We start from the raw sequence: 57,671 nt of genomic DNA, 5'->3' as shown, positions 1-57,671 counted from the left end.
CTAGGCCGATGCGCATCCTTCGTGCCGCCGGCTACCGCGTCATGCCGTGGAAGAATGGCGGCGGCACGACCACCGAAATCGCCGTTTCCCCGGACGGCGCCGGGCTCGACGATTTCGACTGGCGCGTCTCGATGGCCCGCGTCGAGACCAGCGGGCCGTTCTCCAACTTCGCCGGCATAGACCGCACGCTGTCGGTGCTGGAAGGCGAGGGGATCGTGCTCGACATCGCCGGCCAGCCGTCGGCGCAACTGACCGCGGCTTCGGCACCGCTTGCCTTTCCGGGCGACGTGCCGACCGGGGCGGCGCTGATTGGCGGTCCGATCACCGATCTCAACGTCATGACCCGCCGTGGTCGGATGGCCCACAAGGTCGAGTGTCGGCCGCTTGCCAGTGAGATTCGCATCACGCCGCGCGCCGACACGACGCTGGTTCTGGCCGTCGGCGGAGGCCTCACGCTCTTCACGGACGATGCGCCGGGCCTGGGACCGCTCGACACGCTGATCCTCGACCGCGACAGCCCGGAATTGCGGCTTCAGCCCAAGGGGCAGGGCAGGCTTTTCGTGATCGAGCTCCATCGCCTCGCCGCCAACCATTAACGGCTGTTGCCAAACATGATCGCGGCTTGGGTGAATTATCGCCCGGCCTCTTGCATGTATCACGAAAAAGCCTGAATCCTTGCCCTGATCCAACCGGGGGCGGAGAGCGAGGGGCGTTCGCCCACGAGCTGTCGAAAGGGCACGCCCCTGTTGTGGTGCGCAAGACAAACTTTCGGCCAACCAGTCATGCAACCAATTGCAATAGAACCGGTTTTAGGGGCATTGCCGTGGCGGTGACGCCGCATTGCGCCCCCGCTTACGGAATTTTCAATGAACATTCAGACGAACCCGAACAAGATCGAACAGACAAGCGCCGGCTTCCCGGCGGCGACGGAAGCGCCGATACGTTCCAATTTCCTGCCTGAGGACCGGCTGCGCGCCTTGGGCGTTGCGCTCGCCAACGGCGAAGTCAAGGAATTGTTCGGGCTCGCTCCGTTCGAGTTCCAGGCCCGCATCCGCGACAGCGCCAAGAAGATCCTCGAAGTCTACCGTTCGACCAACGCCGCCCAGGCCAAGGGCGAGACCATCACGCCGGCCGCGCAATGGCTGCTCGACAACAACTATCTGGTCGAGGAGACAATCTTCCAGGTCAAGCGCGACCTGCCGCGCCGCTTCTATCGCCAACTGCCGACGCTGACACTGGGCGACGGCACGGTGCTGCCGCGCGCCTTCGTCGTTGCCTGGAGCTATGTCGAGCATTCCGACAGCTCCGTCTCGGCCAATATGTTCAAGGCGATCGTCGAGGGCTTCCAGTCGGTCGAGCCGATGAAGATCGGCGAGCTCTGGGCGCTGCCGTCGCTGCTGCGCTTCGTGCTGATCGAGAACCTGCGCCGCATCGCCGTGCGCGTCGATCGCACCAGGCAGATGCGCCACATCGCCAACGAGGTCGCCGACCGCGTTCTGGCGACCGACGACAATGCCGACCGCACGAGGATCCTGTCCAACTACGGCACCCATGCGCAGGACACCACCTTCGCCACCCAGCTGCTCTACCGCTTGCGCGACGGGTCGCAGAACGCCGGCCGCGCGCTGGAATGGCTGGAAGGCGAGCTCGAAAAGACCGGTTCCGACGCCGAGGAGATCATCATCTCCGAGCATCAGACGCTCTCCAGCGGCAACGTCACGACCGGCAACATCATCCGCGGTCTGCGCCTCATCAACGACGTCGACTGGACGGTCTGGTTCGAGGGCGTCAGCCGCATCGACACGCTGCTGCGCCAGAAGACCGATTTCGCCGACCTCGACTTCTTCTCGCGCGACCAGTACCGCACCGCGATCGAGCAGCTGGCGCGCCGCTCGGACCTGTCCGAATACCGGGTGGCCGAAAAGGCGATCGAGCTTGCCGGCCACACACCCGGCGTTACCGACGCGTCCGGCGTGCCCGAAACCGCCGACCCCGACGTGCATACCGATGTCGGCTTCTTCCTGGTTGGCCCGCGCCGCCAGGAACTGGAAGAGGCGATCGGCTACCGGCCGCCTTTCTATGTGACCTTCAAGCGCGGCTTTGCCAGCGCCGGCTGGCTGGGCATCGTCGTGCCGGTCTTCCTTTTGACGGCGCTGCTGCTCGTGCTGTCGGGCAGGGCGCTCGCCAATCTCGGCCTGTCGGTGGAATCGATCACGCTGATGCTGGCGCTGTTCGCGGTGCCGGCAAGCGAAGGCGCGCTGGCCTTCTTCAACACCGTGGTGGCGTTGTTCCTGAAGCCCACCCGGCTTGTCGGTTACGATTACAACAAGCACGGCATCCCAGCCCAGTCGCGCACGCTGGTCGTCGTGCCTTCGCTGATCGGCTCGCGCGACGACGTCGAGGAAAACATCCGCAACATCGAGGTGCATCACCTCGCCAACACGGCCGAGGAGATCCATTTCGCCCTGTTGTCCGACTGGCCGGATTCCAAGACCGAGATCGACGCCGCCGACATCGAGATCCTGCAATATGCCCGCGACGAGATCGCCAGGCTGAACGCCCGGTATCCGTCGGAAGGCTCGCCGCGCTTCTACCTCCTGCATCGCCGCCGGCTCTACAACCAGGCGCAGGGCTGCTGGATGGGCTGGGAGCGCAAGCGCGGCAAGCTGCATGAACTGAACCTTCTGCTGCGCGGCGACAGCGACACCACGTTCCTGCCGCTCGACGTGCCGCTGCCGGAAAAGGTCGTCTATGTGATGACGCTCGACGCCGACACGCGCACCACGCGCGACGCGGTTTCGGACCTGGTCGGCAAGCTTGCCCACCCGCTCAACCGCCCGCATTTCGATCCGGTAAAGCGTGTCGTCACCGCCGGCTACACCATCCTGCAGCCGCGCATCACCGCCTCGCTCACCAGCGGCGACGATGCCTCCTTCTTCCAGCGCGTCTTCTCGGCCAATCGCGGCCTCGACCCCTATGTCTTCGCGGTCTCCGACCTCTACCAGGACGTCTTCGGCGACGGCTCCTTCACCGGCAAGGGCCTCTACCATGTCGACGCCTTCGAAGCGGCTTTGAAGAACCGCATCGACGAAAACACCATCCTCAGCCACGACCTGCTCGAAGGCGCGCTGGCGCGGGCCGCGCTGGTGACGGATGTGGAGCTGGTCGAGGACTATCCGACGCGCTACTCGGTCGACGCCTCGCGCCACCATCGCTGGGCGCGCGGCGACTGGCAGCTGCTCGGCTACATCTTCGATCCGCGCTCCGGCGTGCCTGCGCTGTCGCGCTGGAAGATGGTCGATAATCTTCGCCGCTCGGTCACGCCGATCTTCTGGGTGATGGCCTGCGTCGCCGGCTGGACACTGCTGCCCTTCACCCAGGCGGCGCAGTGGCAGGCGCTTCTGATCCTCAGCCTGTTCATGGCGCCGACCTTCGACATCGTGAACGGCATCCTGCCGAAGAGCGGCGACCAGACGCCGCGCGGCCATTTCTCCGCTTTGGCCCGCGACACCGTGTTCGGCACCGCGCTTGTGGCGCTGAAAGTGCTGTTGATGGCGCATCTCGCCTGGATGATGGGCGATGCCATCATCCGCACCATCTACCGACTCTTCGTCAGCCGTCAGAACCTGCTAGAATGGCGCACCGCCTCGCAGGCCGCCAAGAACAGCGGCAGCGATCTCGGCGCCTATTACGGCATGATGTATGGCGCGGTCATCATCGGCGTCGTCGGCCTCGCGATTCCGGTGCTGGCCGATTCCACCGGCGCCTTCGTCGCTTTCTTCTTCGCCATCTTCTGGATCGCTTCGCCCGCCGTCGCCTGCTGGATCAGCCGGTCGGCCGAAACCGAGGACAGGCTGCGCATCTCGACCGCCGACATCCACGCGCTGCGCACCTTCGCGCGCCGCACCTGGCACTATTTCGAGACCTTCGTCACGCCCGAGCAGCATCACCTGCCGCCGGACAATTTCCAGGAAAGCCCCGCGCCCGTGGTGGCGCCGCGCACCTCGCCGACCAATATCGGCGTCTATCTGCTTTCGGTGGTTTCGGCGCGCGATTTCGGCTGGATCAGCCTGTCGGACGCCATCACCCGCATCGACGCCACGATGACGACCATCGAGAACATGCCGCGCGATCGCGGTCATCTCTACAACTGGTATGACACGACGACGCTGAAGCCGCTTTATCCGCTCTACATCTCCGCGGTCGACAGCGGCAATCTCGCCGGCCATCTGGTCGCGGTGGCCGCCTCCTGCGCCGAATGGGCCGAGGCGCCGTCGGTGCACCTGCAGGGCGATTTCGAAGGCATCATCGACACCGTCTCCATTCTCGACGAAAGCCTGGACGAATTGCCGGACGACCGCCGGCAGCTGCGCCCCCTGCGCCAGCGCCTGGCCGACCGTCTCGATGGCATGCGTCGTGCCGTTGCGACCATCAAGGCGCAGCCGGAGATGGCGTCGATCCGCACCATCAACCTTGCCGTGCTGGCTGGCGAAATACGCAAGCTCGCCACCGCCATCCACACCGAAGCGGCCTCGCCGAAGAGCGATGTCATCGCCGACTGGGCGGAACGGCTGGAAGCGACCTGCGAGGCGCATGTGCACGATTCGCACAATGACGAGAGCGCGGTCGCCGCATTGCGCGCCAAGCTGCTTGCGCTGCGCGAGCGCTGCCGCCGCTATGCCTTCGAGATGGATTTCTCCTTCCTGATGCGCCAGGAGCGCAAGCTGCTGTCGATCGGCTACCGGGTCGAGGACCGCCAGCTCGACGAGAGCTGCTACGACCTGCTCGCCTCCGAGGCGCGGCTCACCAGCCTGTTCGCCATCGCCAAGGGCGACCTGCCGACCGAGCATTGGTTCCGTCTCGGGCGGCCGATCGTCGAGATCGGCTTCCAGGGCGCGTTGATGTCCTGGTCGGGCTCGATGTTCGAGTATCTGATGCCGCCGCTGGTGATGAAGGAGCCGCAGGGCTCGATCCTCAACCAGACCAGCAAGCTCATCATCAAGCGCCAGATCCAGTATGCGCGTTCGAAGAACGTGCCTTGGGGCATTTCGGAAGCGGCCTACAATGCCCGCGACCGCGAGCTCACCTATCAGTACACCAATTTCGGCGTACCCGGCCTCGGCTTGAAGCGCGGCCTTGGCCAGAACACCGTGATCGCACCCTATGCAACGATCCTGGCCGCGCAGTTCAGCCCGCGCGAGGCGGTGCAGAACCTGCAGCGGCTGCGCGCGATCGGCGCGCTTGGCCGCCACGGCTTCTACGATGCGGTCGATTTCACGCCGCAGCGCGTGCCCGAAGGCACCGATCACGCGGTGGTGCAGAACTACATGGCGCACCATTCCGGCATGTCGATCGCCGCCGTCGCGGACGCCATTTTCGAGGGCCGGCTGCGCGAGCGTTTCCACAGCGATCCGGTGATCGAGTCGGCCGAGCTTCTGTTGCAGGAGAAGGCGCCGCGCGACATTCCGACCGCGACGGTAAGGACGGAAGCGGACGAGCGATCCAAGGACGAGACCGAGACCGAGAGCCCCGACAGCCGCGTCATCCTCGATCCCATCAAGGCGCTGCGCGCGACCAACGTCATGTCCAACGGCCGCTATTCGGTCATGGTCACCGCGACCGGCTCCGGCTACAGCCGCTTCGGCGAGCTTGCCGTCACCCGCTGGCAGCCGGATCCGAGCGAGGACCGCCTCGGCTCCTACATCTTCCTGCGCGACACCGCGACGGGTGACTGGTGGTCGGCCACGGCGGAACCGAAGCGCGCCGAGGGCGAACGCGTGCAGACGCTGTTCGGCGACGACAAGGCGAGCTTCACCAAGTCCGTAGGCTCGCTGCGATCGGAGGTCGAGTGCATTGTCATTTCCGAAGGCAATGGCGAGGGCCGCCGCATCACCCTCTACAATGACGGTGCTGCCGACCGGCATATCGAGGTGACCTCCTTCGCCGAGCTGGTGCTGGGCAACGAAGCCTCGGACAACGCGCATCCGGCGTTCTCCAAGATGTTCGTCGAGACCGAGATCGCGCCGAACAACGGCGCGATCTTCGCCACGCGGCGCAAGCGCGACAAGAACGACCCCGACCTCACCATGGTGCATTTCGTCACCGACCCGTCGGGCCCGTCGCGCGATGCCGAGGCCGAGACCGACCGGCGCGCCTTCATCGGCCGTGGCCGCACCATCGCCGATGCCGTCGCCTTCGATCCCGGCGTCAGGCTTTCCGGCAGCCAGGGCTTCACGCTCGACCCGGTGGCAGCACTTCGCCGCCAGGTGCGCGTGCCGGCCAACAAGAAGATCTCGCTGACCTTCTGGACCGCCGTCGGCGCCAATCGCGCCGAGCTCGACGAGGCGATCGCCCGCCTCGACCACCAAGAGAGCTTCGCCCGCCAGGCCATGCTGGCCTGGACGCGCAGCCAGGTGCAGACGCGCCATCTGGGGCTCAGCCTCACCGACGCCGCCAACGTGCAGAAGCTGGCGCGCTACCTGATCTATCCCGATCCGTTCCTGCGCCTGCCGGCGGAATCCATCGCGTCGGGCCTCGGCCGCCAGTCGAGCCTGTGGCCGACCAGCATCTCCGGCGATTTCCCGATCTTCCTCGTGCGCATCGGCGACGTCGCCGATCTCGAGATCGTCGCCCAGGCGCTCCGCTTCCAGGAATACATGCGCGCCCGCGGCATGATGATCGACTTCGTCGTCGTCAACGAGCAGGCCTCGTCCTATGTGCAGGACCTGCAGCGCGCCGTGGAGACGCTGTGCGAGAACAGCCGCCTGCGCGGACGCGAGCTCGGGCCACGCCAGCACATCTTCGCCGTGCGCCGCGACCTGATGGATGAGCCGACCTACAAGACCTTGCTGTCGGTGGCGCGCGTCGTGCTGCACACCCGCAACGGCACGATCTTCGACCAGCTCGAACGCGCCGAGACCGCGGCCCTCCAGGCCCGCGATGCCTTGCTTCAGGCCGAGGGCGGCTCGCCGCGCGAACCGGTTCCGCCGCTGCCTTTGCCGGTGCCTGCAAGCCAGGGGGGAAGCGATATCGCCGCCGACGGCGGCGGTCTCAGCCTGTGGAACGGCTTTGGCGGCTTCGACGGCGACGGCCGCCACTATGTCACCCGGCTGACGGGGCGGCGTTCGACGCCGCAGCCCTGGATCAACGTCATCTCCAACGCTGCCTTCGGCTTCCACGTCTCGGCCGAAGGCGCCGGCTTCACCTGGAGCCGCAACAGCCGCGACTACCAGTTGACGCCGTGGTCGAACGATCCGGTGTCGAACCGGCCGGGCGAGGGCTTCTATGTCTTCGACCACGCCAGCGGCAAGGCGTTCTCGCCGATGGCCGCGACGGTCCGCGATCCGTCGATGACCTATGAGACCTGGCACGGCCAGGGCTTTTCCACCTTCCGCTCCAAGCGCGGGCCGCTCTCGATGGACCTGACGCAGGTTGTCGATCCCGTCGATCCGGTGAAGGTCAGCCGGCTGCGCATCCAGAATTCGGGCTCCGTGCCGGCGCGCCTGCGCGTCTATGCCTATGCCGAATGGGTGCTGGGCGGCCATCGCTCGCGCACCGCGGCGACCATCGTGCCCTCGCGCGACGCTGCGACGGGCGCGCTTCTGGCGCAAAACCCCTATGGCCTCGACTTCGGCGAGCGTGTCGCCTTCCTGGGGGCCAGCCATCCAATCCAATCGGTGACCGCTGACCGCTCCGAATTCGTCGGCAGGCACGGCACGACGGAGTATCCGCAAGCCGTGTTAGGCGGGCTTGCGCTTTCCGGGCGCATCGAGGCGGGCGACGATCCTTGCGCGGTTGTCGCCAGCGACATCGACATTCCGGCCGGTGGCGACGTGACGCTGCTCTGGCTGCTTGGCGACGCGGCCACGTCCGCCGAGGCAAGCGCCCTGGTGCAGACCCACCGCGGCAAGGATTTCGACCAGCGCCTGGCCGACAATGAAAAGGCCTGGCGCGGCTTCCTCGACACCATCCAGGTCGAGACGCCCGACGAAGCGATGAACGCCATGGTCAACCACTGGCTGCCCTATCAGGCCGTTGCCTGCCGCATCCGCGCGCGCTCGGCCTTCTACCAGGCGAGCGGCGCTTTCGGCTTCCGTGACCAGTTGCAGGACACGCTCGCCCTTCTGGCGCACGACCCGAAGCTGGCGCGTGACCAGATCCTCAATGCCGCGCGCCGGCAGTTCCCGGAGGGCGACGTGCAGCACTGGTGGTTGCCGCGCACCGATGCCGGCGTGCGCACCATGATCTCCGACGACGTGGTCTGGCTTGCGCACGCGACGGCCCGCTACATCGAGGTGACCGGCGACGCCGCGATCCTCAAGGAGCAGTTGCCCTTCATCGACGGGCAGCAGCTCGGCGAGGGCGAGCATGACGCCTTCTTCACGCCCGAGATCACCAAGAACACCGCGCCGCTCTATGACCATTGCGCGCGGGCGCTCGATCTGGCGATCAAGCGCAGCAGTCCTGCAGGCCTCCCGCTCATCCTCGGCGGCGACTGGAACGACGGCATGAACCGTGTCGGCGAGGGCGGCAAGGGCGAGAGCGTGTGGCTGGGCTGGTTCCTTCTGAAGACGCTGACCGACTTCGCGCCTGTCGCCAAGGGACAGGGCGACGCCAAGCGGGCGCAGGCCTGGGTGAAGCACGCGGACGCGCTGAAGCGGGCCCTGGAAAGCACCGCCTGGGACGGCCAGTGGTATCGGCGCGGCAGCTTCGACGACGGCACGCCGCTCGGCTCGCACAATTCGCACGAGTGCAAGATCGATTCCATCGCCCAGTCCTGGAGCGTGCTGTCGGGCGAGGGCGATCCGGCGCGCTCGACGACGGCCATGGAACAGGCGACCGAACTGCTGGTCGACGACGATCTCAAGATCGTCAAGCTGTTCACGCCGCCCTTCTCGACAAGCGAGCACGACCCTGGCTACATCAAGAGCTACCCGCCAGGCGTGCGCGAGAATGGCGGCCAGTACACCCATGCCGCCACCTGGTTCGTGATCGCGCTGGCCGAGATGGGCCGCACCGACGAGGCCTACCGCTGCTTCTCAATGCTGAACCCGGTCAATCACGCTGTGGACGAGGCGGCGGCCGAGCACTACCGCGTCGAGCCCTATGTCGTGGCCGCCGACATCTATGCCGGCGAAGGCAAGGGTGGCCGTGGCGGCTGGACCTGGTATACGGGCTCGGCCGGCTGGCTTTACCGCGCCGCAGTGGAAGGCATCCTCGGCATCGAGCGGCGCGGCAAGGAGATCACGTTTAGGCCGAAGCTGCCCGGGCACTGGGACGGCTACGCCGCGACGCTCAAGATGTTCGACGGCGAAGTCAAGCTTCGCGTCATCCGCGACAAAAAGACCAAGTCGATCTCGCTAGAAGTCGACGGCTCGAAGAAAAAATCGGCCTCGTTTGAGCCGAAAGCCGGCGGCAGGACCGAAGTCGTCGTCAGGATACCTGCGTAAAATCAAAGTCTTGGCTTGTCGGCCGCGCGTCCCTAGGGGTGCGCGGCCGATCGCCGTTTTTACTTGGCGAGCCTCTCGCGCCCGAGCGCGTGCCTTACTTTAGGGCAGGCTAAGCAAGAGGCTTGTGATTAAAAATGTGGCAGCGTGGGGCAAGTGCCATTATTTTGCCGCAAGGCTGACATTTCACCTTTTATCTCAAACCGTTAGGTGATCACGTCAGATTTCGTACCGTCGTCATCTTTTGTTCGCTAAATGGGAACGGAAGGGATAGACGACGCATTGTTTCGCGACACATTAACCGATACGTGTCAAAAAATGGTGCGGTGCACAATACGGGCATTGAGCACGGACAAGAGTTTGGCGGAGTAGCTGAAGTGTCACTTCTGCAGATCTACTTTAGAGCGCTGGGTTATCTGGCGGCCGACAAGAAGCGCGTCGCGCTGATTTGCTGCGCCAATGTCGCGCTCGCGGCGATCGCAATCCTCGAGCCGATCCTGCTCGGCCGGGTGATCGGTGCCATCTCGGAAAAAGGCCCGGTGTTTTCGACGCTCGCCGTCTGGGCCGCTCTTGGCATCTTCAACGTCATCGCCTTCGTGCTGGTGGCGCGCGGCGCCGATCGCTTCGCCCATGCCCGCCGCTCCGAAGTGCTGTGCCAGTCCTTCGAGCGTGTGATCACCATGCCGCTCGCCTGGCATCACCAGCGCGGCACGTCCAATTCGCTGCACACGCTGCTGCGCGCCGTCGAGACCCTGTTCAGCCTGTGGCTCGAATTCATGCGCGTGCATCTCTCGACCGCCATCGCGCTGGTGCTGCTGGTGCCGACCGCGCTCGCCATGGATATCCGCATGTCCATCGTGCTGCTCGGCCTCGGCGTGCTCTACGTTGGCATCGGCCGCATCGTCATGCGCCGCACCAAGTCGGGGCAGACCGCCGTCGAGCGCCACTACCACACCGTCTTTGCCCATGTCTCCGACAGCGTCAGCAATGTCGCCGTGCTGCAGAGCTACAACCGCATCGGCCATGAGACCGCGACGTTGAAGCGTTACGTCAAGGACCTTCTCGACGCGCAGAACCCGGTGCTCGACTGGTGGGCGATCGCCAATGCGCTGAACCGCCTGTCGTCGACCATCTCGATGATGATCGTGCTGTCGATCGGCGCCTATCTCGTTACCCAGGGCCAGCTCCGCGTCGGAGATGTCGTCGCCTTCACCGGCTTTGCCGGGATGCTGATCGCCCGCCTCGACCAGATGTCTGCCTTCACGACGCAGATTTCCGAGGCGCGCGCCAAGCTCGAGGACTTCTACCGTCTTGAAGACTCGGCCGGCGATACCGTCGAGCCCGATGGCCTGCGCGAGCTCACCAACGTCACCGGCCATGTGCGCTTCGAGGACGTCAGCTTCGAGTTCGCCAATTCCGGTCACGGCATCGAGGACGTCTCGTTCGAGGTCCAGGCCGGCCAGACGGTCGCCATCGTCGGCCCGACCGGCGCCGGTAAGACGACGCTCATCAATCTGTTGCAGCGCGTCTTCACGCCGTCCAGCGGCCGCATCCTGATCGACGGCATCGATACCCGCACGGTGACCCGCAAGTCGCTGCGCCATTCGATCGCCACCGTCTTCCAGGACGCCGGCCTGCTCAACCGCTCGATCGAGGACAACATCCGCGTCGGCCGCGCCGATGCGAGCAATGACGAGGTGCACGCTGCCGCCAATGCCGCCGCCGCGCAGGACTTCATCCTCTCCAAGAGCTGCGGCTACGACACCGTCGTCGGCGAGCGCGGCGGCCAGCTCTCGGGCGGCGAGCGCCAGCGTATCGCCATTGCCCGCGCCGTGCTGAAGGATGCCCCGATCCTGGTGCTCGACGAGGCGACCAGCGCGCTCGACGTGGAAACCGAGGACCGCGTCAAGGAAGCGATCGACGAGCTGCGCCGCAACCGCACGACCTTCATCATCGCTCACCGCCTGACCACGGTCCGCGACGCCGACCTCGTCGTCTTCATGGACAACGGCAAGGTGGTCGAGTCCGGCGGCTTCACCGAGCTGTCGCTGCGTAACGGCCGCTTCGCCTCCCTGCTGCGCGCCGGCGGCCTGCTCAACGACGAGGAGGTCCGCCGCCTCAGCCGTCCGGTTACGGAAGCGGCGTAAAGGCTGCGACTCCCCCGATTGCCCCTGACCCATTGCCGGTCTATTTAGGTCGGCATGAGCGACACCACCTCACGACTTGCCGCCTGGACCGATCTCGCCAACCCGACGCGCTTCGTCGGGCTGGCGGACAAGATCATTCCGTGGCTGGCGGCGGTCGCGGCGATCCTGCTCGCCATCGGCCTCTATATGAGCTTCACCGCGCCGGAGGATTTCCAGCAGGGCATCACCGTGCGCATCATGTACATCCATGTGCCTTTCGCCTGGCTCGCCATGATGTGCTACACGATCATGGCGATCGCGGCGCTGGGAACGCTGGTCTGGCGTCATCCGCTGGCCGACGTGGCGCTGAAATCGGCGGCGCCGATCGGCGCCACCTTTACAGCCCTGGCCCTGATCACCGGCTCCATCTGGGGCAAGCCGATGTGGGGCACCTGGTGGGTGTGGGATGCACGGCTGACCTCGGTGTTCGTGCTGTTCCTGATGTATCTCGGCATCATCGCGCTGACCCGGGCGCTGGATGATGCCGGCCGCGCCGCCTGGGCCGCCGCCATCATCACGCTGGTCGGCTTCATCAACATCCCGATCATCAAATTCTCGGTCGACTGGTGGAACACGTTGCATCAGCCGGCGTCGGTCTTCCGCCTGGGCGGCCCGACCATCGACCCTTCGATGCTGTGGCCGCTCGGCGCCATGGCGCTCGGCTTCACCGTGCTGTTCTTCGCGCTGCATCTGATGGCGATGCGCACGGAGATTTTCAGGCGCCGCGTGACTGCGATGCGCAGGGTTGCAGCGCGACAGGCGGAGCGGATCTAACTTCTCCTCTCGTGGGGTGAGAAGCGGCCGCGGTAGCGGACGAAAAGCCAATTGCTTGGCTTTTCGAGCTTTGAACGCCCTGAGCCTGCGAAGGGCCGGGCACAAGGGAGAAGGGGAGGTACTACCCCATCCGTCCCCTTGCCGCCACCGGCAGCGTTTCCAGCACCTTGTCGCCGTCGATCAGGTGCACCTGGTCGAACAAATTCGTCACCACGCAGCAATGATCGGGCACGACGCGCACGCGCTGGCCGATGCCAAGGCCCGCGCCGTCCGAGAGTGTCACGGTGCCATGCTCTTCGCTTAAGCCGGTGACGTGCGCGCCCGGCACCCCGAGCAGCTCGCCGAACTCCGGCAGCCCGAGCGTATCTGAAGACAGCGCCTTGCTGCCGCTGTCGAGGATGGCGCGGGTCGCAGTCGGATGGCTGACCACCGTGGCAAGCACCGTCAGCGCGCAGTCGTCCAGCGTGCCGACGCCTTTGGCGACCTGGTAGCGGTCGAGATAGATATAGGTGCCGGGCCGGTATTCGGTGACGACGCTGTCTTCGCCCGAACGCCACATGTCCGGCGTGCCGCCGCTGGAGATAAGCTCGCATTCGAGCCCCGCCGCGGCAAGCGTATCGCGCGCGGTCCTCAGCCAGGCTTCCGCCTCGGCCGCGCGCCCCGCGGCCGGATAGGTCATCAGCCCGCCGAAACTGAGACCCCTGGCCTTGTCGATCACCTTCGCCAGCGCCAGCGCGTCGTCGGCGCTCTGCACGCCGCAGCGGCCCATGCCGGTGTCGCACTCGACCAGCACGGACAGCGGATGGCCGGCATCGGTGAACGCGGCGGCAAGCCCTTCCAGCGTCTCGTGGCTGTCCGCCGTCACCGAGAGCGTGACACGGCCATGCAGCGCCTTCAGCCGCTCCAGCTTGGCGCGGCCGAGGATGTTGTAGGGCAGGAAAATGTCGGACAGCCCGGCATCGGCCATCACCTCGGCCTCGCCGATCTTCTGACAGGTGATGCCGACGGCGCCCGCCGCCACCTGCTTCTTTGCCCAGTAAGGCAGCTTGTGCGTCTTGATGTGCGGCCTGAGCTTCAACCCATGCGCATCGGCATGCGCCTGCGCCCTTTTGATGTTGGCTTCGGCGCGGGCCGCATCGACGAGGATCGCCGGCGTGTCGAGGTCGTCTATGCTTGGCATGGGATCACCGTCCGAAGCATGTCTTTCGAGCGGCAACCGCTGCGGGAGAAGACATTGCGTTAAAACAAATCAGTTGGGTTTATGGCCCCGAAAGCCGCCCATGTCACGGGGCCAACCCGTCGGTTTGCGTCGACAGCGGGCGGGCATTGGGCTATTCGGATGGGCAGATTTCAGCAGGCAACGGCCGGGAGGAACAGACCATGAAGCGCTCCAAGATCAACGACATCATCCGCGAAGCCGACGCCTTCATCCGCTCCTTCGGCTATATCATGCCACCCTTCGCCTATTGGTCGCCGGAAGAGATGAAGGCGCATAAAGCGGACTCCTCGGCCATCTTCACCTCGCGCCTCGGCTGGGACATCACCGATTACGGCCAGGAGAAGTTCGATGAGCTCGGCCTGTTCCTGTTCACGGTGCGCAACGGCCGCTACGAGGACATGAAGCTCGGCATGGGCATGCTCTATGCCGAAAAAATCATGATCTCGCGCAAGGACCAGCTGTCGCCGATGCACCGACACAACATCAAGGCCGAGGACATCATCAACCGCGGCGGCGGCAAGTTGGTGCTGGAGCTGTTCATGCACGACCGCGACGGCGGCATCGATCCGAAGGCCGAAGTGTCGGTCCCGGTCGACGGCACCATCACCAGATTGCCGGCGGGCGGGCTGCTGAAGCTCGACCCGGGCCAGAGCGTCACGCTTCTGCCCGGCGTCTGGCACGCCTTCTGGGCCGAGGGCAAGGACGTGCTGATCGGCGAGGTCTCGACCGTCAACGACGACCTCACCGACAACGTCTTCCGCGAGCCGATCGGCCGCTTCTCCAACATCGACGAGGACGTGCCGCCGCTGCACCTCTTGGTGTCGGATTACGAGAAGTGGGTGGGGTAGGCGAGGGACGCTTCGCTACCGCGCGTACTTATCGGCCTTGCGGTTCCCAAGCAGCAGCTTGCGCTCCAGATGCGCGCGCAACTCGCCGTAATAGGCGGTGAGAAAAGCCTTTGAATCGATCGGCTCGACCCTGGCGCCGATCTTGCGGCCGATCGTCTCCGCCACCGCCTTCAGCGCCGAATAGTCGTCGCGGCGCAGCACTTCCTCCAGCTTCTGCAACTCAGCGATGCCGTAGGCGTCGAGCTGCGCGGGGCTGAACTGGAAGCGCGCCGCGATCGGGTCCTTGCGCCGCGAAAGATCCTCGAGCAGCGCCACTTTCGGCGCCTCGACCACCCAGGTGCCGGCGAGCAGGTCGCCGATCCTCAGCCGATCGCGGTTGAACAGCGGGAACAGCGAGAACAGCAGCGTCCAGACCAGGCCGAAGATGGTCGTCAGCGTGTCGGCGACATCGGCGCTGGCGCGCGCGGCGAGGATCGACAGCGGCAGGAACACCTCGATCTCGCGCATCAGATTGCGCGCGATGACCTGATCGAGCGTGAGGCCGGTGCCGCTGCGCGACGCGACCCTCACGCCAACCATGCGCTTGCCCGGTGTGGCTGCCCGCCGTCCCGCTTCGAAGGCGATGAAATAGACGTTGCGCAGGAAGAAGATGAAGATGATCCAGACGATGAAAAGTGGCTGCGCGTCCTGGAAGCCGAGGCCCGCCAGGCCAAAGATTATCACCAGAGAGACGACCACGGCCGCAGTGAGGATGATCACCGCGTCGAGCAGGAAGCCCGAAGCCCGGGTGCCGGCGTCGGCCAGCTTGACCCTGAGGTCGACGCCTTCCGGCGTCACAAGCGGACGGATCAATGCTGCCGGGTTCTTGACCTTCGCTGTCCTAGCGGTCGCCATGCCGCACCATCCGGAACAGGTAGAAATAACAAATCCAAAAGGCCAGCATGCCGCCGCCGATCGAATAGCGGACAATGTCGCTGGTGATCGTCTGCCGGCCGATGCCTTCGAGCAGTCCGGCAAAAAGCAGCATTACCGTGACGCCGATCATGGCGGTCGCCGCCACGCGACCGGCCCGAGCGGCGGCCGCCATGCGGGTCAGTTCGCCGGGAAAGGCGATGCTGGTGCCGATGCGCATGCCGGCCGCGCCGGCGATGGCGATGGCGAACAGCTCCGTCGTGCCGTGGATCGACAGCCAGCCGCCGAGCTCGAAGCCGAGCCTCTTGGCGGCATAGATCTGGAAAATGGCGCCGAGCATGCAGCCGTTCATCAGGATGATCAGCACGCTTGGCACGGCGAACGCGAAGCCTAGCGCGAAGGCCAGGATCGAGACCTGCGTGTTGTGGGTGAAGAGATAGGCCGCGAACCCCGACAGGAAATGGTCGCCGCCGCCGTAAAGCACGCTGCGCAGCGTTTCGGCCGATGAATCCGGGTTGCGCCCGCCGGCCAGGCTCGGCGCGATGATGGCGTCGTACCAGCGCTTGTCGGAAGCGACCAGCCAATATCCGGCAATGGCGCCGATCACCGTCAGCCCGACGGATGTCCACACCTCGCGCCACAGGTCTCGGATCGCAGCCGGCCAATCGTGCAGGAAGAAGTCGCCGATGCGCGTCCGCAGGCTCCGCCGCGCGCCATAGAGATAAAAATAGCCGCGCAGGCAGAGCGCCTCGAGATAGGCGATCAGCGCGCTGTCGAGCGAGGTCGCGCGCGCCACCGAAAGCGACGACAGCGCCGAGCGGTAGAGCAACGGCAGCGACAGGAGCTCGTCTTCCGACAGCGTGCGTGGCGCGCGCTTCTCGACGCGCGCGAGCAGCGCCTCGAAGGCTTTCCAGTCGGCTTCGCGCTCCTGGCGGAAGCTTGCCAGCGACTGGCGCACGGCATCGGTGCCGGCCGACAGCGTCATAAGAGGTTCTCCTCCTTGAGCTGGATATAGCGCTCGACCAGCGCCGGGCCGAGCCGCTGATGGTCGGCCTCAATAACATGCGCGCCGAGCAGACGCAGGCGGCCGATCACCACCTGCCGCTGCCGCAGGAGGTCGCCGGCCGTGACGGAACGGGCGACGTCCTCGGGCGTAGCCGGGGCCATGTCGGCCAGAGTCTCCAGCTCCACATCCTTCATCAGCATGAACAGCACCAGATGCCGCTCGGTCAGCCGGCCGACGGTGCGCAGCATCAATTCGGCGCTGATCGGATCGACGAAATCGGTGAAGATGATGACCAGCGAGCGCCGGTCGAGCTTGGCCGAAAGCGTGGTCAGCGCCAGGGTGAAGTTGGTCTCCTCGGCCGAATAGTCGATCTCGGCGGCGCGCTTCTGGATCATGGTGAAGCTCGGCGAGCCGCGCACCGCGCCGCTGGAGACGCGCGGCCTGGCATCGAAAGAAAACAGGCTCACGAGATCGCCGCCCTTGAGCGCGATGAAGGCCGACAGGAGCGCCGCCGTCACTGCCCGGTCGACCTTCGGCACGCCGTCGACCGGCTCGCACATCAACCGGCCGCTGTCGATGGCCAGAACGATGTTGTTGTTCTCCTCGATCCGGAACTCGCGCGCCAAAAGCTTGCCGTGGCGGGCGCTGCGCTTCCAGTCGATCATGCGCCGGCCCATGCCGGGCTGATAATCCTTCAGCGACTCGAACTCGCGGCCCTGGCCGGCGCGCTTCTGCGCATGACCATCGGCAAGAGCGGAGCGCTGCAAGAGCGTGATCGCCTCGTCGCGCGCGCTGCTGACGTCGGGCAGCACCGCAACTTTGCGGTCGACGGGCAGCACGACCTGGTTCCAGATCAGCCCGAATGGACCCTGCCAGCGCAGCCACAGGCGGTCGAAGCCGGCGATGCCGCGGCGGATGGCCTCGAATTCGAGATCGAGCGTGCCGCCATTGGCCGGCAGCGCGCCGCCGGTGCCCGCGACCGGCTGCAGCCGCTGGTCATGCCCGACACGCGCCTGCAGGCGCCGCAGCTCGGCGCCGAAACCCGCCGCGATATGCAGCGTGAAGCGCCCGCCGACGCCGACCTGCGGCGGCGCCGTCAGCGTCGCGTTGAGCGAGGCGCGGCCTCTGCCCGCCGCCGCGTCCACCGCCAGGAAGGCGAGCAGCACGCAGATCCACAATAGGCCGAGATACCAGACATGCGGCAGCGCGAGCGCGATCAGGAAGGCGGGGATCGCCCCCGCCGCCGCTGCCCAGACCGCTCGGCCGCTCGGATAGATCAACGCGGCGCTTCCGTATGGTCGACGAGGTCGGAGACGATCTGCTCGACCAGCCGCCCGTCGATCTGCGCAGCCGGCGAAAGCACGACGCGGTGGCGCAACGCCGGCACGGCCAGCGCCTTGACGTCGTCGGGGATGACGTAGTTGCGGCCGTCGAGCGCCGCCTTGGCGCGCGCGGCTCTCGCCAGCATGGCGCCCGCGCGCGGGCTGGCGCCGACCTCGAGGTCGGGGCTTTCGCGCGTGCCGCGCACAAGCGCCGCGATATAGCCGACGACATCGTCGACCAGCGTGACGTCGCCGACCGTGGCAAGCGCAGCTTCAAGCGTCTTGCGGTCGGTCCGCGCCTTGATGCCGTATTGCTCGATATCGTGCGAGGCAGAGCCGCCGCCGTGATGGACGATGATGGCGCGCTCTTCCTTGAGGTCGGGATAGCTCACCCTGTGCTTGAACAGGAAGCGGTCGAGCTGGGCTTCGGGCAGCGGATAGACGCCCTGATGCTCGATCGGATTCTGCGTCGCCACCACCATGAAATTACCGCCGAGCGAATGCGTGGTGCCGTCGAAGGTGACGGCGTGCTCCTGCATGGCTTCGAGCAGGGCCGCTTGCGTCTTCGGCGGCGTGCGGTTGATTTCGTCGGCAAGCAGAAGATCGCAGAAGATCGGGCCGCGCGTCAGCGTGAACTGCCCGGTCTGGAAATTGTAGATGTTGGAGCCGACGATATCGCCGGGCATCAGGTCGGGCGTGAACTGGATGCGGCCATAGGCGACGCCCAGCGCCTGCGCGAAGCAGCGCGCCGTCATGGTCTTGGCGGTACCCGGCGGGCCCTCGAGCAGGATATGCCCGCCGGCAAACAAAGCCGTCAGCATCAGGTCGACGGTATCGCGCTGTCCGGTAATCGCTTTCGCGACTTCTTCCCTGATCGCGCCCGCCAGGGCTTTGACTTCATCGACGTTCACCGAGCCTCCTTGCCGTCCAGTCATGCAGCTGTTCGGCTGCTTCATGCATTGCGGCCAAATTGTTGGATTCATTCGCGGCCATGCAGCGCCGGCTGAAGCCATGCGTCTCGCCCTTGTCTCGGGAATCGAGCCAGCGGTCGAGCGCCTCGCCCTGCAGTCCGTGCGGCGCGCCGAGCAGCGCCGCGGCTCGTGCCCGCATCAGCGATGCGTAACGGTCGCCGAGCCCCTGCAGCCGCCCGGCGCGCCTGAGCAGCATCGCCGTCGTGTCGACCAGCGCCTGCTTGCCGAAGGCGATGGCGCGGCCTTCCGCGCGCGGCGGGCCGAAGCGGCCGAGCCCATGCAGGAAGGCGAGCGCGGCCGCCACCAGCACCGACAGCGTCAGCGCCAGGAAGGGCGGTTCGACCAAAAGCTTGGCAAGATCGTATTTCTGGCCGATGCCGTGCAATGTCAGGTCGAACATGACGGCGCCCTTGGCGGGCTCGATCATGGCGATCATGTCGAGCGCGGCGGCTGCCGTCCGCTCGTCCTTGAGCCCGGCATTGTTGATGAAATCGGGATCGGTGAGGATGTAGAAAGGTTCGTTGTCGAGCTCGGTCAGGATAGCCCTGCCGTTTCCGGCCGCGATCAGCGGATGGTCGTCCGCCACCCATTGCAGTTCCTCCGGCGCGGGCACCGTTCGGCCGGCGATATTAATCTGCGAGAGCGTGTTCTTCGCCTCGCCGAGCTTCGCCTTGGCGATGCGGCCGAGCCAGTCGTTGACGACCGTATTGGGCAGCCGCTCGACCTTGGTCTCCCAACCGTCATGGCTGAACAAGGGAAAGGTCTGCCATTTCGGCAGGACGAAAAGCGTGTCCTTGCCGGAGCGCAGCTTGATGATGCGGTCGAGCGCGGCCGGGTCGCTGCCCGGCGCGATGGTGACGATGAGCAGAAAAGTCGAGGCCAGCGGCGACGCCAGGTCCTTCTCGCCGCGCTCCATCGGTGGCGCCTGTCCGTTGGCGAGCTTCAGCCATTCGACAAGCCCTGCATAGCCGGTGCCACCCTTCGAAAACGGCGTGGCGCCGCCCTCGGGCTGGCGGAAATCGGGCGCATAGGTGGACAAAAGGAAAAAACCGGCCGCCGCCAGCAGGCTGGCGAAGATGCCCCAGAACAGGGTTCTGCGGCTGAACGGCGCCTCGGTCGTCTCGGCGGGCTGCGCGCTCATGCCCAGGCATCCCGGAAGGCGAAACGCTCATAGGCGCCGCGCGCCTGCCGCCAGCCCTCGGCGCCGACGGGACGGCGGGCAAACAAGGCTGCCTCGACGATGCGGGCGATCTCGCTGAACGCGGCGCGGGGCCGCGTGGGGATAGAGCCCGCGGCGGCGATATCGCGCGCGGTGAGCGACGGGCGCAGGAAGTTGGGCAGCCGGGTGGCTATGTCGGCGACGCTGCGGCGCAACAGAAGATGCACCGCCTCGTCAAACTCGCCCCGCGCGGCGAGCGCATCGGCCTCGGAGAGCAGGATCTGGGCCGCTCCCGCGTCAGGGCGCCATTCTTCCCTTGTTTCGGTCTCTTCGCGTTTCCGCCGCCATGGCAGGCGCCAGGCAATGCCTTTCGCCTCGAGGAAAAGCAGAAAAGCAATGATCGCGACGCCGATGATCACCGCGCCCCAGAATAGATAGATCATGTAAGGGCCGAGCTTAGCCAGGCTCTCCAGCACAGGCTTCAGCCATTCGGGAGGCTCGGGCCGCACATAGGTCGGCAGCGCGAACTGGATCGAATCGTCGGCCAGCAGCTGCTTGTGCAACTGCGCCAGCCGTCCGGCCTCATCCGTCGCTGCGGCTGTCACCCGCTCGTTCCCCCTGCAACCTGCGGTTCGGGGCAGACACTGGCAATACGCCATGACAATTGCAAGCGCACTGGACGTAGCCCTTCAATCTTGGCAAATTTACTTTGAAGTCGCCGATTGGATGCGATGGCGACTCGGGGGAAATTATCATGACGACTGCAACATTGGGACGACCCGGTCGATTCGAGATCGGCAGGGTGTTCAGCAACACCTTCGGCGTGATTGGCCGAAACATTGGACTTTGCGTGGGGTTGGCGGCTTTGTTTGCGGGTCTGCCGGCATTGCTCGTCAGGCTGTGGACCCAGCCGCAGATCGACGCTGTGATGCAGCGCGACCCCGCCACCATGGCCGACCCAGGCGCCATGTTTCGCAATTCCTACATCACCATCATCGCCGGGCTGATCTCCTTTGTGTGCGCGCTGCTGCTGCAGTCGGCGCTGGTGCGGGCGACCATCGAGGACCTCAACGGCAAGCGCCCCTCCTTCGGCGACTGCATCCAGATTGCGATCCGCTTTCTGCTGCCGACGCTTGGCATCGGCCTTCTCGTCGGTCTCGGCGCGGGTATCGGCCTGATGCTGTTGATCGTGCCGGGCATCATCCTCTGGCTCGGCTGGTCGATGTCGGTGCCGGTTCTCATCCAGGAGCGGCGGGGCGTGTTCGGCTCGATGTCGCGCAGCCGGGTTCTGACCAAGGGCAGCCGCTGGGCACTGTTCGGCCTGTTCCTTATTCTCATCATCATCGCGATGATCATCCAGTGGGGAATATTGCTCGTTCTTGTGCTGTTCGGCGGCATCATAGCCGAGATCGGAGCCGCGCTGGTGCAGACCGTGGTGTCGATGGTGCTGTCTATCGCCACGGCGGTGAGCTACGTCGAACTGCGCCAGGCGAAGGAAGGTGCAAGCATCGACGAACTGGCGGAGATATTCTCGTAAAAACGCCGCGGAACTGCGCTCGATCGAGGGGCGCCGAACCCCGCAGCCTCAATGACAACAGCAATGGTCTGCCTGCACGTTGGTCCGGCACAGGCACGACGAGGTGATTGCCACGTCCGCCTTGGCAAGTGCTGCCGCCAGCTTCGCCCGCAACCCCGGCAGTTCCTCTTTCTCGCCGCGTCGCTTCAGGCATTCGACCAGCCCGTGCAGCGCCCAGACATTGTCCGGGTGCTGGGCGCAGCGCTGCACGGCGCCGCTCAAGCCCAGATCGTCGCGATAGACCTGCTCGGCCTCCGCGGCGTGGCCCTGGTCGAGCAGGAGTGCCGCCAGCGCGTGGCGCGGCGGGTGCATCCAGGCCCATGGTTCGGTGTAGGAGAGATTATCGTCGAGCTCGACCGCGCGGCGCAGATGCCCGTAGGCCTCGTCATGCCGGCCCTGGTGATAGGCAAGCTCACCATCGAGCAGCGCCGCGCCCACGGCGAGCGAGGCTTTCGTCGGGTTGCTGAGGAAGCGGCGCTCCGGTGCAATGCTGTCGATTTGCCGGCTAAATAGTTTGCGTTCGCGCTCGGCCGCCGCGAAGTCGCGCAGCGTCGCATGCGCCACACCCTTGGCGTAGTGTTGCAATGCGGTGGTCACCACATAGAGGTCGGGCTCGCCATTCATCGGCTCGTCGATGATCTCGCGCCAGCGCCCGAAGCGCACTTGCACATGCGATTTCATCGCATGGTAGCCCTCGACCGTCTGCGTCAGTTTCGGCCGCCCAGCAATGCTGACGACGTCGCGCGTCACCAGGCTGCGCACCTTGTCGGCGGCCCACAAGGCAGGGCGGTACTGGCCAAGGAACATGCAGGTGAACATCATCAGATGCAGGTCGTGGCAGCAGCCGAGCAGGTAATAGGTCGGCTCGCCGGCATAAGCGAGGTAGAGATCGTTGGCGCGCACCGCCTTCTCGCTGGCGATCTTCGCCTTCTCATACTCGCCGCAGAGCACATGGATGTGCCCCGGCATATGGTTCATGTGGCCGGCATCCGGGCACATCGTGCCCAGCCGCTCCGCTGAGCGCATGCCGCGCTCGGGCTGCGTCGACATTTCGAGCAGATGGATGTGGAGATGAAGCGCTGCCGGGTGCGGCGCCGCACCTGCCTCGTCCGAGAGACGGATCGAGCGTTCACAGATCTCCAGCGCCTCGATCACGTCGGAATTCGGCGCCGGCGCGCCGGTCTTGAGGTTCCACAGGCGCCGCACCGTGCGCATCATCAGCGCCTCGACAGTCAGCGCCATCACGTCATGGTCGTCGGGATAGTCGCGATAGACCATTCGCATGGCAGTGGCATAGGCGTCGTCCCATTTTTCGAACTCGGCCGCGCTCACGCCATGCGGCTGCTGGAATCGGGCGGCCAGCGCCTCGATCAACCGCCGTTCGACAGGGCTCGCGCTTGCCGCGTTGGCTTGTGCAAGCCGCGCATGCTCGAAGCAGCGCCTGGCGACATGGTCGGCCTCGGCCTTGCCATGTTCCTTCCAGGTCAGATTGTAGAAAGGCCCGGCGGCATAGGCGATGCCCCAATGCACGAAGGCGCAGCCGGGATCGGTTTCCAGCGCCTTCTCGAAGCACTTTATCCCTTCCTCGTGGTTGAAGCCGTAGCACCAGTTCAGCCCGATATCGAACCAGCGCTGCGTCTCGGCCGACGATGTGGAGATGGGGCGGCGATAGGTGCCGAGATCGAAGTGGTCCATGCCTTGCTGCTTCTCGCATTCCCGGCGGACAGCCGGTCGGCGCACTCTGTGCTGAAAGGCAATCGCTTGGCAAATGACAAGCGGCCGGCACGGCCTTGAACGCCGCGCCGGCCACTCTGTCCTGGGAGGATCAGGACTCCAGCCAGACCTTCTCGAAATGCTGCTCGAGCGCCTGGTGCTGTTCGCAGCCCTGCACGCCCTTGCGGTAGGTGCGGTAGACCGAGCGCCAATAGGGCTGGATGATGATGCCGGAGTCGCGCAGATTGGTCTCGATCTTGGCCATGATCTCCTTGCGCGCCGCCGCGTCCGGCGTTGCAAGCGCCTTGTCGAGCAGTTCGTCGAACTCCTTGTTGGCATAGGCGCTTTCATTCCAGGCCGCGCCGGACTTGTAGGCTAAAGCCAGCACCTGGACGCCGAGCGGCCGGCCGAGCCATTCGGTGCAGGAATAGGGGAACTTGCTCCAGTCGTTCCAGAAAGTCGCGGCCGGCAATACCGTGCGCTTGACCTTGAGGCCCGCCTCGCGGATTTGCGCCGCGATCGCATCGGCGGTGCTCTTTTGCCATTCGATGTCGACCGAGATCAGCTCATATTCGTGGTCGGCCTTGCCGGCTTCCGAAATCAGCTTCTTGGCCTGATCGACATCGCGCACCGCAGGGCCGATATCGGCGAATTCCGGATGCATGGGGCCGACATGGTGGTTGTCGGCGGGTTTTCCGTGACCGTCGAGGCCGAGCTTCAGCACGGCCGCATTGTCGACGGCGAACTGGGCGGCGCGGCGCACCTTGACGTCGTCATAGGGCGCGTTGGAGACATTGAAGCGCGCGACGATGGTCGAGCCGGTGGCGATCTCGGAGTTCTGCAGGCCCATCTGGTCGGTCTGCGACACGGCGTCCGAAGCGGTCTCGTGATCGGTGTCGATCTCGCCGGATTCGAAGGCCGACAGCATGGCGTTGGGGTCCGAGCCGTAGTCGACCCATTTGATGCCGTCGAGATAGAATTCGCCCTTCCACCAGGGCTTGTCCTTGCGCTTCACCTCCGCGCCCGTCTCGGCGTCCCAGCTCACCAGTTCGCATGGGCCGGTGGTGATGGCCAAAGCCCTCTTCGGGTCGGCATCGCCCTCATAGGAGCGGTGCATGATCAGCGCCGGATAATCGGCCATGCCGGCGATCAGCGAGATGTCGGGCTTCGGCAGGTTGATCTTGACGGTATGGTCGTCGATCTTCTGTATGCCGCCGTCGACCGGCTTCTTGGTGTCGGCGTTGACCAGCGCGCCCATGCGCGCGGCGACCGAATTGCCGGCGACCGAGGCATCGCACCAGCGGTTGAGATTGTGGATCACGTCGTCGGCGTTGAAAGTGTCGCCGTTCGACCAGGTGATGCCCTTGCGCACGTGAAGCGTGATCGTCTTGGCGTCATCGCTGGTTTCCCAGCTTTCCAGCAGCCAGGGCTCAAAGGAAAAGTCGGTGTTCCAGCGCACCAGATATTCGTTGCACTGGCGCGCGACATTCGACATCTCGACGCCGTCGAAAGTGCGCGGGTCCTTGAAGCCTTTGACGTTCATCGCCACGCGCAGCACGCCGCCCTTTTTCGGCTCGGCGGCGCGGGCAGGCGAGGGAGCGATCCCGCCCAGCGCCATCGCGCCGGCGGCGCTGACGCCAAAGCCGGCCATCAGCGCCAGGTATTCGCGCCGGCTGATCGCGCCCTTCCTGAAATCGTCGGCGATCGGCTTGGCGCGCGGGTGCAGTTTTCTGTCGGTCAGCATGAATTTCATCGTCGTTCCCTCTGTTGTTGGGCGCTCCGGGGACGCCATGCGCGGGGGCGGATGCGACCGCCGGAGCGCCATTGCCTGTTGAGCGATGATAGGTCCGCTTTCCGCGGCGAAATGTTTGGTTTTCCGCAGTTCTTGTGCGCTGTTCCGCAGGGGGACAGCTGAGGGGAGATGTCCGGTAGGACAGAGGGGGCGCTGTCCCGCCATACGTCTCAGCGGATTGGAGATGTCTTCTCAGGCAGATGTCGGACGTTAGGAAACCGAAGGGTCGCGATCCCTCGCGCGCCCCTCTGGCCTGCCGGCCATCTCCCCCACGAGTGGGGAGATTAGCGCTCCGCCACCGGCACCCAGCCTTGCAATGTCGCTGATAATCCTTCGAAACGCCGCCGCCGCGCGCCGCACCGTCGGGCGCGCCCGCAGAAAGCTGTGCACCAGCCGCGGCTCCTCGCGCCACATCGCCTGCCCACCGGCGGCGAGGATGCGGTCGCGATAGGTCTCGCCGTCCGACGACAGCGGATCGCATTCGGCGGTGACGATCACCGTCGCCGGCAGACCGGAGAAATCACGAGCCATGAGTGGAGAAAGGGTCGGGTCGTCAGGCGATTGCCCAGGCGCCGAGCGGACGCGGCGGTAGAACTCGATGTCGGCGAGCGTCAGCAGCGGCGCCTCGGCGTGCTCGACATGGGAACGCCCGCTCTCGCCGCCGCCCAGGCCGGGATAGATCAACATCTGGCCGATGACACGCCGCGCATGTTGTCGCGTCGCTTGCGCCACCGCGGCGGCGAGGTTGCCGCCGGCGCTCTCGCCACAAAGCAAGATCGGCAGCGTGCTGGTCGCGGCGACCCATTCGAACACGGCAAGAGCATCGTCGAAGGAGGCTGGATGCAGATGCTCCGGCGCCAGCCGATAGTCGGCCGAGACCACCTCGAAACCGGTGCCGGCGCAGATTTCGGCACAGATGTCGTCATGGCTGTCGAGATCGCCGAGCACGAAGCCGCCGCCATGATAATAGACGACGATCGCCGCTGCCGCCTTGCCCGCCACGCGGTAGAGCCGGACCGGGATGGCTTGCGCCGCCGCGGCGACAAGACCGTCGCTGGTCGTCACGCCTTTGGGATGCCCTTGATGGAAAGCCACGCACATTTTGTCGTACACGGCGCGCTGCTCGGCGATCGGCGCGGCCACGATCTCCGGCGGGTACCAACTGTCGACCTTGTCGATATAGTCCCACAGCTCCGGGTCGAGCCGATCGGCATATTTGCCGCGCCTCGCCGAATTGCTTGGGTTGCTGGCCACTGTCGTCAGAGCTCGGCGTAGAGCCGCGCCGCGTTCTCGAAGGTGAAGCGCAGCGGTACCGAGCCCTCGACCTGCCAGACATTGACCGTATCGCCGGCCATCAACCGGCAGGCATCGAGCGTGTTGACGACGGCGCCGCCATAAAGCCTGTTGGCGAGGTTGAGGATGCCGGTCTGGTGCATGGCCGCACTTGCGCTGCCGCAGGCGTCCTTAACCAGCAGCACGCGAAAGCCTCGCGCCACCGCGTCCTTCACCGTGGCGTCGATGCAGGCCTCGGTCCAGACGCCGGCAATTACCAGCCATTCGGTGCCGGCTGCCTTGAGCTTGTCGCCGAAATCGTTCTTGCCGAAGGCGCTGGCTTCCTGCTTGACCAGAGTGGCTTCGCCGTTTCGCGGCGCCACCTCATGGCAGATCGCCGTCAGCGGATCGTCCTTGTCGGAGAAGGCCGACTTGCCGCTTTCGTCCACCGGGTGGAAAGGCCGCGCCTCGGCAAGATCCACGATATAGGCCCAGTGGTGGAGCGGCACGAAATTGCGCCGCGCCGCCTCCTGCAGGCGCTGCACATTGGCGAGGATGTCGGCAAACCCCTCGACCAGATAGCGTCTGTCCTTGCGATGCTCCTCCTGGAGATCGATGAACACCGCGGCCACCGTGCCGCGTCGAATGGAAATGGGCGTTTTCATGCGTATGCTCAAACTTCGTCATTCCAGGGCGAAGCAGCCGCGCAGCGGCGTCGCGAAGACCCTGGAATCCATGCCGTTGCCTTGATCGTCAATTGCTGCCTAACAGAATTCCGCACCGCGGCGAAGCGGAGACCGAACGGCATGGATTCCAGGGTCTGCGCCGCGTCGCTTCGCTCCTTGCTTCGCCCTAGAATGACGACGGCACAGGTGTTGCGGCCAATCGCCAAGGCCTGCGATGCCGGACCGGCGCTCATCGTGCTTGCCTGCATCAAACCTGCGGCTCCAGAAACTCATCCTCATAAGGAAAGCGCGAGAGCAGTTCGGTGCCGGTCTCGGTGATCAGGATCTCGTCCTCGAGCTTGACGCCTTCGCGGCCGCCTTTCTCGCCGATATAGCTTTCCACGCTCACCACCATGCCAGGCACGATGATGCCGTCGCGGCCATAGGTCTCGTAGTCCATCGAGTGCGCGATGAACGGCGTTTCGCCATGCATGCCGACGCCGTGCATGACCGAGGTGTAGCGCTGGTCGACGAAGCGATCGGGGATTTTCCAGGCCTTCTCGGCAATCTCGCGGAACGCCATGCCGGGCTTCACGATTGAGATATTGTGCTGCACCTGGTCGTGCGCCATGCGGTAGAGCGATTTCTGATAGGGCGTCGGCTTGCCCGGGCCGCAGCGGAAGGTGCGCGAGAAGTCGGAATAATAGCCGTAGCAGCCGATCGTATCGGTATCGAGCGCCAGCAATTCGCCCGGCCTGATCTTGCGGCCGCTCGCCTCGTTGAACCATGGATTGGTGCGCTGTCCCGAGGTGAGCAACCGGGTCTCGATGAACTCGCCGCCTTGCCGGATCACCTCGCCATACATGATGGCGAACAACTCGTTCTCTGAAACGCCGGGCTTGATCGCCTCGCGCACCGCCGCCACCGCGGCTTCAGCGCCGGCCATCGACACCTGCAGGCATTTGACTTCCTCCGGTGTCTTCACCGCGCGCACGGCGAGAATCTCGCCCTGGCAATCGCGCACCTCGCAGCCGCGCTTTTCCAAAGCCAGCGCCTGGAGATGGCTGCAGCGGTCGAGCCCGAGCTTCATCGATCCGCCGCCATGCTTCTTCAGAAGCTCGGTGATCTCATCCGCGAACGGTCCGGCGGTCTCGTCATCGCGGCCGGAGACAGAGGACCAGACGAGTTTGGACGGCCGCGCCTCGTCGATCGTGTCGAGCACCATCGAGACGTGGTAGCTCTGCGGATATTCGAACAGCACGATCGGCCCTGCGGTCGGGATGAAGAAGTACCGCGTCGAATTGCGCAGGAAATAGCCGAACATGTTGCGCGAGCCGGTTGCGTAGCGCTGGTTGTAGGGGTCGAACAGCACCACGCCGCCATAGCCCGCCTCGCGCATCCAGGCGCGCAGTTTTGCCAGCCGGCCTTTACGCAAGGCATCGGCGTCGATGAAGGACGGCTCGGTGTCGGACAGCCACATGCCGCCGGCCGGATCGGCCGCGGCCGGGTGGCGCATGCGGTCCTTGAAGTCCACATCCTCGGTGCTGTCGGGGTCGAAAACGACGATGCTCATGCGGGGTCTCCTGATGCCGAGAACATGAGCTATGCGTCACGCAAAGTGTGTGCGGATTCCCGCAGATGTCGTGCCGAATGCCGCGCCAACGACGAAGGAAACGTAGAGCCGCACCATTCCAACTAATGCCGCCGCATCGCCTTCGGCGCGTGTCCATGCTCTTCGCGAAACGCCCTTGCAAAGCTCGACATCGACGCAAACCCGCAGGCCAGCGCCACATCGCGCACCATCAGCGTCGAATGCGCCAACAGGTCGGCCGCGCGCTTCAGCCGCAGCCGCCGGTAATATCCGTTGGGCGAGACATCCAGTTCGGCGCGGAAATTGCGCTCAAGCTTGTCGGACGACACGCCGAGCCTTGCCGCCAGCTCCGCCATGCCGAGCCGCTCTTCCACAGCGTCTTCCATGATGGCGATGGCCGATAGCACCAGCTCGTTCTGGACGCCGGTGCGCAGCCTGAGCGGCATCAGCTTGCGGTCGACGCTGGAGCGCAACGGAGAATGCACGAACCATTCGGCGACTCCCGCCGCGATCTCGGCGCCACAGTCGCGCGTGATGATCTCCAGCATCATGTCGAGGCTGCCGACGCCGCCGGCCGAGGTGAAGCGCTTGCGGTCGATGACGAAGAGATCGCGCCGAAGCTCGATATCCGGAAAAGCTTCGGTGAAGGCGGCCTGGCTGGTCCAGTGCAAGGTGCAGGCATGGCCGTCGAGCAGACCGGCGCGGGCGAGGAAAAAGGCGGCGTCGGCGACAGCGCCGATATGCGCGCCGCCGCGCAGGCTTTTGCGGATCCAGCTCATCGCCTCGTCGGCCACGACATGGTCGGCATCGCCGCCCGAGCATACGACGATGCGGTCGACCTTCGGCGCGTCGGAGGCTGAAAAGCCCGGCTGGATGACGACGCCGTTGGAGGCCTCGACCGTGCCCCAGTCTGCGCCGACGATCACCCAGCGGTAGCATTCGCGCCTGGCAAGCACGTTGGCCGCGCGCAGCGGCTCGATGACGGAAGAAAACGCCATCATTGGAAAGCCGGGAAAGACCAGCACCGCGAAGGTCAAAGGCGCTCCGCCCGCCGCCTGTCTTGGCTGGTTGCGTGAACTCATGGCTGGCGGCCGTAGCGCGGCAGCACGATATCGGCGGTAAGCGGCGCGAGTTCCATGCCGCTCGCCAGCTCCGGATTCAGCCGGATCATCTCCTCGATCTCTGCCGCCGGGACCGGCTCGCCTGTGATGGAGAGTTCGAACAGCTCGGCCTCGACGCGGGCGTCAGGCTCATTGGCGGCGGGCGCGGAGAAAGAACCGAGATGGAAGGCCTCGGCCGGATCGACGGCAACGCCCAGCTCTTCGCGCAATTCGCGCGCAAGGGCGGCGGCCGGCAACTCGTCCGGCTCGATCTTGCCGCCGGCCTGCATGAAGGCGCTGGTACCGCGCTTGCGCACCAGAAGCAGCCTGCCGTCGTCGTCGCGGATGACAGCGGCGGCGATGCGGATCGTCCTGGCCCTCGCTGATCTGGAATGACTGGAGGTCACGATAGGCTGTTTCCCAACGGCGGTTTTGGTGGCACAGAGAGTGAACTGTAGCTGGCCGCGCGGCCGGCTTGCAACGGAGAGATCAAGCGATGTTCGCGGCAACGGCAATCGACACAAGCAACAAGCCGGCCTTCTACAAGGAGTTGGCCACGCAATTGAAAGCGCTGCTGGAAGGCGAGGGCGATTCCGTCGCCAATGCCGCCAACACGGCGGCGCTGATCTACCAAATGGTGCCCGACCTCAACTGGGCCGGCTTCTATTTCCTCGCCTCCGAGGACGAGCTGGTGCTCGGGCCCTTCCAGGGTAAGCCCGCCTGCGTTCGCATCGCCGTCGGCAAGGGCGTCTGCGGCAAGGCCATCGAGCTCGATATGTCGATGCTGGTCAAGGACGTCAGCGAATTTCCCGGCCACATCGCCTGCGATGCCGATTCGCGTTCCGAGTTGGTGGTGCTTTTGCGCGACGCCGAAGGCGCGTTCGGCGTGCTCGACCTCGACAGCCCGCTGCCCGGACGCTTCGACAAGGAAGACCAGGCCGGCATCGAGAAACTCGCCGCGATCTACGTCGCGGCGTGTGAGTTCGAGGACGAAGACGAAGACGAAGACTGAAAGGTGAGGCCGGCCCCGGCCTGCCTCAGGCGAACCTCACCAGCACCAGGCTGAAGCCCGCGATGAAGATGAAGGCCGAGAAGGCCAGCATCAGCGGCCGCAGGCCGCGCGAGCGCAGTTCCGAAATATCGGCCTGAAGGCCCATGGCGGCAAGCCCCATGGTCAACATCACCTGTGCGGCTAAAGCAATTGCCGAGTGGAGCTGGGCCGGGATCGCTACCAGGCTGTTCAGCGCCACGATCGCGACGAAGGCGGCCACGAACCAGGGCATCGGCGGCTTGGCGCCGGATGCGTCGGTGCTGCTACGGCGCGCCATCAGGCCGAGCGCGATCACCATCGGCGCCAGCATGGCGACACGGGTCAGCTTGGCGACGGTCGCGGTCTCGCCGGAGAGCGTGCCGTTCTGGAAGCCGGCGCCGATCACCTGCGCCACCTCGTGGATCGAGGCTCCCGCCCATAGGCCGAAAGCATGCTGGTCGAGCCCAAGCACGGGTGCCAGCAGCGGGAAGACTAGCATGGCGACGGTGCCGAACAGCGTGATGGCGGCAACCGCATAGGTGACATCCTCGTCGCGCGCATCGGTGACGATGTTGGTGGCGACGATCGCCGAGGCGCCGCAGATCGAGGTGCCGGCCGCGATGAGCTGCGCGAGCTTCCGGTCGACGCCGATCAGCCGGCCGAGCGTGACGGTGAAGAGGAAGGTGGCGCCGAGCGTGGCGGCGACGATGCCGACGCCGCCGAGGCCGATGCCCGCTACCTGGCCGAGCGTGAGCTGGAAGCCCAGCAGCACGATGGCGAAGCGCAGCAGGCGCTTTTGCGAAAAGGCGATGCCGGCCTTGGCATGGGCAGGAAGGCCGAGCACGTTGGAATAGACCATGCCGGCGACGACCGCCAGGATCATCGGGCTGAACAAGGTGAGGCCGGAGAAACCGCGCGCAGAATAAGCGACGCTGGTGATCATCGCCACCAGCACCAGTCCCGGCACGACGCCGGTTGAGATCGAGTTTGGAGCAGGGCGCTTGCGCTGGGCGTTGGCCGAGTTCAGGCGATTTGGAAGATCGTTCGCGGTGGCGGGCAGGAAAGACAATTCAATTCTCCAGGCACCTTCGCAGTCGGAATGCCATTCCAGAACCAATCTTTCCAACGAATTATTCGGGTTACAATGATCGATTTTTTCGAACGATGAGGAGCGGGCCGCCGGATCGGGCGATATGCCTGCCATGTCGACGCTGCCGGCTTGACAGCGCCTGACGCGCTGGCTCAAACACTTCAAGCTTGCGTTTGACAGAGCACATGCCGCATCGTTATTTCTGGCGGTATACGACGATCACTTCATCACAATCGAGCAAGGCGGCCCGCAGGGAGCGAAACCATGTCACACGATCTGCAGTTCTATATCGACGGCGCCTGGGTCGATCCCGTGGTGCCGAACGCTCTCGACGTCATCGACCCTTCGAACGAAGACGCTTTCGCCCAGATTTCACTCGGCTCCAAGGCCGATGTCGACAAGGCGGTGGCCGCCGCCAAGCGCGCTTTCGCCACTTTCGGCTTCACCTCGGTCGAGGAACGGCTCGATATCCTCAACCGCGTCATCGAAGTCTACAAGAAGCGCAGCAAGGACCTCGCGCTCGCCGTTTCGCGCGAGATGGGCGCGCCGCGGCAGATGGCGCTGGACAGCCAGGTCGGGGTCGGCCAGGCACATCTGGAAAAGATGGCCGAGGTGCTGAAGAGCTTCCAGTTCCGTCATGTCAAAGGCTCCTCGCTCATCGTCAAGGAGCCGATCGGCGTCGTCGGCCTGATCACGCCGTGGAACTGGCCGCTCAACCAGATCACCTGCAAGGTCGGTCCCGCGCTTGCCGCCGGCTGCACAATGGTGCTCAAGCCGTCCGAGATCGCGCCGCTCGACGCCATCATCTTCGCCGAGATCATCGACGAGGCCGGCGTGCCGAAGGGCGTCTTCAACCTCGTCAACGGCGACGGCCCGGGGGTCGGCCAGGCGTTGGCCAGCCATCCGGATGTCGACATGATGTCCTTCACCGGTTCGACCCGCGCCGGCATCCTGGTCGCCAAGGCGGCGGCCGACACGGTCAAGCGCGTGCATCAGGAGCTCGGGGGCAAGTCGGCCAACATCCTGTTCCCCGATGTCGATCTGGAGCGGGCCGTCACCAAGGGCGTCGCCGGCTGCTTCGGCAACAGCGGCCAGTCCTGCAACGCGCCGACCCGCATGTTCGTGCCGCGCGACCGTCACGACGAGGCGGCGGGCTACGCCAAAAGGGCGGCGGAGAAATTCACCGTCGGCCCGGCCGACGCGCCCGCGTCCAAGCTCGGCCCGGTGGTGAGCCAGATCCAGTTCGACAAGATTCAAGGATTGATCCAGAGCGGCATCGACGAGGGCGCCACGCTGGTCGCCGGCGGCCCCGGTCGCCCGGCCGAGCTCAACCGCGGCTACTACGTCCGCCCGACCGTCTTCGCCAATGTCACGCACGACATGCGCATCGCCAGCGAGGAAATCTTCGGGCCGGTGCTGTCGATCATGCCTTACGACACGGTCGAGCAGGCGGTCGAGCAGGCCAACGACACCGTCTTCGGCCTTGCCTCCTACATCCAGGCCAAGGACATCGAGAAGGCGCGCGACGTGGCTGCCCGCATGCGTTCCGGCAATGTCTACATCAACTACCCAGCCTGGGACGCCGGCCTGCCCTTCGGCGGCTACAAGCAGTCCGGCAACGGCCGCGAATATGCCGAATATGGCCTGGAGGATTTCCTCGAGATCAAGGGCATCGCCGGTTACGAGGCGGCGGAGTAGGGCGCGCGAGTCCGCGCTCGGAGACCAGGCCTCCGAAGAAGCTTAAGAAGGGCGCGGCCTCGGCCGCGCCTTTTCATTTGGACTGACCTCGCAGGTCAGACGTGGCCGTAGAAATCCCGGTGCACGGCGACGGAATAGGCATAGTCCAGCAAGGTCGACCAGCTGAACACGGGCATGTCGATTTCGCGCTGTATCGCCCGGCCAAAGGGCTGAAACCCGGTGCATTCCAGAACCATGGCTCCCATGTTCGAATGGGCGGCGGCGAAATCCTTCGCGACCTTGACGATGTCGCGCTCGGCCAGGCCGTAATCCGCGGTAGGGATTTCGGGCCGGATGTCCTTCGTCCAGAGATTGTCGAACTGGGGCGTCTTGCCGTCATCCTTGGCGCCGTGGACGACATAGTTCGTTCCGAGCGTCACGCCGACCGAAGTCAGATGCCGGTCACTGAGCCGGTCGCCCTCGGCGACGAGAATGCCGACGACCCTTTCGGGACCGATGATCATCTGGGCGAGAGGCACCTGCAGCAGGCTCGACGCGAAAACCGGCACATCGACGCTGGCCGCGATCTCCTTCTGGAACCAGGCGAAGTAGCCGCATTCGGCGGCGATCGCGCGACATCCCATGCGTTCCAGCTTCCGCGCGGCCCTGACAATCGGCTCGAGCAGGGCTTTCTTGTCGTCGCCGCGGACGAGGTTCTGGATGTCGACGCCTTCGGCGATTTCATACTGGATCGGGAACGGATAGGCGCTGGCGTTCCGCACGTCGCCGGGGAACCCGGGATACACCTCGTCCAGGATGATGATGCCAAGGCCCATTCCATAGCAGGAATGATTTTTGCGGGCATGAATTCGTTGAACCCCTGAATCGCGAGCCGTCATCCAAATCTCCGCACATCGTTGCGGCGAAGCTAGTTGCTTATGAATGCGCCGGGAAATAGCGTTTCTTTATGGTTATCCGAAGACGCTTATGAAGGTGCCCGTCATGCTTTCCCGACGCGGTGAGATATCCGTGCGCCGTGTGCGCAGCCTGCTGACGGTGCTGGAATTAAACTCGTTCACCCAGGCCGCGGAAGAGCTGGGCCTTACCCAGCCGGCCATTTCGCAGCACGTCACGCAACTGGAAAAGCAATTGGGCTTCACGCTCCTGGTCCGCGACCGCGAAGGGCTTCGGCTCAGCCCCGCCGGCAGTTCGCTGCTGCCCGGGCTGCGGCGGCTTGTTGCGGGCAACGAGGCGATCGTCGATCAGCTCGCTTCGCTCAGCCTCGGCACCGAGCAGATCCTGCGGGTTGCAAGCGTGGCGTCCTTCGCTGCGATGTTCATTGGCCCCGCCTTCCATGCGCTGCGGCCCCGATTCCCCAACCATGTGCTCGATATCGTGGAGATCGACAGCGAAGAGACGTTTCAACTCGTGAGGTCGAACGAGATCGATTTCGGCATCAGCAGCGTGTTCGTTCCGTCGCCTGGCCTGCTGTTCGAGTTGCTCTGCCAGGACGGCGCCTGCGTCGTCCTGTCGACATCGCATCCTCTCGCCGCCAGATCCGAGCTTGCCGACGAAGAGGTGCTTGCCGAACCTTTCATCCGCTTTCCCTCGGGAACGACATCGGGCAATTGGCTGGCCATGATGTCGGAGCGGTCCGGCCTGCAGCCGAGAACCGTCGTCGAGGTGCGCCAGCTTATGACCGGCTGCCAGCTCGCGCAGCAGAACATCGGCCTGACCGTCGTCCCCGAGATCGCCGCCAGATCGTGCCCGCTGCCCGGTCTTGCCGTGATTCCCTTGCGGGATGGCCTGCCGCCGAGAAAGCTGGGTGTGGTCACCAGCGAGTTTCACCAGCCCTCCCAATTCGAGACTGCCGTTCTCTCGGAGCTTCGAGCAATGACCTTGCCGCCTGAGGGCAAATGAGGCCTTTGATTTTTTTGCATGCCCTTCCCGAGAGATGGGTGACAGTTCATTCCGGATAGATGGGTTACACTTTCGGCCCTTTGCGAGAAGAGCAAGCTGCCTCGGAAGAAGTGTAACGTCATGGAAGAGCGGCTGAAGTTCATCGCCCGGCTGCTGGACGGCGATGGCTGTGCTTTGCCGTGAGTTCGATATCTCGCGCAAGACCGGCTACAAGATACTCACGCGCTACAACGACAGCGGCCTTGAAGGGCTGACGGATCGGTCGCGTCGGCCCTACCGCCATGCCAATCAGCTTCCGTTTCAAATCGAGAAGCGAGGCTCGGCCCTTAGCGGCCCGACAGTTCCGCGCTCTGTTGGGGTGCGTTGGGTTGAACTGCCGGACCTAACCGACTCGGGTCAGGGTGTGGGAGTCGGCTAGGAGCTGAGGCTAAATTAGCAATCTTGTATTGATATAGATTTTTATGTCTTTTCCACCGGTTTCGGTGAACTCGCCGGGCGAGGCCCCCAACTACAGCCTCAAGCCCGACGAGCTGCCGGGGATCAACCCGGCAATCTCTGCTGTGCAAGGCTGATGCCAGCGTTTCCGTCCTACAACGATACAGCCAGCCAATAAGCCGAGACTCAGCGAACTGGTAGTAGAGCAGCCAGGGCCGGCGCGGCCATCAGGGCGCTTGCCGCCATCTCGAGCACATCGCGCTGCCGATAGCGCCAAACCGCGTTGGCGACCATCGCAACGCCGATTGCGGCGATGTAAAGCGGAACACGGTTCTCTGATTCATGTCGCATCCATGTCGCGTGGAGTTGCCGTCAATCAGCGGGAACCGTTGGAAATCAACGGTATTGGCTCGCAACATGGCGCGACAAGAAAATGCACCAAGCGCAAAGTTTGTGCTTGCATAAACATTTGAAATTGCTTGGTAAATTGATGGCTGGGGAACCTGGATTCGAACCAGGACTAACGGAGTCAGAGTCCGTGGGTCTACCGTTAACCTATTCCCCAGCAGGCGCGATTGGTATCGCGCGAAGCGGGCGGCTCATGCGCCGCGAGCGCTGCCTTGTAGCCGCCATCGAAAAATAGTCAAGCCCGCAGCAGAGATCAACCGCAGGCTTTTTGAGCCTTTGTCCGATGCATGTCGTTCCCCCAAAACCGCTCCGCGCTTTTTGGGCGACATGCATTGGCTCCGCCGCCAGACGCCGAAGGCTTCAGTTCTCCTCGCGGCTGTACTGCGAATGTTCGAAATAGAGCACCACGCCAAGGCCGATCAGCAGCGGAATGATGAGATAGAACAGGCGGAACACCAGAAGGGCGGCGAGCACGCCGACCGGATCCATGTCGGAAAGACCGGTGAGGAAGACGACCTCGAACACGCCGAGCGCGCCAGGCGCGTGCGACAACAGCCCGATCGAGAACGACACCATGAACACGCCGAGCACCACGAAATAGCCGGGATTGCCAACCTCGGGCAGGGCAAAATAGATGATCGCGGCGGCCCCCAGCAGTTCGATCGGCCCGATCAGCAATTGCCGCGCCACGATCGGCAGCGCCGGATAGTGCAGCTGGAAGCTGCCTATCTTCAGCGGTCTGAGCCGCAACCAGCTGCCGAAGGCGTAGGCGCCGACAAGGATGAGCATGGCGAGCCCGGCGGCGAAGGCCGCGCCGTGATGCGGTGCGCCCGTGAAACGATCGATGATCTGGGGTTCCAGCAACAGCACGAGGCCGCCGAGGAGAACGCTGGACAGGATGAAGGTGAACCAGCAGATTGCCACCAGCACGCCGACCTCCTGGCCGGTCAGCCCTCTCGTGGCGTAGGCGCGGTAGCGGATGACCGCGCCGGAAAACACCGAGCCGCCGATATTGTGCGACACCGCGTAGGTGGTGAAGGAGCACAGCGTCACGAACAGCCACGACACCTTCTTGCCGATATGCAGCAGCGCGATGTGGTCATAGCCGGCGAGCGCGGCGTAGGCGACGATTGAGCTCAGCGCCGCGAGCAGCCAGCCGCGCGCCGGGATGGTGGAGATGCCGGTCCAGACATCGTTGAGCGAAATGCCGCGCAGTTCGTGAATGAGCAGCCACAGCGAGAATGCGACGGCCGCGATGCCTATGACCGGCCAGAAATAGCGCCTCCAATTCATGGCGTCGTCATCATGCGTTGCAGCTCATTGATTGATGTGCCCAAAACCCTTTCGAACCCTCATTTGAGACATGCCTGATTGAAGCCGGCTATTCAACCGGCAAGACATTGCCCCAACGTGACGCCGGCAAAATGCGACGTCAGCGAAATTCGGCCATGCGCTCTTGGTGATTGCGAACGGCGCTGCTACTCTGCCCTCAACTTGAAACAAATCGAGGTGCCTGCTGCGTCCGTTCCCGGTTCGCGCGGCGCCGGAAGGAACTGAAGTGGAAGACCACGATACCGGCGCGGGCGCGTCGGCAGTGGGCATGTCCGGGGCATCGCCGGCGCAGTCGGCGGACCAACATACGGCGCGATTCAGCCGCCACGCGGGTGCGCACCAAAGACATGCCGACCCCAGACATGCCAACCAGAGGCAGACTGGCGCAAGTCAGGCCGACCAGCAGGGCAATCAGCCGAAAGGCAAGACGCGCAAGCGTCGCAAGCGCAAGCGCGGCCGCAAGGTATTCGCGCGCGACGAGAACGGGGCCGTGCCGCATGCCGCCCCTGCCAGCACGGCGGCAAACCAACCTCGGACCGTCCTGCCACAGGTTGAGCCAAGGCCTCATCTCCAGGCCCCGCCGCGTCCACCGCAGCAGGAATTGCCGGTTTTCGCCGCGCTCGACCTCGGCACCAACAATTGCCGGCTGCTGGTCGCGGTGCCTGGCCGTCACGGCCAGTTCCGCGTCATCGACGCTTTCTCGCGCATCGTCAGGCTGGGCGAGGGGCTGACGGCCAGCGGCCGGCTAAGCCATGCCGCGATGGACCGCGCCGTCGAGGCGCTGAAGGTCTGCGGCGAGAAACTGCGCAACCGCAAGATCAGGAAAGCCAGGCTGATCGCCACCGAAGCCTGCCGTTCGGCCGCCAATGGCGTCGAATTCCTGGACCGGGTCGAGCGCGAGGCCGGGCTGAAGCTCGAAATCATCGACCGCCAGACCGAAGCCCGCCTTGCCGTTTCCGGTTGCGGCTCGCTGGTCGAGCGCGACACGCAGGGCGTGGTGCTGTTCGACATTGGCGGCGGCTCGTCCGAAATCGCCCTGATCGACCTGACCGGGCGGCGCTCTCCGCGGCTCGCCAATCACATCGTGTCGTGGACCTCGCTGCCGGTCGGCGTGGTGTCGCTCGCCGAGCGCTTCGGCGGACGCACGGTGACGCGCGAGACCTTCGCCGCCATGGTCGACGACGTGGCCGCGCGGCTGAAGGTCTTCGATGGTCGCGACCGGCTCGCGCATGTACTGGCCAGCCCCAACTTCCATCTGCTCGGCACCTCCGGCACGGTGACGACGCTGGCCGGCGTGCATCTCGATCTCGAGCGCTACGACCGCCGCCGTGTCGATGGCCTCTGGATGGATCGCGACAGCGTCGATCGAATGATCGAGCGGCTGATCGGCTGGGATTTCCAGCAGCGCTGCGCCAATCCCTGCATCGGCGCCGACCGCGCCGACCTGGTGCTCGCCGGCTGCGCCATACTGGAAGCGATCCGCGGTGTTTGGCCGTCCGAGCGGCTGCGCGTCGCCGACCGCGGCCTGCGCGAGGGAATCCTGAGTGAACTGATGGCCGATGACGGCGTCTGGCGTGGCGATGCTGGGCGCCGGGCATGATCCCAAAAGGTGGCCGCGTTGTTTTGATGAGCAGTCGATCCCCACTCCGTCGGGCTTCGCTCGACACCTCTCCCCCGATCGACGGGGAAGAGGAAAGGCGCGAGGTCGCCAGCCTTGGCTCCCTTCTTCTCCCTCCGGAGGGAGAAGAGGTGGCGCCGCGAAGCGGCGATGGAGTGGGGGAAGCCCTCCGTGAAACGCGAAGCCGTCGCAAAACCGGCACGATGAAGCGAGCGAGAAAAAGCGGACCAGAAATCCAGATGCCGAATTTCAGGATCGGACCGGCGAAAAGTGGCGATCGGTTTTCGCGCAGGATCATGCTCGGGCAAGAAATCAGGCAATGACCAAGAAACCCGAAAAGCCAGGATCTGCCGGCATTCGCGTCCTCAAGACCAGGATCAAGAAGAAGAGCGGCTTGAAGGAGTCTTCGCGCCGCTGGCTCGAGCGCCACATGAACGATCCTTATGTGCAGCGCTCCAAGGCCGATGGCTACCGCTCGCGCGCTGCCTACAAGCTGATCGAGATCGACGACAAGCATCATCTGCTGAAACCCGGCATGAAGGTCATCGACCTCGGCGCGGCCCCCGGCGGGTGGTGCCAGGTAGCGGCCGCGCGGACGAAGTCAAGGGCGGAAAATCCGCATGTCGTCGGCATCGACTATCTCGAAATGGACGCGGTTCCGGGAGCCGTCATCCTGCAGATGGATTTTCTCGATCCGGACGCGCCGCAAAAACTGGCCGAGGCGTTGGGCGGCCAGCCGGATGTGGTGCTGTCCGATATGGCGGCACCTACGACCGGGCACCGCCGCACCGATCATCTGCGAACCATGCATCTGTGCGAAGTCGCGGCCGATTTCGCCCTGCACGTCCTCAAGCCCGGTGGGCATTTCCTCGCCAAGACCTTTCAGGGTGGCGCCGAGAACGAGCTTTTGTCGCTGCTAAAGCAGAATTTCCGCTCCGTCCATCACGTCAAGCCGCCGGCCTCGCGGGACGAATCGGTGGAGCTTTATTTGCTGGCGAAGGAGTTTAAGGGGTAGCGCCGACGCTTCCTTCTCCCGCAAGGGGAGAAGGGAGGAGCGCCTACTTCCCCGCTGTCCCCACCGTTTCCAGCGTCTTCGGCGTGGTCAGGCGGCCATGGCCCGAGACGGCGTTGCCGGCGTCCGGCGCCAGCCGCATGAAGGTGATCGATCCCGCCGCCGAAACGGCCGCCACGATGAAGAAGGCGATGTGAAAGTCGTTCAGGGTCAGCGGCCCGCCATGGATGGACGTCGATACTTCGAGGATGCCGCCGGCCAGCGCAACGCCGAGCGCGATCGACAATTGCTGGAAAACCGCCGTGATCGGCGTCGCCTTGCTGGTATCGGCGGGCGTGATCTCGGCATAAGAGAGCGCATTGACGCCGGTGAAGAACATCGAGCGGATGAAGCCGCCGACCAGAAGTATCGCCAGCATCAGCGCATAAGGCGTCTGCGGCGTGAACAAGCCGTAGATCGCGATCGAGGCGGCCGCGACAAGCGAGCCCCAGATCAGCACCCGACGGAAGCCGGCGAGGCGGAAAAGCAGTGCCGTGACGAACTTCATGCCGATGGCGCCGATCGCCGAGACGAAAGTGATCATGCCCGACTGGAAGGGCGTGAGCCCGAAGCCGATCTGGAACATCAGCGGCAAAAGGAAGGGCACCGCGCCGATGCCGATGCGAAACAGCGAGCCGCCGAGCACGGAGGATCGGAACACCTGGTTGCGGAACAGCTCCAGCGCCAAGAGCGGGTTCCTGGCGCGCCGGGCATGGAGGAGATAGAGCACGCCCGAGACCACGCCGACGGCGACGGTGATGAAGCCCGCCATCGGCGGCAGCGCCGGCAGGCTGACGACGGAAAGGCCGAACACGACGCCGGAAGCGGCAAGCCCCGAGAGCACGAAGCCGGGGAAATCGAGCGGCGGCGTCTGGGCAGGCTCCGTTTCCGGCAGATAGCGCGTGGCGAGCCACATGCCGATCAGGCCGATCGGCACATTGATGAGAAAGATCCAGTGCCAGGTGAAATAGGTGGTGATGAAACCGCCGATCGGTGGGCCGACCAGCGGGCCGACCAGCGCCGGCACGGTCAGCCAGGACATTGCCGCGACGAGCTCGTTCTTCGGCGTGGCGCGCACCAGCACCAGCCGCCCGACCGGCGTCATCATCGCGCCGCCCATGCCTTGCAGGAAGCGCGACACAACGAAAGCCGGCAGCGAATTGGCAAACGCGCAGGCGACCGAGCCGGCGATGAAGACGCCGATCGCGGCGCGAAACACGTTCTTGGCGCCGAACCGGTCCGCCATCCAGCCGCTGATTGGAATGAAGATCGCCAGCGACACCAGATAGGCGGTCAGCGCCAGCTTCAGCGCGATCGGGCTGGTGTGGATGTCGACGGCGATCGCCGGCAGCGACGTCGCGATCACGGTCGAATCCATGTTCTCCATGAAAAGTGCGACCGCCAGGATGAGCGGGATGATGCGGTTCAAGGGAAACGCCCTGAGTTGTCTTCGCTATTCTAGGCCCGGCTTGGGGGCGAACCGGTGCGACCGGGCGGTTATCACGCCTCGGTCCGGATGTCGCATTAAATTGCTGTCACTTTTGCGGGAGCGCAACCACGTGGAGGCAGTGAAGGACAGAGCTATGTCGCGGTCAGCAATGGTCGGCCTGTGGCGCGGATCGTTCCCGCGGACACGGAACTATTGCTCCACTCGCGCGCAGCGTTGTTGTCGCGGCTCGAGCAACAGCCGGTCGTCGCGGTCGAAAACTGGACACGCGACGATACTTACGAACGCCAGCGATGACGGCTTTGGCTCGAAACGGGTGCCGTCACCTCGCGCAACGATCGGCTTTTCAACCGCGACAGGACGTGTTACCAGCCAGCGCCAATCCTGAAAGGGAAGATGAGAGTCGGCGCTGGCCAATCGGCCCAGCGCCTTTTCCGCATTCAAAAGGACTGGCCATGGCAAAAATCATCGAAACGTCCACTGGCGCGCTGGCGCTGACCTTCGACGACGTGCTCTTGCAGCCCGGCCATTCCGAAGTCATGCCGGGCGAGACCGACATCCGCACCCGCATTGCCGGCGACATCGATCTCAACGTGCCGATCCTGTCGGCGGCGATGGACACCGTCACCGAGGCGCGGCTGGCGATCGCCATGGCGCAGGCCGGCGGCATCGGCGTCATCCACCGCAATTTCTCGCCGGCCGAGCAGGCCGAGCAGGTCAGGCAGGTGAAGAAATTCGAGTCCGGCATGGTGGTGAACCCGGTCACCATCGGCCCCGACGCCACGCTGGCCGACGCGCTGGCGCTGATGCGCACCTATTCGATTTCCGGCATTCCAGTGGTCGAGAATGGCGGCACCGGCGGCCACACGGTCGGCCGGCTCGTCGGCATTCTCACCAACCGCGACGTGCGCTTCGCTTCCGATCCGGCGCAGAAGGTCTACGAGCTGATGACGCGTGAGAACCTGATCACGGTCAAGGAGAATGTCGACCAGGACGAAGCCAAGCGCCTGCTCCACAAACACCGCATCGAGAAGCTGGTGGTGGTCGACAGGAATGGCAATTGCGTCGGCCTGATCACCGTCAAGGACATCGAGAAGTCGCAGCTCAACCCGCACGCCACCAAGGATGCGCAAGGCCGCCTGCGCGCCGCCGCCGCCACCAGCGTTGGCGATGACGGCTTCGAGCGCGCCGAGCGCCTGATCGACGCCGGCGTCGACCTTTTGGTCATCGACACCGCGCACGGCCATTCGCAGCGTGTGCTGGACGCGGTGGCGCGGGCGAAGAAGCTCTCCAATTCCGTGCGCATCCTGGCCGGCAATGTCGCCACCGCCGATGGCACGCTGGCGCTGATCGATGCCGGCGCCGACGCCGTCAAGGTCGGCATCGGCCCGGGTTCGATCTGCACGACCAGAATCGTCGCCGGTGTCGGCGTCCCGCAGCTGTCGGCGATCATGTCGGCGGTCGAGACAGCCAGCAAGGCCGGCGTGAGCGTCATTGCCGATGGCGGCATCAAATATTCGGGCGATCTCGCCAAGGCGCTCGCCGCGGGCGCAAGCGCCGCCATGATCGGTTCGCTGCTTGCCGGCACCGACGAGAGCCCGGGCGAGGTCTATCTGCACCAGGGCCGCTCCTTCAAGGCGTATCGCGGCATGGGGTCGGTCGGCGCCATGGCGCGCGGCTCGGCCGATCGCTACTTCCAGGCCGAGGTCCGCGACACCCTCAAACTGGTTCCGGAGGGCATTGAAGGGCAGGTTCCCTACAAAGGACCTGTGGCTGGCGTGCTGCACCAGCTTGCAGGCGGCTTGAAAGCCGCTATGGGTTATGTGGGTGGACGTGACCTTGCAGATTTCCGCGAGCGCGCCACTTTTGTGCGCATATCCAACGCCGGACTTCGTGAAAGCCACGCCCATGACGTCACGATCACCCGCGAAAGCCCCAATTACCCGGGCGGACTTTGATCGAGAGGCCGATCGGCCCGACCGCCAGGGGCTGTGGCGTGGCTTGAGCGTGGCGGTGCTGCGGCTGTCGCGGCACGCGGCGGCGCTGTCCATAGCCTCGATCGCGCTTTTCCTCGTCATGACGGCGCTGGAGTTTCTCTATTTCCAGCGCTTGAGCGGCGGCTTGGCCGCGCTCGACATACGTGTCGCCGGCTTCACGCCCGACGAAGGCATGGCGTGGCTCACAGCACTCGGCCGTCGCGGCGGCGAGATCATCATCGTCTGGCACTATTTGACCTTCGACCTTTTGTTCCCGGCGCTGCTGTCGCTGACGCTGGTCAGCCTCATCCTTGCCTTCGGGCGGCGGCTCAGCACCTTCCGCGCCATGCCGGCGCAGCTGCAGGCCCTGTTCGCGCTCGTGCTGGTGCTGCCCTATACGGTCGCCGACTATGCTCAGAATTTTGCCCTGGCGCGGCTGCTCTCCGATTTCCAGCTGGCCAACCCCGATTCGCTGGCCTTCGCCTCTTCGCTGACCGTCACCAAATTCGCGCTGCTGGCCATTCCATTCTTTGTCGTCGCGTTCTTCGCGCTGGCCGGGCAGCGGCGGCGCTGACGGGAGAGAGGGCGGACAAATGCATCAGACCGCCATCTTCTGGCCGATGCTGGCGCATGTGCTCCTGGTCTACATCGTCTATCTGGTGATGCTGAAGCGGCGCTATCTCGCCGTGAAGTCCGGTGAAGCGAAGGTCGGCCAGTACAAGGTCCGCTCCACCGAGCCGGCCTCGAGCGTCACCGTCGCCAACAACCTGATCAACCAGTTCGAGCTGCCGGTTCTCTTCCACGTGCTTTGCCTGGCGCTGTTCGTCACCAACGGCGTGAACTACCTGACGCTGGCGTTGATGTGGCTCTTCATAGTCACGCGCTATGTGCACGCCTGGGTGCATCTCGACAGAAACTATGTGCTGCACCGCAGCCGCGCCTTCTTCCTTGGCGCGGGTATACTTCTTATCGCCTGGTTCTGGTTCGCGCTGCACCTGCTCGCGGTGGTGTGACGCTAGACCGTTTCACGGAAACGGTGAAATGGGTCTATCTCTTTGTTTTTACGCAATTCCGGGCGGAAAACCGCTCACACTTTTCCTGGAATTGCTCTAAAGGTCGAACACCGCGATCCTGCGTTTGTCGAACTTGATGCCGATCTCGCCGCGCACCAGCCTCAGCGCCTGCTCGCCGAAAACGGCGCGCCGCCAGCCCTGCAGCGCCGCCACGTCGGCTTCGTCGCCCTCGGCGGCTATGCGGTCGATATCGTCGCTGGAGGCAAGCACCTTGGTGGCGACGCCTTCCTTCTCCGCGACGATCCTGAGCAACACCTTGAGCAGCTCCGACGCCGCGCTCGATCCTTCCGGCGGCTGGACGCTTTTCGGCAGTTTCGGCATCGCATCCTTGGGCAGGGCAAGGGCGGTGTTGACCGCGCCAAGCAGCGCGGTTGCCGTCGCGGAGCGCTCCCAGCCTTTCGGCGTGGTGCGCAGCTTGCCGAGCGCTGCCGCGTCGCGCGGCGCCTGCTGCGCGATCTCGTAGATCGCATCATCCTTGAGCACGCGGCCGCGCGGCACGTCGCGCTCGCGCGCCTCGCGCTCGCGCCAGGCGGCCACCGCCTGCACGATCGCCAACTCCTGCGGCTTGCGCAGCCGCATCTTCAGCCGCTTCCAGGCATCCTCGGGATGCGGATCGTAGGTCTCGCGCGAGGTGAGGACATCCATCTCCTCGTTCAGCCAATGTGCGCGGTCCTCGCGCTTCAGCTCGGCGCTGAGATGCTGGTAGACCTCGATCAGATGAGTGACGTCGGCGAGCGCGTATTCGAGCTGCTTGTCGGAGAGCGGCCGGTGCCGCCAGTCGGTGAAGCGCGAGGATTTGTCGAGCCGGGCTCCGGTGACCTTCTGGACGAGCTGGTCATAGGAAACGCTGTCGCCGAAGCCGCAGACCATCGCCGCGACCTGCGTGTCGAACACCGGATGCGGCACCAGATCGCCGAGATGGACGATGATTTCGATGTCCTGCCGCGCCGCGTGGAAAACCTTCAGCACCGCTTCGTTGGCCATGAGCCGGAAAAACGGTTTCAGGTCGATGCCGGGCGACAACGGATCGATAAGCGCCTCAATCCCAGGCGCGGCGATCTGGATCAGGCAGAGGATAGGCCAGAAGGTCGTCTCGCGGATGAATTCGGTATCGACGGTAATGAATTCCGACTTTTCGAACGCCGCGACAACGCTCTCGAGTTCTTCTTGTGTGGTGATGACCTGCATCAAATCGCTTTTGGCACAATATTAGGCCTCTTTCAATTTCAGCCGCGCGCGCTTTCGTCAAGCGCCGCGACGTCGTCACGCACCGCTAGTTTCGCGCGATGGCGATATGCGATGGCCCTGCATGGCGGTTCAGGCCTCGCCGGCCTGCGCCTCCACTCTTTGCCTTGCAATATCCACGGCTTCGGCCGGCGGTCGCCGCCCGAGCGCGCCCGCTGCCGCCAGGCTGAGCACGATGAACGGTATGCCGATGCCATAGGCCGAGCGGATGCCCCAGTGGTCCGAGACGAAGCCGAGCAGCGGCGGGCCGAGCAGGAAGGCGACGAAGGAGATCTGCGACAATGCGGCAACATTGATCGCGGCGGAGCGGTCCGTCATCTGCGCGGCCGCCGAAATCGCCAGCGGAAAGATAGCGCTGCAGCCGATGCCCATGAGCGCGAAGCCCAGCATCGAGACGAAGGGCAGGGGCGAGAAGAAGACGATGAACACGCCGGCAGCCATTATTGCCAACAACACGCGCGCCACGCCGCTCGGCGAGTGGCGGTCGACGAAGCTGTCGGCGAAGAAGCGTGTCGTCGCCTGCGAGAAGGCGAACAGCGCCACGGTGATCCCGGCAACGAAGGGCCCTGAGTCGAACACGGTGCGCATATAGATCGCCGACCAGTCCATGCTGGCGCCTTCCATCAGCATTGCCGACAGCGTCACTGCGACGAGGATGAGGATCGGCAGTGTCGGCCGGGCGAACATCGGCGCTTTGTCGCCGGACGTGACGAAGCGGGCGGGTGCCGGTTGGAAGCCGCCGAGGAACAGCGCCACCGCAACCGCCACCATCGGCACCACCAGCGCCAGATGCAGTTGCGGCGACAGGCCGAGATGCGCCAGCGCGCCGCCGAACAGTCCGGCGCCGAAGAAGCCGATGCTCCAGAACGAATGCGCCCTGTTCATGATGCGGCGCTGGAGCAGGAACTCCGTCCTGTCGGCCTCGACATTCAAAATGATCTCGATGCTGCCGATCATCAGTCCGACCGGGAGCAGCATCAGGAACAACGCCGTCGGGCCAGGCGCATGCACCGCGACGGCATAGGCGAGCGCCAGCAGCGGCACCAGCCACAGCAGCGCGCGGCGAAAGCCCACGCGCTCCAGGATCGGCGTCGCCAGCGTCAGCGCGATCAGCGTGCCGATTGGCGTTCCGATCAGGGCGAGTCCCAGCGTGCCGTCCTCGATCTTCATGGCATGCTTGATATCGGGCAGGCGCGGGAAGATGTTGCCCATGGCGAAGGAGTAGATCGCGAAACCGGCATAGACGCGGTGCTGCGGAGCGAGTTTCAGGCCAAGGGTCATCACGGCAATCCAACAAGGAGATTTTAGCGCGGGCGTCTTGGGGGGCGCCGGCGACTCCGTTTCTTGCATAAACAGGCAAAACATGCAATAACGTGCACAAATAAATGGGATCGTGCATGCTCACCGAAGAACGCCACCAACTCATTCGCGACCGGCTTGCGGCGGACGGAAAGGTGCTGGCGGGAGAGCTCGCCAGCCGTTTCGGCGTGTCGGAAGACACGGTGCGCCGCGATCTCAGGGAATTGGCGAAGGCCGGGCAGTTGCGCCGCGTCTATGGCGGCGCGGTCGCCTCTGCGCCCTTTGCCGCCGCGACGCTCAGCCAGCGCAGCCGTCATGCGGCCGAGGAAAAAACGCGGCTCGCCAGGGCGGCCGTTGGCCTGCTGAGCGCGGGGCAGTCGCTGTTCATCGACGGCGGCACGACCAATGAGGCGATCGCCAGGGCGCTTCCGCGCGATATCCAACTGACCGTCGCCACCAATTCGCTGGGCGTCGCCTCGGCTCTGGCGGATCTTCCCCTGGTCGAGCTGATCATGCTCGGCGGCCGCTATGTGCCGGATCTCGGGACTTGCGTCGGCGCCGATACGCTCGCCGCCGTGGCGCAACTCGGCGCCGATCTGTTCTTTCTGGGCTCCTGCGGGCTGGATGTCGCGCGCGGCGTCACCGCCTTCGATTCGGCCGAAGCCGAGGTGAAGCGCGCCATGGCGAAAAACAGCGCTGGTGTCGTCATTGCCGTCACCAACGACAAGCTTGCCACCGCCGCGCCCTATCGCGTGACGGGGGCGGATGCGATCCGCCATCTCGTGGTGGAAAAGAGCGCGCCTCCCGCCACCCTCGCCGCTTTCCAAAGCCAGGGTGTCCAGGTCCACTTTGCTTGAACGTCCGCGGCAGTGCGCCTGTGTGACCGCTTGCCTTGACAAAGCCGGCCTCTCATGCGCTTTTCGCGCCAATTTTCGAGCCGGGCCGATGCCCGCAATTTCCGGACTTTACCCATGACCATGCATCGTTACCGCAGCCACACCTGTGCCCAGTTGAGAAAGAGCGACGTCGGCAATTCCGTCCGCCTGTCGGGCTGGGTGCATCGCGTGCGCGACCATGGCGGCCTGCTTTTCATCGACCTGCGCGACCATTACGGCCTGACCCAGATCGTCGCCGATCCGGATTCGCCGGCCTTCAAGGTGGCCGAGACACTGCGCGGCGAATGGGTGATCCGCGTCGACGGTGAGGTCAAGGCGCGCCTGCCGGAGACCGTCAATCCGAACCTGCCGACCGGGGAGATCGAGATTTTTGCGCGCGAGATCGAAGTGCTGTCGGCCGCCAAGGAGCTGCCGCTGCCGGTGTTCGGCGAACCTGAATATCCCGAAGACATCCGCCTGAAATACCGCTTCCTCGATCTGCGACGTGAGACGCTGCACCGGAATATCGTGGCGCGCACCAAGATCATCGCCGAGATGCGCAAGCGCATGGGCGAGGTGGGTTTCACCGAATTCTCGACGCCTATTCTGACCGCATCGTCGCCGGAAGGGGCGCGCGACTTCCTGGTGCCGTCGCGCATCCATCCCGGCACCTTCTACGCGCTGCCACAGGCGCCGCAGCAGTACAAGCAGCTGATCATGGTCTCCGGCTTCGACCGCTATTTCCAGATCGCGCCCTGCTTCCGCGACGAGGATCCGCGCGCCGACCGCCTGCCGGGCGAGTTCTACCAGCTCGACCTCGAAATGAGCTTCGTCGAGCAAGACGACGTGCTCAGCACGATGGAGCCTGTCCTCCGCGCGGTCTTCGAGACGTTTGCCGCCGGCAAGCCGGTGACGCAGAAATTCCGCCGCATTCCCTATGACGAGGCTATGCGCACCTATGGCACCGACAAGCCGGACCTGCGCAATCCGATTGAGATGCAGGCCGTCTCGGATCATTTTCGCGACTCCGGCTTCAAGGTGTTCGCCAACATCCTCGCCAACGATCCGAAGGCCGAGGTGTGGGCCATTCCGGCCAAGACCGGCGGCAGCCGCGCCTTCTGCGACCGCATGAATTCCTGGGCGCAGGGCGAGGGCCAGCCGGGGCTCGGCTACATCTTCTGGCGCAAGGAAGGTGAAAAACTCGAAGGCGCCGGCCCGATCGCCAAGAACATCGGCGAAGAGCGCACCGAGGCGATCCGCCAGCAGCTCGGCCTCGCCGATGGCGATGCCACTTTCTTCGTCGCCGGCGACCCGAAGAAGTTCGTCACTTTCGCGGGCGCGGCGCGTACGCGCGCCGGCGAGGAGCTGAACCTCGTCGACCGCGAGCGCTTCGAGCTGTGCTGGATTATCGACTTCCCCTTCTATGAATGGGACGAAGAGGCGAAGGCGATCGATTTCGCCCATAACCCGTTCTCGATGCCGCAAGGAGGCATCGAAGCCCTGACGACCAAGGATCCGCTCGAAATCAAGGCGTTCCAATACGACATGGTCTGCAACGGCTTCGAGATCGCATCCGGTGGCATCCGCAACCATCTGCCGGAAACCATGGTTAAGGCTTTTGAGATTCGCGGTCTCGACCGCGCGACGGTGGAGGAGCGCTTCGGCGGCCTTTACCGCGCCTTCCAGTATGGCGCGCCGCCGCATGGCGGCATGGCGGCGGGCGTCGACCGCATCGTCATGCTGCTCGTGGGCGCCAAGAACCTGCGCGAAATCACCATGTTCCCGATGAACCAGCAGGCCTACGACCTGCTGATGAGCGCGCCTTCCGAAGCCACCCCGCAACAGCTGCGCGAGCTGTCGCTGCGCGTCGCGGTGACGAAGAAGGACTAAAGGCAGCCTAGCAACTGCCCTTTCTCCCCGTATAGAGACGGGGAGAAATGTCCGGCAGGACAATGAGGGGCAGCGCGGATGCTGGCGATTTGCACGCGGTCGTAACAGCTGGAGCCTTCTGACAGGCAGTCGGTTCAGCACCGAATTACATATTCGCAAGCGTCGGCGCTGCCCCTCATCCGCCTGCCGGCACCTTCTCCCCGTATAGAGACGGGGAGAAGGGAACTGACTTCGATCAGTCCTGGTTCGCCTTGACCTTGACGCCCAGCGTCTTCGGCAGGTCGAGCGGGTTGGACATGGCGCCGGCCATGATCAACGCGAAGGGCACCGACGACGGCGGCTCGGCCGAGATTTCCAGGCTCTTCGGGTCGTCGAGGAAGGTGTTGACGGCAGCCGACACCTCGGCCGTCAGCTCGGGATTGTTGAGCTGCGCCATGCCGAACGGCACGATCGCCTTGGCCTGGTTCGCGACGTCCTTGGCCGACATGCCCTGCTGCTTGCCGACATAGTCGAGCACCTTGCCGGTGAGCGAATCGTCCTCGAAGCGCACCGAGGCGCCGTTGAAGGAAAGCTGCTGCATCAGGCCGAGCATGGCCATCCCTTGCGCGGAGTTGTCGGCGCCTTCCGGCTGGGCGGCGAGCTTCTTCTGCATCTCCTGCATCGACTTGATGAAGTCGACCGTGTAGCCGCCAAGGTCGAAGGTCATGCCGAGCGTGCCGGCATTCTCGACCGAGACGTCATATTTCGACAGCTCCATCTTGCCGTCGCTCGGCTGCCAGGTGCCGGCCATCGCGATGTTGCCCGAGATATGCTGGTAGCCGAGCGCCTCGATGGCTTCCTTCGACTTCGGATCGTCGACCAGCGACAGGTCGGCGGTGAATTTTTCGGTGTTGGCGGTGAAGTCCATCGCCTTGCCGTCGGCCGGCGGGGTGATCTGGACGGCAAGCCCGTCCATCGCGAACGCCGTCTTGTCGCCGACCTTGACCGTCATGTTGGAGAGCTCCGCCGACTTGTACATCATCAGCGAGCCGAGCGGATCGGTGCCGCCTTCGGCGGGGACCTTCATGTCGTGGATGACCACCGGGCTGAGGTTGAGTGTCACGCCGTCCTTGCTGTGCTCGAAAGCCGAGGTCGAGACGGTGGCGATCTCATAGCCGCCATTGGCTTCGCTGACCCCTTCAAGCTTCACGTCGCCGATCGGCAGCGCTTCCTTCTCGGCCGCCGGCTTGATGGAAACGCCCTGCAGCACGGCGTTCGAATCGTCGCCGGAGACACCGGTCCAGGAAATGTCGACGCCCTGGGCGGCAAGGGCTGCCTTGATGCGCTCGGCCACCACCGGATCGGCGGCGAAGGCCGCGTTGAGCGGCAGCGTCAGCAGAAAGGTCGAAAAAGCCAGTTTCTTGAGCGTTGAGCGTTGGATTGTCATGGCGAGTTCCCTGTCCTGATTTGGCTATGATGAAATTGTTTTGAAACCTGCTCCATCACCATTCCGTGACGAACGGGACGGGAAAAAGGCATTTCCCGGCACATTTGTCGAAAATGGCGATGAAAGGCAAACGCCGGCCGGCAGCCATTGCTTGATGCGGTAAATTTGTCATGAAGGCCGCGGCCCCTTCCGCCAGCGTGTTGCATGCGAGATAGAGGCCGCGTGTAACGGATTGATGTTGGCCGGAGTCATGACGCCGCCGCGGCCTGTTGCAGGTCGGTGGCAAATTGCCGCCGCCGCCTTGGTGCTTCCGTGAAATCCTTCACACCGCCGGTGCGCGTCCACGGCCGCGACGAATCCGCCGATGTTCACGCGGCGCTTGCCGCGAATCACCCGCTCGGCTAGTCCAAATCCATGGGAAAGAGGCTTTTGCCGCCTGATGACAATGGCGGCGGCGACAAAATCGAACCGGTCGATCTGAAGGAAGCGCTCGAGCGGCGCTATCTCGCTTACGCGCTGTCGACCATCATGCACCGGGCACTGCCGGATGTGCGCGACGGACTGAAGCCGGTCCATCGCCGCATCATGCACGCCATGCGGCTGCTCCGGCTCAACCCCGATCAGGGCTTTGCCAAATGCGCCCGCATCGTCGGCGACGTGATGGGCAAGTTCCACCCGCATGGCGACCAGTCGATCTACGACGCCCTGGTGCGCCTGGCGCAGGATTTCTCGATGCGCTACCCGCTGGTCGACGGGCAGGGCAATTTCGGCAATATCGACGGCGATAACGCCGCCGCCATGCGTTACACCGAAGCGCGCATGACAGAGGTGGCGAGCGAGCTGCTTGCCGGCATCACCGAGGACGCAGTCGATTTCCGGCCGACCTACAATGAAGAGGACGAGGAGCCGTCGGTTCTCCCGGGTGCCTTTCCGAACCTGCTTGCCAACGGCTCGTCGGGTATTGCCGTCGGCATGGCCACCTCGATCCCGCCGCATAACGCGGCCGAGCTTTGCGACGCAGCACTTCACCTGATCGAGCATCCGGACGCGCCGGTGGCGAAACTGATGGATTTCGTCCAGGGTCCGGATTTCCCGACCGGCGGCATCATCGTCGACAGCCGCGCCTCGATCCTCGAAGCCTATGAAACAGGCCGCGGCGGTTTTCGCGTGCGCTCGAAATGGAATCAGGAAGACCAGGGCAGGGGCACCTGGAGCATCGTCGTCACCGAAATCCCCTACGGCGTCCAGAAGGCCAGGCTGATCGAGAAGATCGCCGAGCTGTTGATGGCGCGCAAGCTGCCGCTGCTCGAAGACATCCGCGACGAGAGTGCGGAAGACATCCGCGTCGTCCTGGTGCCGAAGAGCCGCACCGTCGATCCCGGCCTCCTGATGGAATCGCTGTTCAAGCTCACCGAGCTCGAAAGCCGCTTCCCGCTCAACATGAACGTTTTGTCGCGCGGCAAGGTGCCGAACGTCCTGTCGCTGAAGGGCGTGCTGAAGGAGTGGCTCGACCACCGCCGCGAGGTTTTGATCCGCCGCTCGAAATACCGGCTCGGCGAGATCGAGAAGCGGCTGGAAATACTCGCCGGCTATCTGATCGCCTATCTCAACATCGACGAGGTCATCCGGATCATCCGCGAGGAGGATGAGCCCAAGCAGGTGATGATGGCCCGCTGGTCGCTCACCGACAACCAGGCCGAAGCCATCCTCAACATGCGGCTGCGTGCTCTGCGCAAGCTCGAAGAGATCGAGATCCGCAAGGAATATGACGGCCTCGCCGAGGAGAAGAAGCAGATCGAGGCCCTGCTGGCGTCGTATGCCAGGCAATGGGCGACGATCAAGTGGGAAGTCACCAAGCTCCGCGACAAGTTCGGGCCTGAGACCGAGCTCGGCAAGCGTCGCACCCAGTTCGCCGATGCGCCCGAGCATGACCTCACCGACATCGCGCACGCCATGATCGAGCGCGAGCCGGTCACCGTCGTCGTCTCGGAAAAGGGCTGGCTGCGGGCAATGAAGGGTCACCTGACCGATCATTCGCTGCTCGCCTTCAAGGAAGGCGACAGCCTGAAGCTTGCCTTCCACGCCCAGACCACGGACAAGATCCTGGTCTTCACCACCGGCGGCAAGTTCTACACCATCGGCGCCGACCGGCTGCCGGGCGGGCGCGGCCATGGCGAGCCGATCCGCATCATCGTCGACATGGAGAACGATCAGGACATCGTCACCGCCTTTGTCCATGATCCCAAACGCAAGCTGCTGCTCGTCTCCTACGACGCCAACGGTTTCGTCGTTGCGGAGGAAGAGGTCGTCGCCAACACCCGCAAGGGCAAGCAGGTGATGAACGTCAAGGCGCCGGACGAGGCCAAGCGCTGCATCCCGGTGTCGGGCGACCATCTCGCCATTGTCGGCGAGAACCGCAAGATGCTGGTCTTCCCGCTGGCCGAAATCCCGGAAATGGCGCGCGGCAAGGGCGTGCGCCTGCAGAAATACAAGGATGGCGGCGTGCTGGACCTGAAGCCCTTCACCCTCGAGACGGGGCTCTCCTGGCAGGATTCGGCCGATCGCACCTTCACCAAGTCGCGCGAGGAGCTTGCCGAGTGGATCGGAGCGCGTGCCGCCGCCGGCCGCATGGTGCCGAAGGGTTTCCCCAGGACGGGCAAGTTCGGGTGAAGTTAGCTGATCTCCCCACGAGAGGGGAGATCAGTCAATCATTTGGACTATCGTCACGATTGCTGCACTATGATGGTGCATAAGCATCCATTGAATCATCGGCAGGGGAGAAACGCACGCTTGAAGCGGGCTGAGATCCAGAAACCGGGACAGCGCCTGTTCGGCCTGTCGACGCCGCTCAGGGCGGCCGTCATCCCGCCGCTGTCGGCGGCGCGCTGGCTCCTGGTGCTGATCGCCGCCGCGGGCGTCTATTTCTTCCACGGTTTCCTGTTCCCGGTGCTGGCCGCGCTCGTCATCGCCTTCGCCAGCTGGCCGCTCTACCGCCGGCTGCTCGTCGCCGTCGGTGGCAACCGCACCATCGGCGCGACCTTGGCCATACTTTTCATCCTCACCTTCCTGGTGGTGCCGATCGCGCTTGCCGGCACCTACGCCATCAACGAGCTGCGCGAGTGGGTGACCTGGGCGATCGAGACCAATCGGCACGGCGCGGTGACACCGGGTTGGATCGCCACCATGCCGGTCGTCGGCGAGTGGCTGAACGAGCAATGGACGGGCTATCTCGGCCATCCCGGCGGCATCGGCGAGTTGATCCAGCTTATCAGCGGCTCCAACATCGGCAGCATCTATCGCGGCGCCTTGGCCGCCGGCGGCAGCGCCTTCGGCCTGGTGCTGACGCTTCTGTTCATGATGATCGCGCTGTTCTTCGCCTATCGCGACGGCGAGTCTTTCGCGGCCCAGGTCGATCGCCTTGGCGAACGCATCCTGCCGACGCGCTGGGAGCGTATCTCGCGCGTCGTGCCGGCAACCATTTCCTCGACGGTCACCGGCATGACCATCATCGCCATCGGCGAGGGCCTGGTGCTCGGCATCGCCTATTGGCTCGCCGGCGTGCCGTCGCCGGTGACGCTCGGCGCGCTCACTGGCATCATGGCGCTGGTCCCGGGCGGTGCGCCGCTCTCCTTCACCCTGGTGTCGATCTACCTCGCCGCCAGCGGCAAGCTTTTCGCCGGCGTGGCCCTGTTCATCTGGGGCGCGGTCGAGCTCTTCATCGTCGACAAGACCTTGCGGCCCAAGCTCGTCGGCGGCCCGATCAAGCTGCCGTTCTTGCCGACCTTTTTCGGCCTGATCGGCGGTGTCAAGACGATGGGCTTCCTCGGCCTCTTCATCGGCCCGGTGCTGATGGCGCTGCTCGTCGCCATCTGGCGCGAATGGCTGCGCGAGGTGGACCTGGCCGATGATGCGGTTGCCGGTTCGTCGGCCGAAATCGAATCTGGCCCACAGATCGAGGTCCTGCCCGCGTCCGGCGCGACGAAGAAAGCCAGCGCCTGACCTCGATGCGAGCCGCGTTAGGGTCTGTTGAGGCTCAGTATATTTCCAAGCCAAGAAAATACCAGGCGAGTGTCCATGCTGCAGTGGCTAATAGTCCGATTGCAATGGGCAATATGAGGAAAACGATCCAAAAGAATCCGTCCAACGACGTTCGCATTTGAAAGCGCGTGTACTGCGATATGAGCGCTGAAACAGCGCCGACCGCGGCAGCGGCCGAGGTCAGGCCCAGGACGATAAACCAGGCTACGGAAATCCCGTCGATGGGGCGCGAAAAGATGGCTGGGCCCGTGCAGCAAAGCGCGAGACCGACAAGCACGAAAATCATTGCCGCAATGCGCTTCACTGAATTACGAATCCGTCGCGACCAAGTTGACCCGGAACCTTTCTCATTTGTCATTCTATCGGCAGATGATTAAGCCCGGCTTTAGGGATGCCCTTTCAAGGTCTTAGGCCGGATGATGCACCGCGAGGTCGGCGCGGCGCTTGCGGCCCTCGTGCAATTGCCACAGCGAATGGGCGACCAGCGTCACGACAAGGATCGTGCCGCCGATCAGGCTGTTGCGTGACGGTGTCTCGGCGAAGATCATCCACACCCAGACCGGCGCGAGGACCGTTTCCAAGAGATAGAACATCGCGACTTCCGCGCCCGAGATGTATTTCGGTCCGTTGGCGAGGCAGAAGAATGCGATCGGCATGACGACGCCGCCGTTCAGGATGATCCACCACGGCGCTTCGACTTGAAAGCCGCTCCTGGAGACCATGAACGCCGCCACCCCAAGAGGCAGGACCACGCCGATCAGCGCGGTAAAGCCCATGTCCTTGCCGCTGGCGCGCGAGATGGTGATGGCGCAGGCAATCAGGAAGGCCGAACACAATGCCATCAGGTCGCCGAATAAATATCCGGTGCCGACGGAATCGCTGACGATGATGGCGACGCCGACGATCATCAGCGCCATCGCGGCGAGGGTCAGCGGTCGCGGCCGCTCCTTCAGGAACAGCCACGACAGCAGCGCCGCGAAGACGGTGTTGAACGCCAGGATGAAGACCAGATCGGCTGTCGATGTATGATAGACGGCTATCATGAAGGCGACCGCGCCGAGACCGTAAATCACGGCCACGACCAGCCCCGACCAGCCGGGTATGAGCTGCGGCGCATTCTTGCTGTACAAGCGCCAGACGGCCCACATGATCAGCGCGGCCGCCAAGGTGCAGCTGGTGCGCAGCAAAAGGATGGTCCAAGCTTCGCCATCCGCGAGCCGGATCAGCGGAATATCTATGCTCAGCACCAGCCCGCCGATGGCGGTGACGAGGAGGCCTTTCTGGTGATCGGTGTGGGAAGACATGTGATCGTTCTCGAAATAAAGCGAGAGCAAGGGCCGGCGCGATTGCACACCTCTCACGCGAGGGCGAGCAAGACCGGCGTCTTCTCCCTTGAAACACTATAAGGGCAGGTTCGAGAAAACTGTTTTAGCGACTGACCGCTTCGTGGTCGTAGCGTTCCCAGCCTTTCGGGCCGAGATGCTCCTGCGGCATGAAGCGCATCTTATAATTCATCTTGCGCGAGCCGTTGACCCAGTAGCCGAGATAGACGTGGGGCAGACCCATCGCCTTGGCGCGAGCGATGTGATCGAGGATCATGAAAGTGCCGAGCGAGCGGTCCTCGAAGTCGGGATTGAAGTAGGAATAGACCATCGACAGGCCATCGGCCATCTTGTCGGTGAGTGCGACAGCTATCAGTTCGCCCTGGCCTTTGCCGGTGATGAAAGTGTCCGGGCCGCGCCGCCGGTATTCGATGATCTTGGTGTCGACATGCGTGTCTTCCACCATCATCGCATAGTCGAGCACGGTCATGTCCGACATGCCGCCACGGCGATGGCGGGCGTCGAGATAGCCGCGGAAGAGCGAGTATTGCTCGGTCGAGGGCTGCGCGTCATGCATGGCGCCGACGAGGTCGGCATTGTGCTGGGCGACGCGGCGCATGTTGCGGCTGGGGCTGAATTCTTGTGCCAGGATGCGAACCGAGACGCAGGCGCGGCATGACTCGCAGGCCGGACGGTAGGCGATGTTCTGCGAGCGCCGGAAGCCGCCTTGCGTCAGCAGATCGTTCATCTCCGGCGCCTTGTCGCCGACAAGGTGCGTGAACACCTTGCGCTCGAACTGTCCCTCCAGATAGGGGCACGGCGACGGCGCGGTCAGGAAGAACTGCGGCGACTGGGTCGGATGCTGCGTCATCTAATCTTTGAAACGCTCCTGCGAATCGCCCTACCTTTGGCCCGGTCGGCGAAAAATTCAACAGGATTGTGCGGCCGAGATGGCCTCGACCTGTTC

The 57,671-nt window shown here is 64.5% G+C and carries 43 protein-coding genes, 1 tRNA gene and 1 pseudogene; 19 read left to right on the top strand and 26 right to left on the bottom strand.

Annotated features, from left to right (window positions below):
* Positions 1-8: 8 nt before the first annotated feature.
* The 4 genes from FJW10_RS12665 (at position 9) to FJW10_RS12650 (ending at position 12,406) form a co-directional block, all read left to right on the top strand.
* The gene (locus FJW10_RS12665) at positions 9-596 is read left to right on the top strand and encodes a HutD family protein (protein ID WP_140900345.1); all 588 of its coding nucleotides are present in this window, start codon (positions 9-11) and stop codon (positions 594-596) included.
* Positions 597-866: 270 nt separating this feature from the next.
* Positions 867-9,449 carry a glucoamylase family protein gene (locus FJW10_RS12660; protein ID WP_140900344.1) on the top strand — a complete coding sequence of 2,861 codons (8,583 nt, stop codon included), beginning with the start codon at positions 867-869 and terminating at the stop codon, positions 9,447-9,449.
* A gap of 374 nt (positions 9,450-9,823) precedes the next feature.
* Positions 9,824-11,593, top strand: a complete 1,770-nt coding sequence (locus FJW10_RS12655; protein WP_140835452.1) for a glucan ABC transporter ATP-binding protein/ permease — start codon at positions 9,824-9,826, stop codon at positions 11,591-11,593.
* A gap of 54 nt (positions 11,594-11,647) precedes the next feature.
* Positions 11,648-12,406, top strand: coding sequence for a heme ABC transporter permease (locus FJW10_RS12650; protein WP_140900343.1), 759 nt, complete (start codon positions 11,648-11,650; stop codon positions 12,404-12,406).
* Positions 12,407-12,527: 121 nt separating this feature from the next.
* Here FJW10_RS12650 and FJW10_RS12645 read toward each other — a convergent pair whose 3' ends face one another.
* The gene (locus tag FJW10_RS12645) at positions 12,528-13,586 is read right to left on the bottom strand and encodes a D-TA family PLP-dependent enzyme (RefSeq protein ID WP_140900342.1); all 1,059 of its coding nucleotides are present in this window, start codon (positions 13,584-13,586) and stop codon (positions 12,528-12,530) included.
* Between the two features lie 200 nt (positions 13,587-13,786).
* On the opposite strand from FJW10_RS12645, the gene FJW10_RS12640 reads away from it, so the two are divergent.
* Positions 13,787-14,473 carry a D-lyxose/D-mannose family sugar isomerase gene (locus FJW10_RS12640; protein WP_042646145.1) on the top strand — a complete coding sequence of 229 codons (687 nt, stop codon included), beginning with the start codon at positions 13,787-13,789 and terminating at the stop codon, positions 14,471-14,473.
* Between the two features lie 15 nt (positions 14,474-14,488).
* On the opposite strand, the gene FJW10_RS12635 is transcribed toward FJW10_RS12640, so the two are convergent.
* Genes FJW10_RS12635 through FJW10_RS12610 form a run of 6 tightly spaced genes read right to left on the bottom strand, consistent with a single transcriptional unit; the run spans position 14,489 to position 20,448 of the window.
* Entirely contained in the window at positions 14,489-15,367 is an 879-nt protein-coding gene (locus FJW10_RS12635; RefSeq protein ID WP_140900341.1) for an RDD family protein, read from the bottom strand.
* Positions 15,354-16,370, bottom strand: coding sequence for a stage II sporulation protein M (locus FJW10_RS12630; RefSeq protein WP_140835456.1), 1,017 nt, complete (start codon positions 16,368-16,370; stop codon positions 15,354-15,356). The genes FJW10_RS12635 and FJW10_RS12630 overlap by 14 nt, the downstream gene beginning before the upstream one ends.
* On the bottom strand, positions 16,367-17,671 hold the full coding sequence (locus FJW10_RS12625) for a DUF58 domain-containing protein (RefSeq protein WP_140835457.1): 1,305 nt from the start codon (positions 17,669-17,671) through the stop codon (positions 16,367-16,369). Before FJW10_RS12625 ends, FJW10_RS12630 begins: the two co-directional genes overlap by 4 nt.
* Complete coding sequence (locus FJW10_RS12620) at positions 17,668-18,624, bottom strand: MoxR family ATPase (RefSeq protein ID WP_140835458.1); 957 nt, start codon at positions 18,622-18,624, stop codon at positions 17,668-17,670. The genes FJW10_RS12625 and FJW10_RS12620 overlap by 4 nt, the downstream gene beginning before the upstream one ends.
* A complete protein-coding gene (locus FJW10_RS12615) occupies positions 18,611-19,825 on the bottom strand; it encodes a DUF4350 domain-containing protein (RefSeq protein ID WP_140900340.1) in 1,215 nt (404 codons plus the stop codon). The genes FJW10_RS12620 and FJW10_RS12615 overlap by 14 nt, the downstream gene beginning before the upstream one ends.
* Positions 19,822-20,448 carry a DUF4129 domain-containing protein gene (locus FJW10_RS12610; RefSeq protein ID WP_246674235.1) on the bottom strand — a complete coding sequence of 209 codons (627 nt, stop codon included), beginning with the start codon at positions 20,446-20,448 and terminating at the stop codon, positions 19,822-19,824. The genes FJW10_RS12615 and FJW10_RS12610 overlap by 4 nt, the downstream gene beginning before the upstream one ends.
* Before the next feature lie 149 nt (positions 20,449-20,597).
* On the opposite strand from FJW10_RS12610, the gene FJW10_RS12605 reads away from it, so the two are divergent.
* On the top strand, positions 20,598-21,380 hold the full coding sequence (locus FJW10_RS12605) for a hypothetical protein (RefSeq protein ID WP_140900338.1): 783 nt from the start codon (positions 20,598-20,600) through the stop codon (positions 21,378-21,380).
* Positions 21,381-21,428: 48 nt separating this feature from the next.
* Here the strand turns inward: FJW10_RS12605 and FJW10_RS12600 are convergent, their stop codons facing one another.
* From FJW10_RS12600 to FJW10_RS12565, 7 genes are all read right to left on the bottom strand, one after another.
* Positions 21,429-23,114 (bottom strand): hypothetical protein, encoded by a 1,686-nt coding sequence (locus FJW10_RS12600; protein WP_140900337.1) that lies wholly within the window; start codon positions 23,112-23,114, stop codon positions 21,429-21,431.
* A gap of 130 nt (positions 23,115-23,244) precedes the next feature.
* Positions 23,245-24,885 (bottom strand): ABC transporter substrate-binding protein, encoded by a 1,641-nt coding sequence (locus tag FJW10_RS12595; RefSeq protein WP_140900336.1) that lies wholly within the window; start codon positions 24,883-24,885, stop codon positions 23,245-23,247.
* Positions 24,886-25,134: 249 nt separating this feature from the next.
* The gene (locus FJW10_RS12590; protein WP_140900335.1) at positions 25,135-26,178 is read right to left on the bottom strand and encodes an alpha/beta hydrolase; all 1,044 of its coding nucleotides are present in this window, start codon (positions 26,176-26,178) and stop codon (positions 25,135-25,137) included.
* 5 nt (positions 26,179-26,183) lie between these two features.
* The gene (locus FJW10_RS12585; RefSeq protein ID WP_140900334.1) at positions 26,184-26,861 is read right to left on the bottom strand and encodes an isochorismatase family protein; all 678 of its coding nucleotides are present in this window, start codon (positions 26,859-26,861) and stop codon (positions 26,184-26,186) included.
* 268 nt (positions 26,862-27,129) lie between these two features.
* On the bottom strand, positions 27,130-28,434 hold the full coding sequence (locus FJW10_RS12575) for a Xaa-Pro peptidase family protein (protein WP_140900332.1): 1,305 nt from the start codon (positions 28,432-28,434) through the stop codon (positions 27,130-27,132).
* A gap of 122 nt (positions 28,435-28,556) precedes the next feature.
* Positions 28,557-29,534 (bottom strand): GlxA family transcriptional regulator, encoded by a 978-nt coding sequence (locus tag FJW10_RS12570; protein ID WP_140900331.1) that lies wholly within the window; start codon positions 29,532-29,534, stop codon positions 28,557-28,559.
* Positions 29,531-29,959: an NUDIX domain-containing protein gene (locus FJW10_RS12565; protein WP_140900330.1), complete on the bottom strand. Its 429-nt coding sequence runs from the start codon at positions 29,957-29,959 to the stop codon at positions 29,531-29,533. The genes FJW10_RS12570 and FJW10_RS12565 overlap by 4 nt, the downstream gene beginning before the upstream one ends.
* Positions 29,960-30,048: 89 nt before the next feature.
* On the opposite strand from FJW10_RS12565, the gene FJW10_RS12560 reads away from it, so the two are divergent.
* Entirely contained in the window at positions 30,049-30,564 is a 516-nt protein-coding gene (locus FJW10_RS12560; RefSeq protein ID WP_140900329.1) for a GAF domain-containing protein, read from the top strand.
* Between the two features lie 25 nt (positions 30,565-30,589).
* Here FJW10_RS12560 and FJW10_RS12555 read toward each other — a convergent pair whose 3' ends face one another.
* Complete coding sequence (locus FJW10_RS12555; RefSeq protein WP_246674234.1) at positions 30,590-31,651, bottom strand: YeiH family protein; 1,062 nt, start codon at positions 31,649-31,651, stop codon at positions 30,590-30,592.
* A gap of 285 nt (positions 31,652-31,936) precedes the next feature.
* Here FJW10_RS12555 and FJW10_RS12550 point away from each other — a divergent pair, with 285 nt between their 5' ends.
* The gene (locus FJW10_RS12550) at positions 31,937-33,370 is read left to right on the top strand and encodes an aldehyde dehydrogenase family protein (RefSeq protein ID WP_140900328.1); all 1,434 of its coding nucleotides are present in this window, start codon (positions 31,937-31,939) and stop codon (positions 33,368-33,370) included.
* 95 nt (positions 33,371-33,465) lie between these two features.
* Here FJW10_RS12550 and FJW10_RS12545 read toward each other — a convergent pair whose 3' ends face one another.
* Positions 33,466-34,248, bottom strand: coding sequence for an aspartate/glutamate racemase family protein (locus FJW10_RS12545; RefSeq protein ID WP_140900327.1), 783 nt, complete (start codon positions 34,246-34,248; stop codon positions 33,466-33,468).
* A gap of 88 nt (positions 34,249-34,336) precedes the next feature.
* Here FJW10_RS12545 and FJW10_RS12540 point away from each other — a divergent pair, with 88 nt between their 5' ends.
* Together FJW10_RS12540 and FJW10_RS12535 are read left to right on the top strand one after the other, a co-directional pair.
* Entirely contained in the window at positions 34,337-35,269 is a 933-nt protein-coding gene (locus FJW10_RS12540) for a LysR family transcriptional regulator (RefSeq protein ID WP_181177510.1), read from the top strand.
* A gap of 120 nt (positions 35,270-35,389) precedes the next feature.
* Positions 35,390-35,579: pseudogene (locus FJW10_RS12535) on the top strand (helix-turn-helix domain-containing protein); the annotation flags it as partial.
* Positions 35,580-35,890: 311 nt separating this feature from the next.
* On the opposite strand, the gene FJW10_RS30395 reads toward FJW10_RS12535, so the two are convergent.
* The 3 genes from FJW10_RS30395 to FJW10_RS12525 form a co-directional block, all read right to left on the bottom strand.
* Entirely contained in the window at positions 35,891-36,055 is a 165-nt protein-coding gene (locus FJW10_RS30395) for a hypothetical protein (RefSeq protein WP_181177509.1), read from the bottom strand.
* A gap of 140 nt (positions 36,056-36,195) precedes the next feature.
* Positions 36,196-36,269, bottom strand: a tRNA-Gln gene (locus tag FJW10_RS12530).
* A 203-nt stretch (positions 36,270-36,472) separates the two neighbouring features.
* The gene (locus FJW10_RS12525; protein ID WP_140835473.1) at positions 36,473-37,405 is read right to left on the bottom strand and encodes a YbhN family protein; all 933 of its coding nucleotides are present in this window, start codon (positions 37,403-37,405) and stop codon (positions 36,473-36,475) included.
* A gap of 265 nt (positions 37,406-37,670) precedes the next feature.
* On the opposite strand from FJW10_RS12525, the gene FJW10_RS12520 reads away from it, so the two are divergent.
* Together FJW10_RS12520 and FJW10_RS12510 are read left to right on the top strand one after the other, a co-directional pair.
* Positions 37,671-39,044, top strand: a complete 1,374-nt coding sequence (locus FJW10_RS12520) for a Ppx/GppA phosphatase family protein (protein WP_140900325.1) — start codon at positions 37,671-37,673, stop codon at positions 39,042-39,044.
* A 337-nt stretch (positions 39,045-39,381) separates the two neighbouring features.
* A complete protein-coding gene (locus tag FJW10_RS12510) occupies positions 39,382-40,077 on the top strand; it encodes an RlmE family RNA methyltransferase (RefSeq protein WP_140835475.1) in 696 nt (231 codons plus the stop codon).
* 43 nt (positions 40,078-40,120) lie between these two features.
* Here the strand turns inward: FJW10_RS12510 and FJW10_RS12505 are convergent, their stop codons facing one another.
* A complete protein-coding gene (locus FJW10_RS12505) occupies positions 40,121-41,542 on the bottom strand; it encodes an MFS transporter (RefSeq protein ID WP_140900324.1) in 1,422 nt (473 codons plus the stop codon).
* A 473-nt stretch (positions 41,543-42,015) separates the two neighbouring features.
* Between FJW10_RS12505 and guaB the strand changes: the two genes are divergently transcribed.
* Genes guaB through FJW10_RS12485 form a run of 3 tightly spaced genes read left to right on the top strand, consistent with a single transcriptional unit; the run spans position 42,016 to position 44,549 of the window.
* A complete protein-coding gene (gene guaB / locus FJW10_RS12495; RefSeq protein WP_140900323.1) occupies positions 42,016-43,518 on the top strand; it encodes an IMP dehydrogenase in 1,503 nt (500 codons plus the stop codon).
* A gap of 43 nt (positions 43,519-43,561) precedes the next feature.
* The gene (locus FJW10_RS12490; protein WP_246674232.1) at positions 43,562-44,110 is read left to right on the top strand and encodes a hypothetical protein; all 549 of its coding nucleotides are present in this window, start codon (positions 43,562-43,564) and stop codon (positions 44,108-44,110) included.
* A 19-nt stretch (positions 44,111-44,129) separates the two neighbouring features.
* Positions 44,130-44,549 carry an MAPEG family protein gene (locus FJW10_RS12485; RefSeq protein WP_140707423.1) on the top strand — a complete coding sequence of 140 codons (420 nt, stop codon included), beginning with the start codon at positions 44,130-44,132 and terminating at the stop codon, positions 44,547-44,549.
* 96 nt (positions 44,550-44,645) lie between these two features.
* On the opposite strand, the gene rnd is transcribed toward FJW10_RS12485, so the two are convergent.
* Both rnd and FJW10_RS12475 read right to left on the bottom strand, forming a co-directional pair.
* Complete coding sequence (rnd, locus tag FJW10_RS12480; protein WP_140900322.1) at positions 44,646-45,797, bottom strand: ribonuclease D; 1,152 nt, start codon at positions 45,795-45,797, stop codon at positions 44,646-44,648.
* Between the two features lie 129 nt (positions 45,798-45,926).
* The gene (locus FJW10_RS12475) at positions 45,927-47,135 is read right to left on the bottom strand and encodes an MFS transporter (protein ID WP_140900321.1); all 1,209 of its coding nucleotides are present in this window, start codon (positions 47,133-47,135) and stop codon (positions 45,927-45,929) included.
* A 116-nt stretch (positions 47,136-47,251) separates the two neighbouring features.
* Here FJW10_RS12475 and FJW10_RS12470 point away from each other — a divergent pair, with 116 nt between their 5' ends.
* The gene (locus FJW10_RS12470; RefSeq protein ID WP_140900320.1) at positions 47,252-48,010 is read left to right on the top strand and encodes a DeoR/GlpR family DNA-binding transcription regulator; all 759 of its coding nucleotides are present in this window, start codon (positions 47,252-47,254) and stop codon (positions 48,008-48,010) included.
* A 120-nt stretch (positions 48,011-48,130) separates the two neighbouring features.
* Entirely contained in the window at positions 48,131-49,918 is a 1,788-nt protein-coding gene (gene aspS, locus FJW10_RS12465; RefSeq protein ID WP_181177514.1) for an aspartate--tRNA ligase, read from the top strand.
* Positions 49,919-50,153: 235 nt separating this feature from the next.
* Here aspS and FJW10_RS12460 read toward each other — a convergent pair whose 3' ends face one another.
* Entirely contained in the window at positions 50,154-51,344 is a 1,191-nt protein-coding gene (locus tag FJW10_RS12460; protein WP_140900318.1) for a hypothetical protein, read from the bottom strand.
* 414 nt (positions 51,345-51,758) lie between these two features.
* Here FJW10_RS12460 and parC point away from each other — a divergent pair, with 414 nt between their 5' ends.
* Both parC and FJW10_RS12450 read left to right on the top strand, forming a co-directional pair.
* On the top strand, positions 51,759-54,014 hold the full coding sequence (gene parC, locus FJW10_RS12455; protein WP_140900317.1) for a DNA topoisomerase IV subunit A: 2,256 nt from the start codon (positions 51,759-51,761) through the stop codon (positions 54,012-54,014).
* A 120-nt stretch (positions 54,015-54,134) separates the two neighbouring features.
* Positions 54,135-55,343 carry an AI-2E family transporter gene (locus FJW10_RS12450; protein WP_140900316.1) on the top strand — a complete coding sequence of 403 codons (1,209 nt, stop codon included), beginning with the start codon at positions 54,135-54,137 and terminating at the stop codon, positions 55,341-55,343.
* Between the two features lie 34 nt (positions 55,344-55,377).
* Here FJW10_RS12450 and FJW10_RS12445 read toward each other — a convergent pair whose 3' ends face one another.
* The 3 genes from FJW10_RS12445 to FJW10_RS12435 form a co-directional block, all read right to left on the bottom strand.
* The gene (locus tag FJW10_RS12445) at positions 55,378-55,686 is read right to left on the bottom strand and encodes a hypothetical protein (RefSeq protein ID WP_140900315.1); all 309 of its coding nucleotides are present in this window, start codon (positions 55,684-55,686) and stop codon (positions 55,378-55,380) included.
* 103 nt (positions 55,687-55,789) lie between these two features.
* On the bottom strand, positions 55,790-56,686 hold the full coding sequence (locus tag FJW10_RS12440; protein ID WP_140900314.1) for a DMT family transporter: 897 nt from the start codon (positions 56,684-56,686) through the stop codon (positions 55,790-55,792).
* Positions 56,687-56,810: 124 nt separating this feature from the next.
* Positions 56,811-57,575 (bottom strand): arginyltransferase, encoded by a 765-nt coding sequence (locus FJW10_RS12435; RefSeq protein ID WP_140835486.1) that lies wholly within the window; start codon positions 57,573-57,575, stop codon positions 56,811-56,813.
* Positions 57,576-57,671: the final 96 nt, after the last annotated feature.

It is taken from the genome of Mesorhizobium sp. B4-1-1 (assembly GCF_006439375.1).
GTDB lineage: Bacteria > Pseudomonadota > Alphaproteobacteria > Rhizobiales > Rhizobiaceae > Mesorhizobium.
Note: the sequence above shows the minus strand (reverse complement) of the source record. Positions and strands in the feature narration are given on the sequence as shown.

Excerpts from the sequence above, each read along its gene's own strand:
- FJW10_RS12665 (WP_140900345.1), top strand. The coding sequence starts at position 9 with ATGCGCATCCTTCGTGCCGCCGGCTACCGCGTCATGCCGTGGAAGAAT.
- FJW10_RS12660 (WP_140900344.1), top strand. The coding sequence starts at position 867 with ATGAACATTCAGACGAACCCGAACAAGATCGAACAGACAAGCGCCGGC.
- FJW10_RS12650 (WP_140900343.1), top strand. The coding sequence starts at position 11,648 with ATGAGCGACACCACCTCACGACTTGCCGCCTGGACCGATCTCGCCAAC.
- FJW10_RS12645 (WP_140900342.1), bottom strand. The coding sequence starts at position 13,586 with ATGCCAAGCATAGACGACCTCGACACGCCGGCGATCCTCGTCGATGCG.
- FJW10_RS12640 (WP_042646145.1), top strand. The coding sequence starts at position 13,787 with ATGAAGCGCTCCAAGATCAACGACATCATCCGCGAAGCCGACGCCTTC.
- FJW10_RS12635 (WP_140900341.1), bottom strand. The coding sequence starts at position 15,367 with ATGGCGACCGCTAGGACAGCGAAGGTCAAGAACCCGGCAGCATTGATC.
- FJW10_RS12630 (WP_140835456.1), bottom strand. The coding sequence starts at position 16,370 with ATGACGCTGTCGGCCGGCACCGATGCCGTGCGCCAGTCGCTGGCAAGC.
- FJW10_RS12615 (WP_140900340.1), bottom strand. The coding sequence starts at position 19,825 with ATGAGCGCGCAGCCCGCCGAGACGACCGAGGCGCCGTTCAGCCGCAGA.
- FJW10_RS12605 (WP_140900338.1), top strand. The coding sequence starts at position 20,598 with ATGACGACTGCAACATTGGGACGACCCGGTCGATTCGAGATCGGCAGG.
- FJW10_RS12600 (WP_140900337.1), bottom strand. The coding sequence starts at position 23,114 with ATGGACCACTTCGATCTCGGCACCTATCGCCGCCCCATCTCCACATCG.
- FJW10_RS12595 (WP_140900336.1), bottom strand. The coding sequence starts at position 24,885 with ATGAAATTCATGCTGACCGACAGAAAACTGCACCCGCGCGCCAAGCCG.
- FJW10_RS12585 (WP_140900334.1), bottom strand. The coding sequence starts at position 26,861 with ATGAAAACGCCCATTTCCATTCGACGCGGCACGGTGGCCGCGGTGTTC.
- FJW10_RS12575 (WP_140900332.1), bottom strand. The coding sequence starts at position 28,434 with ATGAGCATCGTCGTTTTCGACCCCGACAGCACCGAGGATGTGGACTTC.
- FJW10_RS12570 (WP_140900331.1), bottom strand. The coding sequence starts at position 29,534 with ATGAGTTCACGCAACCAGCCAAGACAGGCGGCGGGCGGAGCGCCTTTG.
- FJW10_RS12560 (WP_140900329.1), top strand. The coding sequence starts at position 30,049 with ATGTTCGCGGCAACGGCAATCGACACAAGCAACAAGCCGGCCTTCTAC.
- FJW10_RS12550 (WP_140900328.1), top strand. The coding sequence starts at position 31,937 with ATGTCACACGATCTGCAGTTCTATATCGACGGCGCCTGGGTCGATCCC.
- FJW10_RS12545 (WP_140900327.1), bottom strand. The coding sequence starts at position 34,248 with ATGACGGCTCGCGATTCAGGGGTTCAACGAATTCATGCCCGCAAAAAT.
- FJW10_RS12540 (WP_181177510.1), top strand. The coding sequence starts at position 34,337 with ATGAAGGTGCCCGTCATGCTTTCCCGACGCGGTGAGATATCCGTGCGC.
- FJW10_RS30395 (WP_181177509.1), bottom strand. The coding sequence starts at position 36,055 with ATGCGACATGAATCAGAGAACCGTGTTCCGCTTTACATCGCCGCAATC.
- FJW10_RS12525 (WP_140835473.1), bottom strand. The coding sequence starts at position 37,405 with ATGAATTGGAGGCGCTATTTCTGGCCGGTCATAGGCATCGCGGCCGTC.
- FJW10_RS12510 (WP_140835475.1), top strand. The coding sequence starts at position 39,382 with ATGACCAAGAAACCCGAAAAGCCAGGATCTGCCGGCATTCGCGTCCTC.
- guaB (WP_140900323.1), top strand. The coding sequence starts at position 42,016 with ATGGCAAAAATCATCGAAACGTCCACTGGCGCGCTGGCGCTGACCTTC.
- FJW10_RS12485 (WP_140707423.1), top strand. The coding sequence starts at position 44,130 with ATGCATCAGACCGCCATCTTCTGGCCGATGCTGGCGCATGTGCTCCTG.
- rnd (WP_140900322.1), bottom strand. The coding sequence starts at position 45,797 with ATGCAGGTCATCACCACACAAGAAGAACTCGAGAGCGTTGTCGCGGCG.
- FJW10_RS12475 (WP_140900321.1), bottom strand. The coding sequence starts at position 47,135 with ATGACCCTTGGCCTGAAACTCGCTCCGCAGCACCGCGTCTATGCCGGT.
- FJW10_RS12470 (WP_140900320.1), top strand. The coding sequence starts at position 47,252 with ATGCTCACCGAAGAACGCCACCAACTCATTCGCGACCGGCTTGCGGCG.
- aspS (WP_181177514.1), top strand. The coding sequence starts at position 48,131 with ATGCATCGTTACCGCAGCCACACCTGTGCCCAGTTGAGAAAGAGCGAC.
- FJW10_RS12460 (WP_140900318.1), bottom strand. The coding sequence starts at position 51,344 with ATGACAATCCAACGCTCAACGCTCAAGAAACTGGCTTTTTCGACCTTT.
- parC (WP_140900317.1), top strand. The coding sequence starts at position 51,759 with ATGGGAAAGAGGCTTTTGCCGCCTGATGACAATGGCGGCGGCGACAAA.
- FJW10_RS12440 (WP_140900314.1), bottom strand. The coding sequence starts at position 56,686 with ATGTCTTCCCACACCGATCACCAGAAAGGCCTCCTCGTCACCGCCATC.
- FJW10_RS12435 (WP_140835486.1), bottom strand. The coding sequence starts at position 57,575 with ATGACGCAGCATCCGACCCAGTCGCCGCAGTTCTTCCTGACCGCGCCG.